This is a genomic window from Paenibacillus sp. CAU 1782 (assembly GCF_054551715.1).
Map to the genome: position 1 here is coordinate 57672 of NZ_JBTOLL010000010.1, position 54019 is coordinate 111690.

Genomic DNA, 54019 nt, shown 5'->3' on the forward strand with positions numbered 1-54019 from the left:
TGAGGAAACGCGGCGCGCCGGGGTAACACAGCGCCGTAGGATGGAATTGAATGAACTCAACATCCTGAATGTACGCGCCGGCTCTATACGCCATCGCAATGCCGTCTCCTGTCGCCACATCGGGATTGGTCGTATAGCGGTACAACTGCCCTGCCCCGCCGGAGCAAAGAATCGTCGCTTTGGCTCTGACATAGAGACGTTCTCCGCTTGCTTTCTGCACGATGGCTCCGCAGCAGACGTCATCCTGGGTCACCAGGTCGATGACAAAATGATCGTCCCACATCTCGATGGCGGGATTGCTCTGCGCATTTTCCAGCAGCGCGCGAACGATCTCGTACCCCGTAGCATCTCCGTTGGCGTGAAGAATGCGGCGTTGGCTGTGCGCGCCCTCCTGGGTCAAGGCAAGCTCGCCGTTTTCCAGATCGAACTGGGTTCCCATTTTGATGAGGCTCCTGACGCCTTTGGTTCCTTCGTGCACCAATACATCCACCGCATCGCTAGAGCATAATCCCGCCCCCGCGATCAGCGTATCCTGGCGATGATAAGCGGGAGAATCGTCCGAGGAAATAACCGCCGCAATGCCTCCCTGTGCGTAACGGGTGTTGCTGTCCATCATTGTTTTTTTCGTAATCATCAGAACGGATTGAAAGCGACTCCCTCTTATAGCCGTAAAAAGACCGGCAATGCCGGCCCCGATGACTAGCACATCTTTATCAATGACCGGAAGCTTGTCCAGGTCGGCATCAATTAAATACCTTGGTATCATGAGGTCTCCTCCTAATGAAACATAAAAAACATATAACAGGTTAGGGCGTGTTTGCAAACACGCCCTAAATCCTATTGCAAAAAACCTCTCCCGAGGCCTTCAAAACGATTATGTTCGATGTTAATTGGGGCTCAACCTTATCATCAGCGCCTGATTACACTGAGCAAGAGTGTTAAACACGGAAGGTGAAAACCTTTGTTCAAAACGGACATCGACAGTTACCTTTTGCCCGCCTGGCGGTCACCGATGACCGTTAGAGACCCAATTGGATACTTTAACTTTGGGTAACGGTCATCCATGTCCATTAAACGCTCAAAATCCGCGTTTTGGAGATGAATGTAAGCTTTAACGGTCATGCATGGCCTTTAAAATTGGACATTGCATCAAAACAAGGCTTTAATGGTCATGGATGTCCGTTGCGTTCAGGATGTTCGTAAAGTGCATGGATGTCCGTTGCGTTCAGGATGTCCATACTTGCAGGACGGCCGTGCGTGTAGGATAGCCTTAACGTGGGGCTAGCTTCAGGCCCCGGCGTTCCACAAAACACCGCGTATCGTTTACAAGCCGAATTCAACAATCGGAAGCCCCTTGTCCAACAGTCTTGTCTCGCAGTGTTTGACCTCAATCAAAGTCAAGCGCTACTTTCTGCTTTAATCCTTCATTTTCTATGTCAATCATACCCCAGCATCCCGCAACTGTACAATTCCATTTTACAAGAAAAAGCCCGTCCAATGCGCCAACTGAACGCTCTTCCGCCATCAACTATTCATTTGCCTGCCAGATCATGAACGGTTTCGTTAAGCCAGTTCAGGAAAAGCTCCTTTTCCTCAAACTGCGGATAATGTGCGGAATCCTCAAATCGTACGAATTGCTTTTCCGAAGCTTCCAGCTCATCAAAATAATGCTTTGCCGCTTCCGTCGATGTCATATAATCGTACTTGCCCATTACAAAATAAACGGGGATTTTCAATTGGTTTACAAGAGAAGGGATCGGATGCTCTTTCTCCTCCCAAAGCAGCTTCTCTTGCGTTTCTTCAACGCCAAGGATAAAACGGATCAAGTCGAGCCCGTTGTATTCGGTGCTTGTCAGAAACCCTATGTAATAATCTCTGATGTCATTAATCCTTCTGATACTTTCTGACATACGGCATTTCCGAGGTTCCCGGTCCCCCATGCACAAAAAGCAGAATGGGATTGTTGCGGTCATTTCCACGGATCATGATTTGGTGGCTGGCCCCGTTAATGTTCACCTTTTCAAAACGGCTAATGCTGTTTTCACCAGCGATAGAGGGCGTCCAGGTTGGAAAAAACACAAAAAGAAGCAGTGCCGCCGCTGCCAGCAACAATGTCCATCTGATTGCTTTCAACCATTTTCTACGCATTATTCTATCTCCTATATAGAAACGTTCAGGGCATGGCCGCCTCCGTAACGCCGGATGGTTGCCATGCCCTCTAAAGTCAGCTATTGCTTGCCTATTGCACAGACTCCATCAAGCCGCTTGCTTCACCCTGCAGTCTTCACCAGTATATTTACCGCCTTATCAATACTGAGCGTACCTATAGGCAATCAGCATGCTACTTCACTTGCAGCATCCGCTCAAGCGACAAGCGTGCTTGGTCTGCTACCTGCGGCGGCACATAGATCTGAGGCTGCATCGTTTCAAGCGCCTTCACGAGCTTTTTCAGGTTATTCACCTTCATATTCGGACAAACCAAATATTTCGACGCAAAATGGAAGGTTTTGTCGGGGCTGTCGAGTCTGAGCTGATAACCCGTTCCATCCTCCGTGCCAACGATAAATTCCTTGCAATCGGATTCTTTGCAATATTTGATGATAGCCGTTGTGCTGCCGACAAAATCGCCCAGCTCGACAACCTCGGGACGGCATTCAGGATGCACCACAAACTCGGCCCCTGGATACTTGGCCTTCATTTCCTCAACATCCTTGACCGTCAACATGTCATGGGTATTGCAGTAGCCTTCCCAGATGATCATTTTTTTGTCCGTATTCTGCTGAACGTAATGGCCCAGATTTTTGTCCGGTACCCAGATGACTTCGTCGCCTTCAACCGAATTGACAACCTTGACGGCATTTGCCGACGTGCAGCAAATATCCGTCTCCGCTTTAATTTCGGCGGAGGAGTTAATGTACGTCACCACCGTTGCATTGGGATGCTGTGCCTTCAGCTTGCGCAGGCCATCCACATTGACCATATCCGCCATCGGACATCCCGCTCTTTCGTCGGGAATAATGACCGTTTTGTTAGGAGCAAGAATTTTCGCGCTTTCGCCCATAAAATGAACTCCGCAAAACACGATCACATCGGCATCCGTCGCTGCTGCCTTCTGGGCCAGCAGAAAGGAATCGCCCCGGAAATCGGCAACCTCCTGAATTTCGTCACGCTGATAATAATGGGCAAGAATGATGGCATTGCGTTCCTTCTTCAACTGCATCAGCCGTTCACGCAGCTCGCGGGTCTGCTCCGCCTTGCGTTCCAGTGCCAGTGCTTCCACGATAAATTCACTCCTCTTATAAGGGATGGGCCGCATCCCGAGCAACGTGCATGATCTGCGGCGGCTCATTCCGTTATCCGGCAAGTATGCTTTGTGAATGTAAGCACAAAGCAACCGGGATTGTCTTAGAACTCTGCAAGGACCAGATGTTGCCTAATTTTCGTTCCATGCAAGGCGCTTTTTGTAAGGCTTACCGGGGGTAAGTCAAGGAAAAGTAACGCAGCAGGGGGCGAAAAGGCGGCGATAGATGCCCTTGAGGAAGTTTTAAGACACTCCCTAAGCCAATTGCCTTTAGTTTAATCCAAAATGGGGTTTTTCATTTGATTAAGATTTAATTTACACTTGCCTGATAGCTCTGTCAATGCATGTGTGATCAATATTACGCTCTTTTTTTTATTCATGCTCTACAAGCAGCTTTAAGCCCTCAAACATCAGATGCCAGCCGGTCCGGGATGCATCGTGATAATCCTGTGCAGCTTGCAGCGCTTCTTCCTCGCTCCAGCCTTCATCATGGGGAACGCGTATTTCCTGGGTAAACACCATCCGGCAACCGCCGTCTTCCCCTTCGATTTTGACCGTTAATGTATCTTCGGAGTCGCTGAATTGAGGCATGCAAAAAGTAAATATCAGCTTGCTTGGCGCGTCAATCTCGATATATTGGCCGACAGCTCTGTAATCCATCCCATTCCGATGGTCAACGATTTCCCATTGCCCTCCGACAGTCAAATCTGCTTTGGCGATTTTATTGGATTCGGTTCTCGTCATGAGCCATTTGCCCATAAGCTTTGGGTTGCTCCACGCCTCAAACAGCTCTTGGGGCGTTGCCTTAAAGCTGCAATCCATCATAAGTGTAATATAAGAAGCTTGTTCATTTTCCATCCCTTATCTACCCCTTTCCTGCTCCCTGTTAGTGTTCCTCTTTCCTCGCGTTTTGGCTCTCTCGTAACCCTTGATCCAATGGGAAACGATGGACATCGAGCCGGTAGTCAAACGGCAATAATGAGTGCGGCCTTGCACCGAGCGCATCAGCAAGCCCGCATGCTCCAATACCTTGACATGCTTAGACGCTGCCGCCAGCGACATATGGAAAGGGGCCGCCAGCTCCGTTACCGTCCGCTCGCGCTGAGCCATCAGCCTCATCATTTCCCGGCGCGTGGAATCGGCAAGCGCATGGAAAATATAATTGAGTTGTTCTTCCGTGCACATTTGTTCAACCATGGGGTTTCAGTATACCTCCCGTTCTTATGACGATCAACCTTTCGATATAGGGTGAATAGGCTGAAATGGTCTCTTCCTCACGAAAAAGCGCCAAACCTGTAACGGGTCTGGCGCTTGTTAATCTGCCTATTGCTTCCTGCTTGTTATCTGCGCGCCGGATCATAAGGCTGTCCCAACGCGGATGGCGCGCTGGAGCGGCCTACCGCACCCGCAAGGACGATGAGCGTAAGCACATAAGGCAACATATAGAATACTTCAGTAGGTATTTGGCTAGCAAAATCGAACAGCTGCGCAAAATTGCGAAGCGCCTGCGCCATTCCGAAGAACAGAGCCGCTCCGGCAAGACCAAGCGGGTTCCATTTGCCAAAAATGAGGGCGGCCAATGCAATAAAACCTTGACCCGAAATGGTATTATGCGCAAAATTGCTTGTTGTCGTGAGCGCAATGGTCGCTCCGCCAAGACCGGCCAAAGCGCCGCTCAGCATAACGCCGATGTAACGGTATTTGGATACGCTGATGCCCACGGTGTCCGCCGAGCTTGGATGTTCGCCAACCGCGCGAAGCCGCAGCCCAAACGGCGTTTTGAATAAAACAAAATAGCTGGCCACAACCAGAATAATCGCGATATAGGTCGGCGGATACGCTCGGAAGAATCCTTCGCCGATAATCGGAATTTTCGACAGGAACGGTATCGCTTCCTTGTGGAATACATCCACAAGCTGTCCCGTCTGCGCGGAGCCTTCATAAAGGCTGCGTGTAAAATAAATCGCGGAACCAAGCGCCAGGATATTGATGACGACACCAACAACGGTCTGGTCCGATTTAAACGTAATGGTTGCCACTGCATGAAGCAGGGAAATTAAGACGCCGTATATCAATCCGGCAAGCATGCCAATCCACGGCGACATGCCGCCCATTCCATATTGGGATGCGTAATCCGTCGCTACAGCTGCCGCAAATGCGCCCGACACCATAAGGCCTTCCAGGCCGATATTAACGACACCGGACCGCTCGGAGAACATTCCGCCCAACGCGGCAAAGATCAGCGCCGTAGAAAAAACCATGGTTATATTAATTAATTGACCCAATACTTCCATGCTACGCCGCCTCCTTTGATTTGTCGGATCGTTTGAGCCTCAGCGGCTTAAGAATAAATTTGACAATGCCGTGCGCGGCAACAAAGAATATGACGGAGCCGATAACAATCCGTACAATTTCGGAAGGAACGCCAGCGCCAAAGCTCATGCCGTTAGAGCCGTAGCTTAAGCCGCCGAACAGAACCGCTCCCAGCAGTACTCCGATTGGAGTATTGCCGCCCAGCAAGGCAACGGCGATGCCGTCGAAGCCGTAACCGACCGAAGCTGCAAGAACCGTCTGGTTGCCGAACACGCCCAGCACTTCGAATACGCCGCCAAGTCCGGCGAACACGCCGCTAATAAACATAGACTTAACGATTGTCCGGTTAACGTTCATACCGGCATACAGAGCGGCATCCGGATTGTGCCCAACCGCGCGAAGCTCATAACCCTGCTTCGTGCGCCACAGCAAAATATAGAACACCAGCACGCAAGCCAGAGCGACAAACGTGCCCCAGTGCATACGAGCTTTATCCATAAGCTCAACCAGCCAGTCGATAGACATTAGCGCGGATTCATGCACGTTTTTCGATTTCTGTTGACCTGGCTCCAGCAAAAACTTGCTGACGATATAGTTGGCCAAATAAAGCGCCGTCCAGTTCAACATAATGGACGAGATAACCTCGTTGACGCCTCGTTTGGCCTTTAGATAACCGACAAGACCGGCCCATAAACCTCCGAACAGGGCTCCCGTCAGAATCGCAAGCGGGCCATGCAGGTACCAAGGAAGATCCAGCAGCACGCCGATTAACGTCGCGCCGGTCATCCCCATAATGAATTGTCCTTCAACGCCGATATTGAACAGGCCCGTCCGGAAAGCAAAAGCTACGGCAAGGCCGGTAAAAATAAGCGGCGTGATGGCCCGGATCGTCTCACCCATATGATAAGAGCTGCCGAAAACCCTTTTAAACAAGGAGCTATAGGCCAATATTGGATCATAACCTCCCGCCAGCATGGCAAGAGCGCCGATCAGAAGCCCCAACAGGATGGATATGAGGGGGATCAGCAGGGATGATTTATTGAATATCTTTTTGATCATTTCCATCTTCGCTATCCCTCCCCTTTCCCGTCGCTGGTCATCAGCAGGCCAAGCCGCACGTCGTCTCGCTCGTTGGCATCCACTTCACCTGTCAGCTTGCCTTCGAACATAACGGCAATCCGGTCGCTGAGCGCATACAGCTCGTCCAATTCAAAGGAAATCAGCAAAATCGCTTTGCCTTGGCTGCGCGCTTCCACCAGACGTTTATGAACAAACTCGATAGCCCCGATATCCAAACCGCGAGTAGGCTGTACGGCGATCAGCAAATCCGGGTCTTTGTGCAGCTCGCGAGCTATGATCGCTTTCTGCTGATTACCGCCCGACAGCGCTCTGGCATGAGTGGCAATGCCGGAGGAACGAACGTCAAATTCCGTAACCAGCTCCTGCGCCGTTTTGTCCATCGTTTTAAAATCGAGGAAGCCGTGGCGGCCATAACGCTCATCGAAATACGTGCCCAAAATCATATTTTCGCTGAGCGAAAAATCAAGCACCAAACCATGCTTATGACGATCCTCGGGAATATGGCCAACGCCGCTTTTGCTAATCTGGCGAGGCGTATTGTTAGTAATATCGTTACCGTTCAGCGCAACTGTGCCGCCATTTGTCTTGCGCATCCCCGTAATGCCGTAGATCAGTTCGCTTTGCCCGTTGCCGTCTACGCCGGCGATGCCCAGAATTTCACCCGCCCGAACTTGAAAAGTCATGCCGTTTAGCGCTTTTTTGCCTTGGTCCCCGTTCATGACCAAATCGCGCACATCAAGCACAACCTTGCCAGGCTCGGACTTTTGCTTCTCAACCTTAAAGGAGACATCGCGCCCCACCATTAGCTCGGCCAGCTTTTCCTCCGTTGCGTCAGCCATCTGATCAACCGTTGCAACGACCTTGCCGCGTCGAATAACGGTTACGGCATCCGCAAGCGCCATAACCTCTTTGAGCTTATGCGTAATGATGATAATGGATTTGCCTTCCGCTGCCAGACCACGAATGATCTCCAGCAATTCCTCGATCTCTTGAACAGTCAATACGGCCGTCGGCTCATCGAAAATAACAATATCCGCGCCCCTGTACAGGGTCTTCAGAATCTCTACGCGCTGCTGCATGCCAACTGTAATATCTTGAATCCGCACCTGCGGATCTACTTTCAATCCATATTGCTCGGAAATTTCCTTTACCTTGCGATTCGCGAGCTTATAATCGATAGTTAGTCCTTTTTTGGGCTCGTCGCCCAACACGATGTTCTCCGCAACCGTAAACGGCTGGACCAGCTTGAAATGCTGATGCACCATTCCGATGCCAAGCTCGATCGCTTTGGAAGCCCCGTTAATAACGGTTTGTTTTCCATTAATCCAAATTTCGCCTTCATCAGGCTGATACAGTCCAAACAAAATATTCATTAGCGTAGATTTGCCTGCGCCGTTTTCGCCAAGCAAGGCATGAATTTGCCCTTTTTTCAACTCAAAATCAATAGAATCGTTCGCTACAAGGCCTGGAAAACGCTTTGTAATTCCTTTTAGCTGCACGACTGTCCCGTTCTGATTCATTCCGCTACCATCTCCCGGAATCGACCTGTTTGACCGACTTATTAGTCCCATACCCAAAAGTGAAACAGGACAAGACCGGTCATATGGCCGGTCTTGCCTTATTGCCGCATACAGCGGCACAAACTCATAGAAGCGGTTGTTCAAAAAAGCTTAGCTTTGAAAAAATTGATTATTCAGCAGGAACAACGATTTCGCCGCTAACGATCTTAGCTTTGTACTCGTCAACTTGCTTCAATACGTCCTCAGGAACGTTTTTGCTCGAAGTCTCAGGAAGGCCTACAGCGTCGTCCTTCAGGCCCAGCTCTTGTACAGTGCCGCCTGCCCAGTTGCCGTCGATCAGGTCTTTCGAGATTTTATGAACGGCAGCATCTACGCCCTTCATCATGGAAGTCAGAGTTACATCGTCGCCAAACTCCAGGGATTGGTCTTTGTCAACGCCGATAACCCATACTTTTTCGCCGTTCTTTTTGCGCTCGATAGCTTCGTTGAATACGCCGTTGCCAGTGCCGCCCGCTGCATGGAACACGATGTCGTAGCCATCGTTGTACAGGGTTGCTGCAGCGCTTTTGCCTTGGTCAGGCTTGTCGAATGTGCCTGTGTAAACAACTTTTACAGTTGCATCAGGGTTTGCCGCTTTAACGCCGGCAACAAAACCAGCTTCAAAACGTTTGATAACCGGAATTTCCATGCCGCCTACAAAACCAATTTTTTTGCTTTCGGACATCAGGCCGGCTACTACGCCAACCAGGAAGGAGCCTTCATGCTCTGCGAATGTAACGGAAGCAACGTTTGGAGCATCAACAACAGCGTCGATAACCGCCAGTTTGGCATCCGGATTTTCAGTAGCAACTTTCAGGATCGCGTCCGTGAACAGGAAGCCGATACCCCAAGTCAAGCTAAAGCCTTCGCGAACAAAGCTGTTCAAGTTCGGTTCCATGTCGGCTTCGCCTTTGGATTCCAGGAACTTTGTTTCAGCGCTAGTTTCTTTTGTCAGCCTCTGCAGGGCTTCCCATGCGCTTTGGTTAAACGATCTGTCGTTTACGCCGCCTACGTCGGTAACCATGCCGATTTTAAAGTCTTTGCCGCTTTCGTCGGAAACCACTTCTGGCTCAGTTCCACCTTGGCTGCCGCCGTTGTTGTTTTTCTTGTCTACTCCGCATGCGGACAGGACAAGGCTGATGGAAAGCACAAGCATCAGCATTAAGCTTGCTGTCTTCTTCATTTCATAATCTCCCCTTATCTTCTTGGTTTGTATGCTGAAACAGCCATGCTGCTCATACACTTGCGTTATGAGGTTGTGGACTCGCACTTATGTAGTATAAGTAAACCTTCCCGCTATTATTTCATTATAATGACAAAAACCAAGCCGTCAATCAAATTGTGTTATATTAAGTTACATTTTCATTAACATTGTATTTAATCACCAAATATCGTGATATAAATGAAAAATTAAATGAGATGTATTGCCGCTTCAACGCTTCATTATGTTAAATTATATGCCATTATGGCATAAAAAGTATCCCGGTATTCTTGTCGGAATACCGGGATACTATAATCTTCCTTATTGTTTGCCGGATTCGTCGTTTCCATCATTAGAGGAAGGTGTCGTTGGTGTATCCGAGCCTCCGTCTTCACGCGGCTGGATGCGAACCTTCACATCTCCGATTTCATCGATAATCGGCTCTGCTTTGGACTCCCCGGAGGATTCTCCAGCGGAACCGTTGCCGGATTCGCCGCCTTCGTTGTCTCCGCTGCCCAACACGCCTTTTTCAATCAGCGATTTGATTTGCTCCATCTCCAGCGTTTCCACATTCAGAAGCGTCTGGGCAATCAGGTGCATCTCTTCGCTCTTTTCGGTCAACAGCTTTTTCGCTCTATCGTAGCAGCTGTTAATAATCGTCTGCATTTCTTGGTCGATTTCATACGCAATCGCATCGGAGTAGTTCGGCTCATGGCCCAAATCGCGGCCCAGGAATACCTGTCCTTGCGAGTTGCCGAATTGCATCGGTCCAAGCCTGTCGCTCATGCCGTATTCCATAATCATGCTGCGAACAATGCTTGTTGCTTGTTTAAAGTCGCTGTAAGCGCCCGTTCCGATTTCACCGATAAAAATCTCCTCGGCTACGCGGCCTGCAAGCAATCCCGTTACTTTATCAAGCAGTTCTTGCTTCGTCACAAGCATGCGGTCTTCCTTCGGCAGCATGATGACATAACCGCCGGCGCGACCGCGAGGAATGATGGTTACCTTATGCACCAAATCGGCATGCTCCAGAAAGAAACCTGCGATGGTATGTCCCGCTTCGTGATACGCGACAATTCTTTTTTCGCGTTCGCTGATAACGCGGCTTTTCTTCTCGGTTCCCACGATAACGCGGTCAATCGCGTCATCGATATCATTCATTGCAATCTCTTTCTTGTTGCGTCTGGCCGCCAGAAGCGCTGCTTCGTTAAGCAGGTTTTCCAGGTCGGCGCCGCTGAAGCCTGTTGTGCGCTTCGCAATAACGTCCAGCTTCACGTCGCCAGTCAAAGGTTTGTTGCGGGCATGCACCTTCAGCACAGCCTCGCGGCCTTTTACATCAGGACGGTCAACGGTAATTTGACGGTCGAAACGTCCCGGACGGAGCAACGCGGGGTCAAGAATATCCGAGCGGTTTGTCGCCGCAATGATAATGATGCCTTCATTGGCTCCAAAACCGTCCATCTCTACGAGCAATTGGTTAAGCGTCTGCTCGCGCTCGTCATGTCCTCCGCCAAGTCCGGCGCCGCGCTGACGGCCAACAGCGTCAATTTCATCAATGAAGATGATACATGGCGAATTTTTCTTGGCGTTTTCGAACAGGTCGCGTACGCGAGATGCGCCGACACCAACGAACATTTCCACAAAGTCGGAACCGGATATGCTGAAGAACGGCACGCCAGCCTCGCCTGCCACCGCACGGGCAAGCAACGTTTTACCGGTACCTGGAGGGCCCACCAGCAATACGCCTTTAGGAATGCGGGCGCCGACCAAATTGAATTTGCGAGGATCCTTGAGGAAGTCGACGACTTCGACAAGCTCCTGCTTCTCTTCATCTGCGCCAGCCACGTCCTCGAATGTTACGCGCTTCTTCTCTTCATTGTACAGCCTTGCCCGACTTTTGCCGAAGTTCATTACCTTGCCGCCGCCGCCTTGCGCCTGGTTCATCAGGAAGAAGAACAGGACAAGCAGCAGAAGGAACGGAACGATCGAAGTCAGGAATGTCAGCCAGAAGCTCGGGCGGTCCATCGGCTTGGTTTCGTAAGTGAAGCCGTATTGTTTCGACCACTCGTCAAATTTCACCTCTGCGGATACAGGGGCGCGAGCCGTAAAGGTATCCTTATCCACGTCAGCCGGCTTGTTCTTGTATTTGCCCGTCACAATGTAGGTTTGATCATGATACTTGGTTGTCAATGACTCTACGTTGCCAGCTTCGATTTCAGCGCGCAGCTGATCGTATCTTAACGGCTTGGTATTGTCACCTTGACCGCTAATGACTTGAAATATGCCAACGGTAATCAGAAAGATGATCAAATAAAAACCAGTATTACGGATGATCCGATTCATCCCCTACCTCCTCTCGAGCGCTTTAGATATTTTACCATAGCATGACTTTCCATCTCAATAGAGCCTCGGGAGCCCTTGCATGTTACGGTAAGGGAAGTTACTTTTCATATACATGCGGCTTCAGAATGCCGATGTAGGGCAGGTTGCGGTATTGCTCCGCGTAATCCAGACCGTAGCCCACAACGAATTCGTCCGGCAGCGTAAAACCTCTGTAATCCGGCTGCAAATCAACCGTGCGGCGGGCGGGCTTGTCGAACAGAGCCACAACCGTCACCGACTTGGCGCCCCGGTGTTCCAGCACATCGATCAGATAGCTGAGCGTAAGGCCGCTGTCGATAATGTCTTCTACGATCAGAATTTCGCGCCCTTCTACCGGCACATCCAGGTCTTTGATGATTTTGACCACGCCGGAGGACTTGGTGGACGCTCCATAGCTGGATACGGCCATAAAGTCGATTTCAAGCGGCACCGTGATATTTTTGACCAGGTCGGACATAAAAATAAATGCGCCTTTGAGAACACAAATAACGAGCGGATTGCGCCCCTCGAAATCAGCGCTCAATTGCGCGCCAAGCTCTTTAACCTTTTGGATGATTTGCTCTTCGCTGTAAAGTACGTCTTTAATATCGTTCTGCAAAATAAAGCTCCTCCTACATCCTCACCTATGTGTATGAAATAACCCTTGCTTCTTATTCGTTGCGCGCCGTAATGTAAAGCAGCTCTCGTCCGTCCTTCACTGCCAGCGCATGGCTGGACCGGCGAATGCCCGGAATCCAGAGCAGCCTGCCTCCGGCGTCGCAGAGCAGTGGATACAGCGCTCTGCAAGATGGCGGCACCTTCTCGTCAACGAACATATCTTGCACCTTTTTTGACCCATTTAATCCTAAAACTTGAATTCTGTCGCCCGGCAAACGGCTTCGAATGACGAGTGGCAGCTCCAGCTGGCTGCAGTCGAAGCAGGCCAGGTAACCCGCCGTTTGCGCATCTCCCGCTTCCGGCTCCGCCGACCAATGGAAGGTAAAGCTCCATCCGCTTGGTTCAATCTCCAAAGCCTGAAGTTCCGGCGCGACCTTGTAAGCATAGCCGCCTGCCCCCGGTGCCGGCATCTCCGCCGCGCTCCGTTCCCGAAACCAGCGCATCTTGCCGTATTCCCGTACGCAGACCAGATTGGCCCCGATGTCCATCCTCCAGGTTGAGGGGGACTCCGGCATGGCCGCAAACCGCATTTTCTCTATGCCTTCAAAGGATAAGTAATCATTTTCCTGCAAAAGATACCTTAATATTAGTTTAATCAATCTCCTTTGTAAAGCGACATGAAGGCTTGTCAGATCGGTGCAGGATACCTCTAATTGCCCATGTCTTCGGGAGACGATTGATTCCAGCAACGACTCCGTCTGCAGCTCCATGTAATCATCCTCCGCTCCCGCCACTTCGGCAAGACGCTGAAGCGATGATGACAGGCGCGGATTATATTGCTCCAGATACGGCAGAACGTCCAGCCTCACCTGGTTGCGAAAGTAGTCCCGCTTGGCATTGCTGCTGTCCACCATGTATGGAATGTCGTAATCCTCGCAGTATCGCAGAAGGTCTGACTTGTTCATACGCAGCAGCGGGCGAATGAGTTCCATGTTTTTTTCGGCGCGTTTATCGCTCATTCCCGACAACCCGCCAAGACCCGCGCCGCGGATTAGCCGCATCAGCACCGTCTCCGCCTGATCGTCGGCATGATGCGCCAGCGCGATAACGGAAGCGCCATGGCGTACCGCCGTTTCATGAAGAAAGGCGTACCGCTTCTCCCGGGCCGCCGCTTGCAGGTTCAGCCGGTTTTTCTCCAGGTACGCCGGCATATCCAGCGTAACGGTTTCGCACGGGATCTCCATACTTTCCGCAAACCGGACCACCGTCTGCAGCTCCCGCTCCGACTCTTCGCCCCGGAACCCGTGATTGACATGGGCCGCGACTAGACGGAGTCGCCGTTCGCTTGATACGGCATGGAGCAGATGCAGCAAAGCCATGGAGTCCGGCCCGCCGGACACGGCGACTACAATTGTATCCCCGTCCCGCCAAAGCGCCCGCTTTCCCGATTCCTTGAGAAAGACGCTTGCGATATCCTGCGCACCGGCCGCACCCTTGCTCTGACCATTGCCGGGAGCCTTGCCCGTTTCCATCCTTGTTGCCCCCCTCGATGCCCTTGTCTCCTATGTATATCAACTAAAACATATTACGCAGCAGCCAATAAATAGATACGGCAAGCAAAACGCTGGTGGTTGCCGCCAAGCCTTTCAGCCAGCCCGGCGTAGCCCCCGGTTTGCGCTTGCCGCGCCGATGCATCAGTCCCCGCCAGGCCTCCGCGCCCTCCGCAGCATCCGCAAATCCGCCTTCAAGCGCCTTTCGCAGCCAACCCTCCATCGGCCGAAGCGCCGTACTGCTTGCGATGATCCCGAGCAAATCCGAGGCCGTCCGGTTCTGGGGCAAAAGCTCTTTCGTCAGCGCCACAAGTCTCCGGGGCTCGTGAAGCTGGATGCTGAGCACGGCGAAGGAAAACAGATCGTAACCGGGGTCAGCCGAGCGCGGACCGCTGTTCCAATATCCGCGATCATAGATTTCCGTGAACTGGCGTATGCTTTTGCCAATCTCGGACACGCCCCCGTAATCCACCAGCTCGACATGGCCGTAATCCGCCACCATCACATTCTCTACCTTCAAATCTCCGAACACCCAGCCTGATCTATGCAATCTGGACAAGCGCCCAAGCAGGTTCAGCCCTACCAGAGGGAACCACTCCGAGCCTTGCTGCTTCAAATAATCGGCAAGCGTATCTCCCCGAACATATCGCATTATATAGAAGGGATACTTGCGGCCGTCCGGTCCGTACAAATCGTCCACGTCAAAGAGAAACGGCTCCATGCCGCTGCCTTGTTTGGCGATATTTTTGAGCACGTTGATTTCGGACTGCAAATCCACGGCATCGGCGCCAACCTTCAGCGCCAGCCATTCGCGATCCTTCTGGACCAGATATACCTTGCCGTTGGCGCCTTCGCCCAGAAGGCGTTCTACCCGGTAGCGCCCCTGCTTCCATTTGCCAACCACGATATTGCCCCGCCGCAGCTCCAAATTAAACGACGTAGTCACCCATCATCCCATCACTTTCATATCGCTCATTACGACCGAAGTCGCCGGAACGATAATAGTCTATCACCTGCATGATCGCAGGTCCCGTCGGCGTGGTGCCGCCCATCTGAAGCTTTGGGAAAATACTTTGAACGCCGTTCAGATGGCTGCTCCATCCCAAATCCATCAAGCACTCGTCGCCGTGACGCGATCCTGGAAAATGAAACACGGAGATTTGGCTGTTCCCTTGTCTCGCCTGCAGGCTCAGCATCAAATCGTGGATCGCCTCTTCCACGGCCGCCATTTTTGGCTTCATGCTAGCGCTGGCGTCGATCAGCAGAGCGACTTGAAGCCTCGAGGTTTCGCCAAGCTCGTCAATAACCCGAACGACCTCTCCCCGCTTCTCCGGCGGCAACGAGTCAATAGAGCCGTCGCCAAGCACCTGCTTCAGTTCCTTTTGAACCGCCAGCTGAATGGTTTGCACCACCGTTTTGCGCGTCATCATCTGGACCGTCTGGGAAAGCTGCCGCGTATGGACCATTCGGCTAAGGCCGCCGCCCGACCGGGCGATTTCCTCGATTTCGGCCGCCCCGAGCTCGCCTACATCCCCGCCGTCCAGCACGCCCACCACATTGACCGTAATCCCTTCCGACCGCGCATGGGCGGCCGCAACGACAGGACTGATCCCCACATTGGAACAACCGTCCGTAATCAGCAAAATTTGCTTCATTCTTTATCCCTCCGCATATTCGGCATTAGAAACAATAAATCCTTTTCTATCAGCTTTGCCGAATATGATAGGAGATAAACGCATAGGCTAACACGCCCTATTACTATTATCGTCATTATAGCATAGCGATTTGCCCCCAAAAGAGAAAACCCCCGCAAAAACACCACCCGTCCCATCGTTCCACGTCGTAATAATCGACTTAACTCAAACATTACCTTGTTGTCAGCCGCCAAGCCGAACACAATAGGTTTGAAGATAGGAGGCGCATATGATGCAGAATCACCTGACAATAACCCTAACCCCGGTTGATCAAAATAACTGGTATGCCGTTACGCAGCTTGAGACGTCAGAGGAACAAAAATCCGTATTCCCGGTCCCCGCCGTCTATTGGCTGGCCGAATCCGCCTATTGCGGCTTTACGCCGCTTGCTATGTATATGGAAGATCAGCTTGTCGGCTTCGTCGTCCATGCGCTCGATCCCGATGACGGAACCTGCTGGATTATGGCTTATATGATCGATGCCGGGTTTCAAGGCAAAGGCTTGGGCCGGGCGGGCATGCTGGCATTGACCGCCCATTTGCGGGAGCTTGACGTCTCTGACAGAATCCGGCTCGGGCATCGCCCCGCAAACGAACGCGCCGCACGACTGTATTCGTCGGTTGGATTTGAAGAAATCGGCCGCGAAGGGCATGAAGTCATCAGGGAGCTTAAGCTTTAGGCCCCTTCTCCTTCCATAGCTGTATGAAGTAAGGTACCATTACAGGGCCGGAAGCTAGCTGTACGTTATGGACATCCTGTACGTTACGGACATCCATGACCGTTTTGGACATCCTGTACGTTACGGACATCCATGACTGTTATGGACATCCTGTACGTTACGGACATCCATGACTGTTATGGACATCCTGTACGCTAAGGACATCCATGACTGTTATGGACATCCAGTACGTTATAGACATCCATGACCGTTATGGACATCCTGTACGCTACGGACATCCATGACCGTTATGGACATCCTGTACGCTACGGACATCCATGACCGTTATGGACATCCTGTACGCTAAGGACATCCATGACTGTTATGGACATCCTGTACGTTACGGACATCCATGACCGTTAAAGCCCTGTTTTGATGCAATTTGCATTTCTAAAGGTCATCCATGACCGTAAAAGCTTACTTTCATCCCCAAAACGCGGCTTTTGAGCGTCTAAAGGACACCGGTGACCGTTAGCTGAAGCTAATTCATCCTTTTGGGGTTCTAACGGTCATCGGCGACCGCTAGGCGGGCAAAGGGCAGCTGTCCATGTGCATTTCGAAAAAAGGTTACCGTATTCCGTTTTCAACACTCTTGCTCAGTGAAATAAGGCGATCCGTTAAGCGTTCAACCTGGCAAGCAGCTCGCTGACCGCGGCCTGCGTCATGACCAGTCCACCAGCGCCATCGTCAGCGCAATCACCAGAAACAGCGCCAGCGCCAGCGTCATCACCAGCACCAGCACCAACGCCAGCGCCAACACCATCGTCATCGCCAGCGCCAGCGCGTACAAGTATCCGGCCCTGCTTGATGCGGTCGTCCAGCCAGTCCGTGATAAAACCCGGTGCGTAACCGCCCGTGCCGAACTCTCCGCCAAAAGCGATCATTTTGGTATAGACGTCGAGGTATGCCCCTCTGGATGGGTTGGGGTAACTAAACGTATACAGCCAAAATTGCAGATCGTACATCAGAACGGATCGTTCATCGGCATGCAGCGCAAAATACCCCTTATCATGAATGATTTCGGTACAAATGCGGCGGATTCCACTCTCCAGCCCCTCCACTTCCGAAGATGCCTTGTGGACCAACTCCCCAAGCAACGGCGAAAAGGCCGCCTCCGCCACCCTGCGCAAATCGTCCTGCTTATCTTCTTCGGAGGTGTCGTAGACGTCTCTATGGACGAGGGCGCGCGCAAACGCTTCGAAGCTATGGGCCAAATAGGTAATTTCATAGTCGTCCTCCTGATCCACATGAACAACGGATGGTTCCCCTTCGGGCCCGCAGAACCGGTAATCCAGCATAACCACGTCATGTCCCGCGGAAGGACAATCGCAGATCACAACTCCGAGATCAGGGTACCCCCATTCCTCGATCATAAACCGACTCCCTAAATCGCCTCCCAGCGAATAGATCTTTTTGCGGCCAATGCCCATGATGGAGGTGATGGCTATATGATCCTCAGACCAAGAGGTGGGCTCCGTTGTCGGAAAGTTGGTATTAACGGGCACTCCGCCGTTTTGCGTTCGCATCAAGGCTATGTAGGAATCCGGAAGCCTGTATCCCAGCTCCTTCTCAATGGATGCGATCATCTCTTCATCCGCAGGTTTGGATAGGATATTTTTAATCGTATATTCGCCATTAGCCTCCCAAAATGAATCCCGGTCAAAACCAGCGAATGGCTGCCGCACAGCGGTTGCCTCGGGCGCTTCGGCTGTCTCGTGCGCTGCGGTTGCAACGTGCGCTTCGGCTGTCTCGTGTGCTTCAGTTGCCTCGGGCGCTGCGGTTGTCTCATGCACTTCAGTTGCCTCGGGCGCTGCGGTTGTCTCATGCGCTTCAGTTGCCTCGGGCGCTGCGGTTGCAACGCGCGCTTCAGTTGCCTCGGGCGCTGCGGTTGTCTCATGCACTTCAGTTGCCTCGGGCGCTGCGGTTGTCTCATGCGCTTCAGTTGCCTCGTGCGCTTCAGTTGCCTCGTGCGCTTCAGTTGCCTCGTGCGCTTCAGTTGCCTCGGGCGCTTCAGTTGCCTCGTGCGCTGCGGTTGCAACGTGCGCCGTGGTTGCTTCGTCGTATGTTCCGCCTGCTATCGATCCAGCGCCGGACTCCGCTTCTTCAGCATCTTCAATGGAAGATGCCTGGTTCGCAACCAAGGATGCTCTCTCGGCTTGCCGATCATCCAGCCAGCGTCTGCGCATGTCTTCCATCCTGGATGCCTTGGGCTGTGTCCACTCCAGAAACTGGAGCGTTTTTTCGTCATTCGACTCCAGCTCGTTGGCACGTTCAAAAGCAGCCAGCGCTTTATCGTAGAGAGCCAAATGATAGAAGGAATAGCCCATCCGAAAATGCCAAACGGCGTCATTTTGTCCCCGGTCAGCCACACTTTCCAACTGCTCAAGCGCTTCGCGGTAACGCCCGGCATTATTGAGCGCCCGTCCCAGCTGTCCCACAAGCTCGAAACTTCTCTCCGTTACCGGAATTCCCGTAATGGCATCAATGATTTCGTCGTATTCCTCATCCTCGTGCCATGCCACAATTTGCTCCAGCAAATCCTTCTCCATCATCATCCTCCGTTTCAATCCATGGATTATCGTTACGCCACCTATTATAATCACTTTATAAACAGGATGGAAAGCGCTTGAAACGCCGATGGATTTATCATACAATTGAACCATAAACGCGCGTTCAGGAATCAGAAGGAGGCATTATGCGCAGCGAAGATATTGCGAAATTGGCTGGCGTTTCCCGAAGCACGGTTTCCAGGGTCATCAACAATTACCCCAACGTGCCGCCGGAAACGCGCGAGAAGGTGCTGAAGGTTATTCAGCAGCACCACTATCAGCCCAACACCTATGCCAGAGCGCTGGCTGGGAAGGGGACCAATACGATCGGGCTGTTTGTTGTCAGTACGGCTGACAAATCTTCCACCCATCGTATTTACCAAAACAACTATTTTGCCCCCTTTGTCGAATCGGTGGTGGATACGGCCAACTCGCTAGGCTACTATGTACTGATTCATACCCTCTATACGCTGGAGGACTATCAGAAGGTCAAGCAGGCATGCCTGCAGAAGCGCATTGACGGCGGCATTCTGGTAGGAACCCGCAAGCAGGTTGACGTAATCCGGGAACTGGTCGGACTGGAAGCTCCGATTGTCCTCATCGATTACGACATTGGCGAAATCATCGCGAGCCGTCTGGACAAAAGCAACGTATCCGTCATCAACTCCAAGGATTACGACGGGGCGACGGAAGCCGTTGAATACCTGATCTCTCTCGGTCATCGCAAAATCGGCATGATCAACGGGTCTGTGAATACGTTTTCAGGAGCGGAACGCTTCAAGGCTTACGAATCCGTGTTGCAGAGCAGCGGACTGTCGGTTGAAAAGGGCTATATCCTGAACGGCGACTTCCTCAAGCAAAATGCCTACCATGAAGTCCGCAGCCTCCTGGCCTCCGGCCGTGACCTGCCAACCGCTTTTTTTGCGGCGAACGACGACATGGCGGCGGCGGCTTATGAAGCCTTCAAGGAATTCGGCCTATCCATTCCCGAGGATATCTCTATCGTGGGCTTCGACGACGGCCCCATCGCGGCGCAGCTTGTGCCCAAGCTGACAACCGTCCGGGTTCCCATCTACGACATGTCCAAGGAAGCGGTTCACAAAGTGGTTGCTCTATGCGAGCAAACCGTCACCGCTTTCAGCACAGTCAGCTTTCCTGCCCCGCTTGTTGTGCGGGATTCCTGCAGGGAGCTGTAAGGAAGCCTCTATCGCGGCTGCTTGCAGGACAGCGACCGCGTATAGCTGCAAGCTCTATTGCGGATACGCATCTCATTTATTTGCAAGACCGAAAGCATACACATGCTTATACAGCAGCAAGTTCGGCATCGCCCCAATCGCCCCTTGCCCCTATCCGGCCCAGCGGAATCAGGGGGAGGGATTTCCTTCAGGCTTTTGTAAACGCGCGTTCACAAAACCGTTAAAGGAGCAAAATACACATGAAATTTGGTCATTTTGATGATGCAAACAAGGAATACGTTATTGAAACTCCCAAAACGCCTTACCCTTGGATCAACTATCTCGGCTCGGAGAATTTTTTCGGCCTGGTGTCCAACACGGGCGGCGGCTATTGCTTCTACCGCGATGCCAGATTAAGAAGACTGACTCGCTACCGGTACAACAATATTCCGCTCGACAACGGCGGACGCTATTATTACATTCATGATCAAGGCGATTACTGGACGCCAGGCTGGATGCCCGTCAAGCGGGAGCTTGATTTCTATGAATGCCGCCACGGATTGGGCTACACCGCCATTACGGGGGAGCGCAACGGCCTCCGCGTCAAGCAGCTTCAATTCGTTCCGCTCGGCTTTACCGGCGAGGTTCATCAGCTGACCATCTCCAATGTGTCCGATGCGCCTAAAGAGGCAAAGCTGTTCTCCTTTGTAGAGTTTTGCTTGTGGAACGCCAATGACGACATGACCAACTTTCAGCGCAACCTGAGCACAGGGGAAGTCGAAGTTAAAGGTTCCGTCATTTATCATAAAACAGAATACCGCGAGCGCCGCGATCACTATTCTTTCTTCTCGGTCAACACAGAGCTGGACGGTTTTGACACTGACCGCGACAGCTTCCTTGGCGCCTATAACGGCCTGGATACGCCTGCGGTTGTAGCGGAAGGCAAATCCAGCAATTCGGTTGCCAGCGGATGGTCGCCGATCGCCTCCCACGGAATCAACATTTCTCTGCAGCCGGGCGAAGAAAAAACGCTTGTGTTTGTTCTGGGCTACGTTGAAAATCCGGAAGAGGAAAAATGGGAGTCGCCTGGCGTCATCAATAAAACGAGAGCGCAAGCAATGATCGACCAATTCGCGACCGACGAAGGCGTTGACAAAGCCATGGCGGAGCTTGCCTCCTACTGGGATGGCCTATTGTCGAAATATACCCTTACTGGACCAGACGACAAGCTGAACCGGATGGTCAACATCTGGAATCCGTATCAATGTATGGTTACGTTCAATATGTCACGTTCCGCCTCCTATTTCGAATCCGGCATCGGACGCGGCATGGGCTTCCGCGACTCCAACCAGGATTTGCTGGGCTTTGTCCACCAAATTCCGGAAAGAGCGCGCGAACGCATTATCGACATCGCCTCCACCCAGTTCGAGGACGGAAGCGCTTATCACCAATACCAGCCGCTCACCAAAAAAGGCAACAACGAAGTCGGCAGCGGCTTCAACGATGATCCGCTCTGGCTTATTTTGGGCACGGCTGCTTATATTAAGGAAAGCGGAGACTACAGCATTCTGGATGAGCAAGTGCCGTTCGACAGCAACCCCGACAACACGGCTACGCTGTTCGAGCATTTGAAGCGTTCCTTCTTCCACGTCATTCACAACCTGGGGCCACACGGTTTGCCGCTCATCGGACGCGCCGACTGGAACGACTGTCTCAACCTGAACTGCTTCTCCAAGGAGCCGGGCGAAAGCTTCCAAACCACGGCAAATATCGAAGGACGCGTAGCGGAATCCGTCTTTATCGCCGGCCTGTTCGTATTTGTTGGACCGGATTATGTCGAGTTGTGCAAACGCAGAGGCCTGCACGAGGAAGCGGAAGAAGCGTTGGCGCAAATCGAAGCGATGAAAAAAACGACGCTGGAGCACGGGTTCGACGGCGACTGGTTCCTGCGCGCTTACGACCATTACGGCAACAAAATCGGAAGCAAGGAAAATGAGGAAGGAAAAATCTTCATCGAGCCGCAAGGCTTCTGCGTTATGGCCGGAATCGGCGTAGAGGAAGGTTTGGCAGCGAAAGCGCTGCAATCCGTTGAGGAGCATCTGGAGACGGATTACGGCATTATTCTGCAAACGCCGCCGTATTCCAAATACTATCTCAACCTGGGCGAAATTTCGTCTTACCCGCCGGGTTATAAAGAAAATGCGGGCATTTTCTGCCACAACAATCCGTGGATCATGATTGCGGAAACAGTGCTTGGCAACGGAGACCGCGCATTTGAGCTGTACCGCAAAATTGCTCCGGCTTACCTGGAGGAAATCAGCGAAGTGCATCGCATGGAGCCTTATGTCTATGCGCAAATGATTGCAGGCAGAGATGCCGTGCGCCACGGCGAAGCCAAAAACTCCTGGCTGACGGGAACGGCGGCTTGGAACTACATCGCCATTACGCAATCTATTCTCGGTATTCAAGCGGATTTCGACGGTCTGCGGATCGATCCTTGTATTCCGAAGGATTGGAACGGATTCTCCATCGTTCGCGAATTCCGCGGCAATACGTTCAACATTACGATCTCCAATCCAAACGGCGTATCCAAAGGCGTTGCTTCCCTCACGGTGGACGGCAAGTCGCTGGAAGGCAATACGATTCCGGTATCCGGCAGCGGCGGCACTTATCAAGTCGAGGTTGTGTTGGGGTAAGGTATCTTCTTAATGAAATCAAGTTGATGACTCTTGACGAATCATCAACTTGATTTTTTATTGCTGGCTTCTTTATGCTTTAGATCTCTTTCCTCTGCCTCTTTTACATAATCGCGCGGAGGTATTTTACTGTTGATATGAACCAGCATTCCGAGTATGAGCACAAGGATAATAAAAATGGCAATCAGCATTTAGATGACGTCCTTTCCCCACTTCCACATATTTAATTAACTCCCCCCATATCCCAAACACTTCCCAAACATGCGAAGTAGCACTTTTTTGCCGGCCGAACAAAAAAAAGAACGAGCCTCAAAAGCCCGTCCTCTTTCTTATATCTCTGCAAGAAGCACGATTGACATGGTTGATCAGAACGGCATCCACCGCTTATTTGTTTCCAGCCGGGGCGTTTGAGCAAATGTGCAAGTCAGTCTGGATACGTTATAAAAAGCGTAAATAAAACGGATGCTTTTGCTCAATGGAGCTTGCCCCTCTCCGACGTCAATCTGGCGGACAATGCCGACAAATCGTCGCCCTTGAGCGCTCCTTCCACCAGCGCCGGAAGCATTCCTGGCGTACAGGCGAAGGAAGGCGTGCCGTCCCGCGCAAACTGCTTCGCCACCCGTTCGTCGTAATAAGGCTGCCCCTGATCCGACAGCGCCAGCAGGCACATCGTTTGTACGCCCGCCTCGCGAAGCTCCCGCATCCTGCGGATCAGTCCGGCCTGATTGCCGCCTTCGCACAGGTCCGAAATAAGGATTAACATCGTTTTTTTCGGCTCCGTAATAAACTGCTCGCAATATTGCACCGACTTGTTGATGTCCGTGCCGCCTCCAAGCTGGATGCCGAACAACATGTCGACCGGATCGTTTTGACATTGCTCCGTCAAATCCACCACTTGGGTATCAAAGGCGACCACCCGCGTATCCAGCGCGGGCATACTGGCAAAAATCGAAGCAACAACGGATGCCCAGATGACGGAGTCCGCCATCGAACCGCTCTGGTCGATATCCACGATAATCGTCCATTCCTTATTGCGCTTTGCCCGGTCAAAATAATACATTTTCTCCGGGATGATCTGACGCCGCTCGCTATCGTAGTTTTTCAGGTTGCGGCGGATCGTTCTGCCCCAGTCGATTCCCGTCAGGGACGGCAGCGGGGAATGCCGCCGCCGATTTAAAGCGCCCGTTACAGCGCGGCGAAGGTCGTTTTCAAGACGCTTCTGCAATTCCTCGACCACGGCTTGCACAAGCTGTCTTGCCGTATCCTTGGTTTTTTCGGGAATTTTGCCCTTCAGCGACAGCAGCGTGCCGACCATTCCGATATCCGGTTTGACGGAGGCCAGCAGCTCAGGCTCGAACAGCAGCTGCTTCCAGCCCTTGCGCTCCATGGCGTCCGCCTGAATGATGGACACCACTTCCTCCGGGAACAAGCTGCGCACGTCGCCCAGCCATTTGGCCAACCGGGGAGCGGACGGCCCGTTGCCGCCTCGCCCGCCGGCGGAGCCGCCCCCCTCCGTTCCGCCGGAAGTATTGTCATAGATGGCAGCCAGAGCCTCATCCATAATGATTTCTTCGGGTGACAGGCATGAGGAACCTCCGCCAAGCTCCATCAGCTTGGATTCGGCTTCCTTGCCCAATACCAGACGCCAGCGCGACCAGATTTCCTTATCCACTTCAGCGCTCATGATCAGAAGTCCTCAAAGTCAAATTCATTCAGCTCCTCGATTTGCTTCTCTTCCTGCTCGTTCAGCTCGCCGGACAATAGTTCCGCAGCTTGGTCGGAGTCAACTCCCCACAGCTCGCCCAGCACTTCCGCCACCATCGTTTTTTCGCGGGGAGCAAACACGCTGAACGCCCGGCGTAAAAACACCAGCGCTCTTGCAAACTGCTCCTTCTCCAGACCTGCGATATAGGCATTTAACTGCTCCCACAGCGCAATGCGCGACACAAGCGCGTAACGATTGCGCTGGGCCAGGCCCTCGAACCAGCCCGCTCCAAGCTCGGCCGGTATGCCCGGCGACAGACGGCGCGAAACTTCCTGCTCGCAAGCGTCTGCGCTTAATACGCCCCGTTCCATCAGAATGGCGCATGCCAATCCCGATAATCGGGGATTGCGATCGTCACGCGCCGACAGCTCCGACAGTTTGGCGAGCCACAGCTCTTCGTCCACCTGCTCGCCGTGCTCCTGGGCCGCGTTATGCAGACTTCCGATTGCTTCTATCATGCCCGTTGCCGCTTCGTCATTGCAGCCGCTGGCCTCCAGCAGGAACAAACTGGCGCGCAGGAACAGCTTCTCCAGCAGAGGCAGCAATGGAGCCGTATCCATCCGCCGCACATCTCCATAGGAGATGGCTCCGGACAGCTCCGAAATGGCCGCGGCCAGCTGCACCACATCCCGGCTATCGGCGGCGAGCGCGTCCAATGCGCTCAGGCTGGCGTCGAGCTGAGATGCCATTCCGCACAGACAGGCCGTACGAATAAGCTTGGAGGCTTCCGCTATGGAAGTGCATGTCGACAGCTTCTGGCTAAGCGTACGCGCGGCCGCGATTTCTATACTTTCCCCCATCAGGCTGGCCTCGACCGTCTGGATTTCCGCTTCGGGGCTCCATTGCAGAACCCAATGCTCCGCCCAGCTTGCCTCCTGCTGTCCGCTGGACTTTGACTGAGCCAACAAAATGCCGATCAGGGAAAGCCGATGCAGCAGAAAGGATCGGTTCAAATCCAGAAAAGCAGCGGCTTCGGATTTCACTCTGCGATTCTCGCGAAGATCCAATGCCAGCTCCTGAGCAACGGCTGTCCGGTATTTGTCGAGCTTCAGCTCCTTCAGCTGCCGGTTTAGGTCATCCTGAACGGGCGTCTGGCTGACCCCTTCCGCCAAAGCGCCAATCCCCGTGCCAACATCCATGAAGGCTAACGCCTCCGCTACAACCGACAGTTCCCCGCGTCCCAGCAGCGTCTTTGCCGCATCGCGCAAATCGATAAGGGCGGGTTGGCTGCCGCCATGCAGAGCCGCGAGGCTTTCCGCCAAACGCACAGCCTCAATGACCTCCGCGGTGGAGCGGAACGTACCGGTTTCCCGCAGCCGCGCAGCCACGGCGGACAAGTAAACATGGGGTAGTCCGTTTAGCGCCCCCTCCTGCATGGCTCGCCACATGGCTTCATAATAGCCGGGGGCATTATTGCCAGCGCCGTAGCCGGATAACGAAGACAGACGGAAATAGGAATACGGCATCATGGTCAGCTTGGAAGACGTAACGGGCAGCGTCTTCAATTCCGCGTCCGTCATCGCTCCGTCCGTGCTCTCCAACGCTTCCGCATGGTACGCTCCGCATACCACGACGATCCGCCCGGGCTCATGGCCAGAGTCGATCATTTCCTGAATGCCCCGTTTCATGTAGCTCTCGCGCACCGCATTGTGGGCAAACTCATGAACGGCATGCTCCTGTTCGCCCTCGATGGTCAGATTCCGCATGGAAGACGAAAAAGCTTTAATCGTCTGACGGTAAACATCCGGCGACATATTATGCTCGTAATGCCGCTCCCAATACGTATCGTAATCCGGCTCCCCTGCCAAAACGGCAACCCGCTCATAAAGGGAACCCTCCGAGTATTCATTGGCTTCCTCGACATTCCCGACTGGCTGCTCAACATCAACATTGCCTGCTTGCGTCTCTGATACAGTCTCCGCATCATGATCACAAAGCGGCTCTCCGGATGCCGTCAAGTCCCTCTTATCCCTAGCCTTGCGCATTGCCAGCGTCACGCTGGAGGGCAGATCGATAAAAGCAGATTCCGCGCCATTCCGGTCGGCCCACTTGAGCGCGGCGTATTCAGGCGAATAAGCCGCAAACGGCCACAGCACCGTATGCACCGGCACCTGATCCGTATAGGCGAGAATTGCGATTGGCGGCACCGTTTCGTTACGGACGATATGCCGGATTTCGGAACTGGCGTCGGACGGGCCTTCCACCAGCACGGCGGTAGGCTTGATTTCATCCAGAAAACGCAGCAGATGCCACGCGCCGCCGGGAGACAAATGCCGGACACCGAAGACATGTACGCCTGCGGTTCCGACCGCGCTCATGGATTCAGCTCCTTGCAGGCCGTATACAACCCGCGCCAATCGCTGCCCCGTTTCTTCATCACGTTGTTGATGTATTCCTGCCAGACCAGCTTATCCTTGTCGTCGTCCTTGACGATAGCCCCCTGCAGCCCCGCCGCCAGATCGGCATCGCGAATTTCCCCGTCGCCAAAGCTTGCGGCAAGCGCCATGCTGCCTGTGAGAAGGGAGATGGCCTCGGCGGTAGAAATGGCGCCGCCCGGCGATTTGATCTTCTCCTTCTTGTCGAGCGACATGCCGCTGCGCAGCTCGCGGAAAATCGTCACAACTTTAAGAAGCGCGTCATGAGCCGGAGCCGCCGCCTGCAAGTCGTATTGAGCCGCGATTTCGCCTACGCGTTTGCGCACGATTTCGATCTCCGTCTCCAGATCCGTAGGCGCAGGCAGCACAATAATATTGAAACGCCGCTTAAGCGCCGCAGACATTTCGTTGACGCCACGGTCGCGTGTATTCGCTGTTGCAATAATAGAGAACCCTTTGCGGGCGTTCATTTCCTTGCCCAGCTCCGCAATGGAAATCGTCTTTTCCGATAAAATGGAGATCAGCGCATCCTGCACCTCCGACGCGCTGCGGGAAATTTCCTCAAACCGCGCAATGCCGCCCGCTTCCATCGCCCGCATAATGGGGCTTTGCACCAGCGCTTCCGGCGTAGGGCCGTTCGCAAGCAGCATGGCGTAGTTCCATGAATAGCGGACATGCTCCTCCGTGGTGCCCGCCGTGCCTTGAACGACCAAGCCGGAATTGCCGTAAATGGCAGCCGTCAAATTTTCCGACAGCCATGATTTGGCTGTGCCCGGCTCCCCGATCAGCAGCAACGCGCGATCCGTCACCAAGGTGGCGATCGCCATCTCCACCAGCCGTTTGTTTCCGATGTATTTTGGCGTAATAGGGGTTCCTCCGGCTTCTCCGCCTGTAATAAACGTCAGTACGGCCTGCGGCGACATTTGCCAGCCCGCGGGCACCTTGCCCTTGTCCGCCGCCTTTAATGCCTCCAGCTCATGCCGGTAAAGCTGCTCGGAAGGCAGCCGAAGCACATCCTGCAATTGTTGTTGTTCTCCACTCATCTTAAGCTTGCACCTCGCTCATTTGATCAAGAATATATTGCAGTTGTTTCGCAGCGGAGGACCCGGCCCTCTGCTGCAGGGCAATCAGCCTCTCCCGATAGGAAGGGGGCAGGCTCAGCATTTCGAGGAATTGACCCCGGTCCAGACGGTACGGAAGCGACTTCTGCTTCTCCAGAGAAGCCATCATTGTCTCCCGCATGACGGAAATATCACTTCCGCATCGGCGCAATCCTTCCCATAGTACGGTGAATTGATCGTATCTGCCGCGAGAGGAACCCGCCAATGCGTCCAATAGAAACTCCGGCGTATACTCCGGCTCCAGCTCGCCGGATGCCGCTTTGGACGAGCGGACCAGAGAAGCGGCCAACACCGCGTTGCCTCGTTCGATGCACCACAGCAGCCAGCGGTCGTCCCACCCGCTCTCAAGCTCGGATTCCGGCAGTATTGTCGTAACGTAGGTATAGTCCTGCTCCTCGTTCCAAATGTTAGGCACCGTCTGCCATGAGCTCGAAACGAGGTATTGCTCCATACTGTTGATCAAGGTATCCTTGTACACGCCTTTGTTATAAGCGGAATAATGGTCGAATACCTCCTCTGGCGATAGCAGGAGCACCGACATCTCGAAGGCATACGACAGGAAGTTGGAATGAACCTTCTCCAGCTTGCGCAGCTTCTCCAATACCGCTAGCGACGGCGTCTCCGACACATAGCGGGCGGCATCATGCAAATACCCCGTCCAGCCCAGCTTCTGCAAGCTGGACACCGAATCCAGCACTTTGTTGAAAAACGCGTCCAGCTCGTCGCCCCTTTTGTTATAGAGGGCGTCGCGATAAGCATCCAGCCGTTCCCTGACCGGCGTCAGCTTCTTGCTGTCTCCCGAAAATAACTCCGAGTCCGCAACAGCCTGCTCCAGCAGCGTGGTTGCGTCTTCGGCCAGCTTCGCCGCGATCGGACTCTCCGCATGGCCCGCCAGCCCGGAAGCAGCTATGCCCGCGTCCTTTCCGGCGAAGGCTTCATACAGCCTCGCCTGTGCATTTTCGCTGCGGCTGTGCGTCAAAGCGGCGTAGGCCGCCTCCCGTACGCCTTTTTTGCCATCGGCAGACCATTGCAGCAAATCGGCTTCAAAGGCTTCCCGTCCCGCCAAATAAGGGATGGCCGCCACCCTGACAACCTCCGATCCTTCAGCGGCTGCGCTGCGAACCTCTGCAAGATCGCCATCGGTTACGCAAAGCTTGGCGATTACTTCAATCGTTCTGGCATCGCTTTTGCCTCCCGCCAGATTAAAACGAGCGCGCAACAGCGGTAAAATAGTTGTGCCGTAAGCGGGCAAAATTTCGTTTTTGGCATAGTCCGCAAGCTCGGAATATGGATCATCCAATGCGTTAATGGCGAGTTTCACCAGGCGCAGGTCCTGAAACAAACCGTCCTCAAATGCTTGCTTGACGATTTCGTATCGCCCTCCGCCCGTAGTGTCCAGCGCATCCCGAACCTCCGCCAGACGGCGGTATGACTTCGTGGTAGACAGCCCGACGGGCACAGTTTCGGTCTCCTTCAGCTCTCCTTCAGGAGCAAAAGCCCCTTGCGTGTGAAGCACAGAGCTGAGCAGCAGAGTCAGCTCCTGAAGCTTGACCGCGGAGGAACGGTCATCATTGCCGGAGGGCTCAGCCAGCTCTTGCGCTCCCTCCCCCAGCTTTTTGAATACAGGCGCTTTCTCTCCTGCCTGCAGCAGCTGCGGAATAAGCCGCTTCAGGCGAAAATCTCCTCCCGCCAGATCGCTGCCGGCGATATATAGACGTGTCGTCTCGTTATATAACTCCCGTAAAAGTGCTACGCTCATGTCCTAACCTCCCAAATCATACATTCCTCTAATACCAAAGCCGGGTGATGTGTGTCTTGTGGATAATAGACAGGGGCTGCGCCACAAGCCGGGACTGGCTTGGGACATGGTGGAACAGCAGCAGAAAAGCCGCATCCTCCAGATCGGCCTTTGGCAGAATCCGCAGCAGATGGGTGGTTTTTTTCCATTCATTGGTTACATCGCCAAGCTGCAGCTTCGCCCCGGAGCCGTCCAGGAGCACCAGATTTCCATCCTCCGTCTCCTGAATAGACTTTGCATGCACCAGCACAACCGGAACTTTGTTGCCCAGCGGATTTTTCAGCTCGTTCCGCACTGTTTTGACCGCGTTCGCAACCGACGTATCCGCCGCTTCCCGTACTTTTGTCCTATGCCGCTCTTCAACCGGAGCAAACGACGGATTTTCAAAGCGCACGCGGCGGTTGACCGTGCCTGGATACAGGTATAGCTCGCTTGCGGTCACCGCGTCGAAGAAGCTGTCCTCTTCTTTTATATATTTAGCGGCCTTGTATGGACGGTAGTTGAAGGTCCGGTGGATTTCCCCGCTCTCCAGCTCCATCCAGTAGCCGATATCAACGAATTCGCCCCGGGCTTCATCGTCGTAACTAATGAAGGAAAGCTGAACCATTTCCCGGTTTTGGCGCAGGAGTCCATGTGCTTGCAGCTCGGACAGCTGCCAGGCATGCCCCAGCCATTCTTCGATCGCGGTTTCCACGTCGGGCTTCAGCTCGGGATCATTCAGCTTGGCTTCCAGATAAGGACGGCCCTTGCGGATTAACGCCCCGATAAGCAGCAGCTGCTCGACAGCCGATGTATATTGCGTCTCCTGATTTTCGGAGTCCTCTAGCGCAGCCTCCAGATAAATGGCAAGCGCCCGAAGCTCATTTTGAGCGCCCGGCAGATAACAGTTTCCAAGCTCCTTGACTCCGTCCCGGATTCCCTTGATGCTTCTTTTGTCGACGGTTCCTAACCCGCCGCGAATGAGCGAAAGCACCAGCTTCTCCAGCATATCCAGCCCTTGAAGCTGCGCTTTTATTTTTTTGGCTAAAGCCGCTTTATTGACCTTCTTTGGCTTGGCTTCCGCCTCGCCGGACGCAATCGCCTCGGCTTGAGCCGCTTTTTTGGCAGAACGTTGATCCGCCTTCTCCCGCTTGGCCTCAAGCTCGGCCGGAACCTCCGCTACAGAAAACGTTTGGCCCCCGGCATATGCGTACAATAGCGCCAATCCATGCTTGCAAGGAAACTGGCGGCTTGGGCAATTGCATCGGAATACAGGTGCGTCGCCATCTTTGAAATCCGCCGAGCAGCTATAGCCGGATGCCCCGCTGCCTGCGCAAACCCCGAAGAGCAGTACTCCGTCCTCCGATCTGGAAAGCCCCGAAAGTTTATTTTTTTTAACCAGATCGCGACCGTTTTTGGCCGCTGCGCTATTCGGCGCAAGCGAATCTACGAATGACTCTGTCACCTCTACCATTTCATTACTCCTCCCGCCACGATGATTCAGGTAGTCTTGCACTTTTGTATCCTATATTATACCAAATGATAGTCCCTCAACCTATCTGTCTAAATTCCTGTTCTTTCCTTCGTTTTGTGCAAGTGAGATCAAGTATGAGCGTCGAATTTTCGTTAAAATAGATAAGGTAAACAAAACGATCGAGGTGAACGCCATTGTCCGTACAGACGCTGCAGTCTATGGTCCGGTGGATTGACGGTAATCTAACAAAGGAACCCTCCTTGCTGCGGTTATCCGCCTATGTGGGTTATTCGCCCGGCTATTGTTCGGCCAAGTTCCATGCCTTTATGAAAATAAGCTATAAGCAATATGTGGCGCAGCGGAGAATCCAGCATGCCGCCAGCGACGTTGCGGAGGGCAACGAAAAGCTGCTTTCCATCGCCCTAAAATACGGCTTTTCATCGCACGAAGCCTTTACGAGAGCGTTCGCCTCCCAATATGGATGCACGCCCAAGCAATATCGAAACAAACATGCGGACAGCTCGTGCTGAAAGAGAGGATACCATGGAGTCTATCGGAAGAAACGATAAGTGCTGGTGCGGAAGCGGTCTGAAATATAAAAGCTGCCACGCCGGATTCGACGAAAAGCTGAGGAGCTTTGCAGCGGAGGGAATTTCTCTGCCGCCCCGGTCTATCATCAAAACGCCGCAACAAATTCAATCCATACGAGAAAGCGGCAAAGTCAATACGGCCATTCTGGATTATGTATCCGGGCACATCACTGCCGGAATGACGACCGAAGACATTAATACCCTGGTCTACGATAAAACCATCGAACTCGGCGGGAGGCCGGCGCAGCTTTATTTTCAAGGCTTCCCCAAAAGTGTATGCACCTCCATTAACAATCAGGTCTGCCATGGCATTCCCTCCGCCAAAGTCGTTCTGAAGGACGGGGATATTATTAACGTCGACGTGTCCACGCAATATAACGGCTACTACTCCGATTCCTCCAGAATGTTCCCCATAGGCGGGGTGAAGGAAGAGCATAGAAGGCTGGTCGAGGTGACAAAAGAGTGCGTGGAGCTTGGCCTGCAACAGGTCCGGCCCTGGCAGCGCATGGGCAATGTAGGCGCGGCAATCAACGAGCACGCACGAAAAAACGGCTACTCAGTCGTCATAGAAGCCGGCGGGCATGGCATCGGTCTGGAGTTTCACGAGGAGCCGTGGATTGGATACGTGACGCGAAGAGATACGGGAATGCTGATGGTTCCCGGCATGATTTTTACGGTAGAGCCCATGATCAACATGGGCAGCCGCAAAGTCTTCACCGACGATGGCGACGGCTGGACGATCTATACGTCGGACGGCAAACCGTCGGCGCAATGGGAGTCCATGGTGCTGGTTACCGATGCGGGACATGAGGTTTTGGCCAACTAAGCAAGGAGCGGCCCCTCGACAATCAGCAATGCCGGTACCCTCTGTTACGGACACCGGCATTGTTCATATTATGAAGGGGTATGAGGAAAGCTGAATTAGGAATATACCCGTATTTCCACCACTTGAGCATACGGCGAACCGTTGGTGCACTCGACAACCAGACGAAGTGCCGTTATGGCGACGGGTTGCTCCAGCTTGTGCACGCGCAGCCGCTTGCGATTCCCGGATTCCCGGTGGAGCGTCGCCCACCCTTGCTCCGTCAAACCTTCGATTCGATAGTCCCGGACCAGCTCCGGCAACACCTCAAACGGCGTGCGGTGATGGTGCAGATTGATCAAATCCTCATTGACGTCATCGTTAAAAATAATCCGAACCTCGGAAGCCTCCACCTCCCGCCCCCAAGTCAACGATATCCATTCTTCGGCGCCTTCGGACATTGCTTCCGACATCCACAATTGCGGTCCCCCATAAGGTCGGGCGTAGCCATTTGTGACGGAGGTTGCGGCATAAGCCTCCGTCGCCGGTTCAACAACCGCGCAGAAAGGCGTACGGTTCAACTCCTCCATGCTCCAAGCCATCGTTTTTTGGCTTGTCATATAATCGGCAAAATCCGGCGAAGAACCGCCGTGTCCGGCAAAACACAATACGCCAAACAACGGCTGTGCGCTTGTGTGCAGGCGAATTCCTTCATTTCCTTCAATCGTCACAAAAACATTGCAAGGCTCATTCGTCTCATACCGGAACGGAATCTCGATCCATTGTCCCTTGCCTTCCGGAATGGCGATGGCATGGGACTGGAGCAGCTCGGCGGGAATATAGTTCTCCGGTTTTCCCGTCCCGTAAAGGCTTATTTTCAGCTCCGAAGGAGTATCGGCGTCCGCCAAAAGCTTAAGACAATCCAGCCTGCCCGACACAGGAAACAGAAGTCCCGCTGGATCATTCAAGGCATACGTTCCTGCAGGAGCCCCCGTCGCCAGCTTTGTCAACACGGAGGACGCCGATACTTTGGCAAGCCGGGCTTTATCCCGTTCGTCGCTGTTGCGAAGCCCGATAATGGAGGCATCCTGCCGAAGCAGCGTTTGCTGAAGCTCCTCCAAGCGATCGCCATGCAGCTCTCTTGGCGTTACTCTTTGCCGGACGCATAAGGCAGCGCCCGTGCCTGCCGCTTCGCCGATTACGGCGCAGGTAGCCATAACCCGCGTTGTGCCAAAGGCGACATGGCTCGCGCTAATATTCCGTCCGGCAAACATCAAATTGCCGATGTTGGCGGAATATAGGCTGCGGAACGGGATATGGTATATGCCGTCGGGATGGTAATGCTTCGAGCCGCTTTCCTGCGCGTACATCCCCTGCGGGGGGTGAAGATCGATGGACCAGCCTCCGAACGCAACCCTGTCGTCAAACGGCCTCTGGGCGATAATATCATTTTGATTGAGGACGTAATCCCCGACGAATCTTCGGTATTCACGTTTCCCGGGCAATGAGCCTACCCATTCCAGCGTCATATTTTCCGCATCGAATTTCCCCGAATTTTTGATGTAATCCCAGATGCCGTAGATGACCGACCACAGCTCGTCGCGAATGGCTTCGTTCTCATGCACCGTATCGCGTTCTCCTCCCCACTCGATCCACCAGTAGTGGCAGCCGGAATCGCCGCTTCGGATGACGCGCCGGACGGGAATGGACGTTTCCTCGATTTTTTTGGCAAAGGAAGGAGGAACAAAGCGAACGGGGCGGCCTTCGTCCTTGGTATAAAAGAGGATCGTGCTGCCCAATGTAATATCATCGGCAATTTCCGGCGCCCAGTCTTCGTTAAACTCATGGCGTGCCTCGCGTCCAAGCCGGAAGTCGGCGCCTGCCAAAAAGCCGAGAAGTCCGTCTCCCGTGCAATCCAGAAACATGCTGCTTTGGAATGTAATCCTGCGCTCGGAGCCCATCATCCAGCCGGTAGCCGATTGAATGCGCTCCGCCCCGTCTTCGCCGGATTCCATCTTGACTTCATGTACGTCCGTATTAAGGAAAAGCGTAATCCGGCTTTCGGCGCGGACAGCCTCCAGCACAACCAAATCCCAAAGATAGGGATTGCCCTCCGGATTCCGGTATTGATTTTCGGCGAATAATTCGCCCATTATACCCGTTTCCCTGGCATAACGATTGACTCCGTGTCCCGTCGCTCCGCAAACCCATACCCGCACCTCGCTGCTGGAGTTGCCCCCCAGAACAGGCCGGTTTTGCACAAGCGATACACTTTGTCCCAGCCTTGCGGCCGCAATCGCCGCGCATACGCCGGCAAGGCCGCCGCCGATCACCGCCACGTCGCTCCTTATCACTTCCTGTCTCATGCCAATCACGCTCCAATTCATTTGGTATATCTTTAATTTCATGATAAGATACCAATAAACTTTGGTGAATGGCCTTAATTTCACAATACATATCCTTATTTTCAATAAAAGCGAGGGACGAACCCATGCATTTGCCGGTTCCGCAATGGCTTTCCTATGTGCATTGGCAGCGTAAAGAGCATTTCCTGTTGGCGGAGGATACGTACGAGGACTGGGTTATGTTTATAATTGAAGAAGGCAGCTTTTCCTTCCGGATCGGCCTGCACGAAGGCGTAGGAGAACCCGGGGATGTCATCATCTGCCCGCCCCATCATCGTTTTTGCAGAGAGACGCTTTCGCCCCTCAGCTTTCATTTCGTCGTGTTTGGCCTGGAAGGCTTAAACGTGAATGCCGGAATGGAGCTGCCCCATATTCCAACCGGACATATCAAGCTGGTCAAGGGCCGGCAGCGGCTGGAGGACAATCAAATAAAGCTGGCCCAAGCGGCCAGCCTCCACGCATTATCGCCCGATGCCTACCGCGAGCACATTCTTATGGATATCTGGTATTTGATCGTCAACGAGCGGCATTCGGAAGGCGGACCGATTGGGCAGGGCGCCGTCAGCCCCCAGATGGAGGAAGCGGCCGACATGCTGCGCAAGCAAGCGTTAACCGGCGGGGATATTCGCACGGTTGCCGAGGCGTTGGGATTAACCTCCGTTCAGCTTACCCGGCGTTTCCAGGCTGCATTTCACCAGACCCCGATCCGTTATGTAACGTCGGTCCGCATAGAGAAGGCCTGCAGGCTGCTTGCGGGCACCGACCGGACTCTGGATGATATCGCACAAGCTTGCGGTTACGAAAACGGCTTCTATCTTAGCCGGGTGTTCAAAAAACAGATCAATATGCGCCCCTCCGATTACCGGAAGACGCATCGCTTGTAACGAAGACACGCCGTTTTGCAGCTCGGTGCCCGGCAAAGGCATCAGCGCTGAAAAACGGCGTTTGGATAAGTCCCCTTTCTCTTAACTGACCGTTCTTGGACGTTCCATACGGGTGACGCCAGGCCAGCGGAAAGACGCCCACTCCGGCAAATGTTTATCGATCCTCGCCACAAGGACCGTCATATCGTCCACAATTTCACCTTCATGATACCTCACAACCGTCTCCAGCAGCGCATCCGCCATCTCCTGCGGGTCGTCGCTTTTAAGTTCTCCGATAATACGCTTCATCCACATCTCTTTGTTAATGGCATGGCCCGGCGCATCATAAATGCCGTCGCTCATCATAACGAGCGTATCTCCCGGCTGCATCTGCATGGATACAAAGTCGACGTCGATATCCTGAATAATCCCGATCGGCAAATTATTGGCCGTAACCGGAATTACCTCGCGCCCGCGTTTAATAAAGCTTGGCGTTGATCCGATCTTCATAAATGTAGTATTGGCGGTGTACAAGTCGACGATAGCCAGATCCACCGTCGCGTACATTTCTTCGGAAGATCGCAGCATCAAAACCGAATTGACTGATTTGACGGCAAGCTTCTCGTCCATGCCGGATTGAAGCAGCTGCTGCAGGATGGACAAGGCCGCACTGCTCTCCTGCCGCGCACGCTCGCCATTGCCCATGCCATCGCTGATGGCTACGGCAAACTTGCCTCCGCTCAGCTCGGCCAGGCTGAAGCTGTCTCCCGACAGCAAGTCGCCGCCTTTGGCCGCTCCCGCCACTCCCGTCTCCACCTCGAATTGCTTGGCGGAGCCGAAGGTAACCAGCGTTGGTTCGCCGTGCCTGTCAGGGAGCGTCTCCGACTTCACCGCGATATGCTCGCCCAGAATATCGCTCAGCAGCGGCGCGATGATTTTGCGGCATTCGTCAAAGCCTTGCTCAAAGGAATGATACACCTCGATCTCGACATTTCCCTCCTCCAAATTTACGATATCCACCCCAAGGATGGATAATCCCAATCCTTCCACCGCCTCTCTGATCTGCTCCTCCTGCAAATGCAGCATTTGCCCTTCCCGGCGAATCTCCTTCGACAAATCGTCCATGACCTGCGAAACGCCGAATAATTGATCCGCAACCAGCTGGCGGGAATCGCTAATTTGTTTTTTCCAATGCCGGTTATTCTGATAAAGCTCATATTGATGCCTCATGATGGACATAACCTGCGGCGTTTTCACGCAATGCAAACCCCACGAGCGGGGATGCTCTTTCGGCGATGGCACCTTATTATCCTCAACGGCCGTCATCATCTCCGTCATCATTTTATAGGTGTGATAATATTTGTCTCCCCAGCAAGCATGCTGACGATGACAGCTGCCGCAGCTGCGCTGGGATACCGCGCTCATGAAATGGCCCAGCTCGTCCTCCCGTTTGATCTCCTCCGTTTTCTGCGTCAATTGGCCAAAGCTGCTGGACAGCTGGCGGAAAACCTCCGAAAACTTCGATACGCGCTCCGCCGTTACCTCCCGCACCCGCTTGGCATAGTCATGCTGCGACTTGGCATGTTCGTTCGTCCCCGGAACATACCTTGCTATCGTGCGGATCACGCTCCGGGGAGTCAGCATAAGCAGGACAGCGGCGGCAACGGACTCCCATGTGGAGCTCATCACATCGGCCTGCGTCCCGATATAAATCGTCAGAATCGAAGTCCCCAGCAAAAGGCCAAAAGCCGCCGCCATCTTGCCGCCTTCGCGCAGCAGTCCTGCAAGCAATCCTGCAAAGGCCAGCATGCTCATCTGCACAATAGCTCCAAAATCGGCCAGGCTGAGAATCAAACCGGCGACTACGCCAACCGATGCGCCAAGCGGCGCTCCGCCCGCCATTGCGAACAGCAGCAGCATATATCGGGACATTACATGCTCCGCCGACATGCCGTAAAGCACCCATCCGACCGCCCCCGTCATGACGGATGCCAGCAGGATCATAAGGCAGATGATTTCTTCATGCCGAAGCGCCGCCGATTTTCGCGTCATGGTCAATACCGGGATTGCGTGAATAAACACCAGCGTCAGCACAAAAGCAAGACATGCCTCCACCACAACCATTAGGAGGTTGTACCAGCCGAGCGTATTAAAGATAAACACTTTAAACAGCCCAACAAGCAGCATGGAAGCAAACACCAGAATCGGCGCCGAGGACAGCTCCGCCTTTTCATAGGCTTCGAGCCCTTTAAGGAGCAGGAATAACGCCGCGATTTCCGTTGCAATCCAGAGTGCGGCCGGCTCTGCCGCAAACCAGCTGCCCGCCACCAGCGAAACCGCGATCCAGATGAACAAATCCCTTCTCATAAAATACATGACGGCAAAATAAGCGGCGGCAAACGGCATCAGCGATTCAAGAATAACGGCTCTTCCCAACAGAAACCCTACGCCTAACAAAAGAAACGTCCATTTTTTGGCCAAAACGACTTGTCCGGCATTGGTAAACGCACGAACCGCTCTCCACTCCCCCACTTTCTGCCATGCCGATCGGGAGAAGCCCTCCGGTCCGTTATCCGCGGCTCCCAGCACACCTTCCTTCTTCATGAACAGACACCACCATTTCCGAATGTAATGTGTTTCCCATTATAGGAGGTTGTCCACATGAAGTTTGTCAGTTATCGTAAACGGCCCAAAAGTTTTTTCCGACAAAATGAACCGCCGCGCAGGTCTTGTCACCGCAAGCGTAAACCAGCGCCCACAGCGGCTTTGGGCTTTCTTCTCTTTTACCGCCGTTGTCCAGTGACCCAACAAAAACAGCAGGCCAGCCCCCGATAGATTGGCGAATCGCCGCAGTAAACTGTCGGTATAGGAGGAGTCGGGAAGAAAACTTTTTGGCCCGGAAAGGCATATTCCGCAAAGCGACAATAAAGTCGGGAAAAAATACCAGAGAATCATTAATTGGCGGGTCGTCGATTTTTGCTATACTAAAAGCGAAAGCCAAGTGAGCGGTAGACGACAAAGGGGAACCTCATGAACTGGAATGATCATATCTTATTATGGAATAAAGCCAGCATAAAGCTGATTGATATTCGGCGCTTGACGGTTTTCCCGGGAGAGGGCATACAAACGTACAGGCTGCCAGCCAGCTTCTTTCTACATATATCGAGCGGACAAGCCAGACTTTGGCTGGATGGGTCGCCTTTTTTGTCCAGGCGCTTCCATGTCCTGCACGGCAGTAAAGGCATGACGCTCGAAATCGAGGCAATGAACGAGCCTTATGAATATTACCTCGTTCTTTACAAAGCCGCCTTGTACCCTCCCTTCAGCAAAGAGACGCGGCTGTTGATGGAGAGAAGCCGGCCATTCCATGTGCTATATAGCCTGGAGCCGCACGACCCGCTATCTATTTACGATTACGCCGTTCGAATGGACAGACACTGGCGACAATCCCAAACGCTTAATCGGCTTTATGTGAAAGGGCTGCTGTACCAATTTGTCTACGAAATCATGCGGCAATTAGAGATGCAGAGCACCCTTGCCTTCCAGCCTGATATCGCAAACCAGACTGCGCAATTTATAAAGGAGCATTATAAAGAACCGCTTGATATTCAACGACTGGCCGATCGTGCGGGCTGCAGCAAAAGCTATCTGTCTCGCGTATTCAAGAAGCGATTCGACGTCAGTCCCATCAACTATTTGATCGCTATTCGCATGGAGCTAGCCACGGAACGACTTATCCAAACCGAATTGACCATTCAGGAAATTGCCGAAAGCGTGGGTTATGTCGACAGCTATCATTTTAGCCGTGTATTCAAAAACCATGTCGGCAGCTCCCCGCAAAGCTATCGTTCCGGGCAACACCATCACATCTCCGTTCATCATCCGTCATCCGGCGGTTCAGTCTCATCCATTGTCCCCCTGCCACTTTATCGATATATTAATAATGAAAATCATTATCGATATATGAGGAGAGGAAAGTCACACATGCGCAAAAATAAAGTTTCAAAGGGCGCCTTATTGCTAATCAGCTTGGCTTTGCTGCTAAGCGCTTGCTCCGTTTCGCCTGGCACAGGCCCTTCTGCCAGCAATTCTACTGTCACAGCAGAAATAAGTCCGTCTCCTGCAACCACGGTCGGAGGTACACAGACTGCCGGAGATACGATGACGTATCACGCCCTGAACGGAGATATTGTTGTGCCAAGAAACCCGCAGCGGGTCGTCGTCATTGCCGGTGCTTTTGTCGGCCATTTGCTGACGCTGGGAATCAAGCCAATCGGCGCAGCCTCGGAAGCGTTCAATAGTTATACGGAAGGAATGCTGGATGGCGTTGAAGATCTCGGGGGCGAGGTGTCATACGAAAAAATTCTGGATTTACAGCCCGATTTAATCATTATTTGGGATGATCCCGGGGAAATTGAGAAGTTAAGCCAGATCGCGCCTACGGTAGCGATACCTTATGGCAAGCCCGTCCGGGAGCAGCTTATTGAATTCGGCAAAATGACTAGCCGCGAGGAGCAAGCTCAAGAGTGGATTGCGAATTGGGACGAAAAAATCGCCCATTACAAGCCTCTAATCGAAGAAGCCATTGGCGACAAAACGGTTGCCGCCTTTGACGCGTCAAGCAGAAGCGAAATATTTGCATATGGGCAAGGGCTCGGCCGTGGCGGAGATATTCTATATGGAGAGTTTAATCTTAAAGCTCCATCCCTGATACAGAAAGAAGCAATAGAAAGCGGAACCGGATGGGCTCGCTTGTCGCTGGAGTTATTGCCGGAATACGCGGGAGACTTCATTTTTATAAGTGGTTATTCGGAGGAAACGAGCGGCGTGTCCGTATTTAGCGGGGAGTTGTGGGACAAGCTGCCTGCGGTTCGTAATCAAACCGTTTTTTATGAAAATGAAAAAGGATTTATATTTAGCGATCCCATCTCGCTGGAGCGGCAGTTGGAATTTATCGTCGGTTCCCTAATCGGCGGCTGACGTTATTAGGAGCAAAAAAGCAGAGCCCTGCGGCTCTGCTTGGATATGAATGAATTATACTCGCTTGGCTCCGCGTCCGCCGCGTTTGCCTTCTGTGTTTTTCTTCAGGGAAGAAATCCGCTCTTCACTATCTTTCAAGAAGCGAGACATTTTATCCTCGAATGACGGTTTCCCGAAGGACGGTCTGCCAGACGATTGCTTGTTGAAGGGACGTCCGCCTCGGTCCTGACCTCCGCGGTTAAATCGTTCACCACCACCACCTCCAGGTCCTCCGCTCGCGCGCGGCGGCGGTGCAGAGCCTTCTGGCCGGTCAATGGCTTGCTTAATGGAAAGACCGATCTTTCCGTCCTTATCGACGTTGATCACCTTCACCTTGACAACATCGTCAATCTTGAGATGATCCTTAACGTCCTTGACATAGTTATCGGCAATCTCGGAAATGTGAACGAGACCTGTGACACCTCCCGATAAGTCGACAAATGCCCCAAAATGTGTAATGCCTGTCACTTTTCCTTCTAACTTGGCGCCCACTTCAATTGCCATAAAATAAAATGTTCCTCTCTCAAAAGTTTAGTGGAAACAGTGCCAATTGCCGGGGACAACACGGACAACGCCGCTATAAAGCCCCGTCAGCCATCGCTCTGTTCCTATACCGTGATTATAACCGAACCAAAGAATGAAGGTCAACAGACGTTCACCCGATTATGTGGCCATCTATGACTGCGCGAGCCTCTATTCGCTGAAAATTTGCTGCTCGCCTTCCTTTACCATGCCTTGCTCCTTGGTGGCAAGCTGTGAAATATATTCCGGATCATTCAGTTTCTCCACCTGAAGGAGAAGCGCTTCGCTTTCCTGACGCGAAAGCTCCAGCTGTTCCTGAATGCCGCTTAATTTCTGGTGGGTCGCTTTCTGCTGCTGCAACTGGCCAAAAAGAGTATATGCCGCCCAGCCCATAAACAGGATGATGAAGGTCATCCAGATTTTGTATCTGCGTTTGGCGGCTAGCATTGCCGCTCCCTTATTCACCGTTGCAGTTGCCATTAGCGCTTGTCCCTCCCAAACCATAGTTTCCATTTTTTGCTCAAAATTGATACGGTGCTTTTCCAAAACCGGCTTTCCTTCAGCTTTTCCACATAGGGCTTAAGCCATAGGTAAACCCGTGACACCAGCGGCGAAAACATCCATTTTGCCACTATCCAAAAAGGACGAACCAATTGTAGCATAATTTTCAGGACGAAAATAGTGAGCGCAGACCCAAATAACAGTAACATTCTAAGAAATTTCAGGAGCAGAATAACCGGTTTTACGATAAGAAGCATAACCATTTTCACCAAAAAGGAAATAACGGCTCGAACTGCGTCAATGAACCATTTGACCAGCTTGATCACCAGGGAGCTGAGCAGCCAGTAGTGGATTATCGCACCAAGCGCCAAGCCCAAAAAGACGTAGGCCCGCACTTCCCCGTTGTTGCTGGCGTACAGCATGCGGAATACGGCTACGGCGGCGAGCGCCCAGTAGGCCACATCCAGCAGCGGCAGCCACCAGCGCGGAAAACGCAGCTCGCTGGATATGACGCGATAGCCGTCGAACACAATCCCCATGCCGGCGCCGCAAGCCAGCATAAAGGCAACGGTGAGCCATTGAACCTCCAACGTCATTTGAACAGCTTCCCGAACAAACCTTTGGACTTGCTTGCGGCCGCGCCGTCCAGATAGGCGAGCGAATGCACCAGTCCTTCAATAGAGACCAGCCCTTGCTCCAGGCTTAACAGCTTAATATGCAGATTTTGCCCCGTTATGGTAAGGAAGCCTAACTCCGTTTCCAGCAAAAACTCCTCGCTGTCGAAGCTTTCGACATTGATGACGCCCGTCAGCTCCAGCATTTTGCGATTGATCAGCTTGATATCCCCACTCTTGTGCCCTTTGCCCTGTTCCGCCATATGGCACTCCCCCGCTTCCATAAGTTTCTCTATTAATCTATGGGAGAGGGACAAGGATTAGAACACCATATCACCTAAAAGCCAAACGGTTTTATTTTTAATCGATGTTGAAAAAATAATCAAAACCGCTGAATAGCTGAAGCGTATAGTTGGTTTCGCCCGATGATTCACCGGATGCTTCACTTGTCTCGATAAAAGCCGGCTCGGCACGATAAGAACTGATCATTCGGGCCGAGCCCGTCAACTGATCTCTGTAATGGAAGTAATTGGCTCCTTCCACTTTCCGGGCTTCCCCGGCGAAATATAATTCCAACTCCACTCCGCGAGGTTCTCCTTTGGGGAAGGGAAAGGGCTCCACATCCTTGTAAAAAGCAATAATATCTTCCCTTGAAAGGGACGAGCTCAACTCCATGATTGCTACCACGTTCCAGTATCCGCCGCTCCCGCTTTCAATCAGATTTTTGGCATTAAACTGATGCTTGCCCAAGACAGTCGTCCCGGGAGGCAACGGATATTGAAACAGATTTTCTGCAAACTTCCGGGATATCCTCTCGTTGCTTGTCGTTAACTGAAAAGCCACGACTGCCAATACAGCCACGATTGCAATAGCCACTCCAAATCTAGCGATTTTTTTCATAGTAGGCTCCTTCCATTCATTCCTACATGCTTAACGGATTCAACGTGGAAAAAGTTTCCGAAAACGCCAAAAAGCAGGCCGGAGACGGAATACGTCCCATAGCCTGCTTTTCTGCTTAAGAAGTGGCGGCCCGCTACCAGTCGAGATCGTTCTCGCGTGGGCGCTGCTCTTCCTTTACCAAGGTATAAAGCTCACCGGCTTCATCCTTACGGGTCGTTTCCGCGATGCGTTCAACGCGAACGGTAACGATTTTCTGGCCGTATTGGATTTGGAGCTCGTCCCCGACTTTAACGGAGCTGCTGGCTTTCGCCTCGCGGCCGTTGATCCAGACGCGCCCTTGCTCGGATACATCCTTTGCAACGGTGCGCCGTTTGATTAGTCGGGATATCTTGAGAAATTTATCCAGCCTCATTTTGTTACTTGATAGCTTCTTTCAGCTTGTTGCCCGCTTTGAAAGCAGGAACTTTGGATTCTGGAATTTCGATTTCTTTGCCAGTTTGCGGGTTGCGACCGATACGGCCGGAACGCTTGCGAGTTTCAAAAGTACCGAAGCCGATCAATTGTACTTTGTCTCCGCTGGCAAGAGCGTCAGTTACTTCGCCCAGGAAGCCGTTAAGAACCGCTTCAACGTCACGTTTAGTCAGTCCGCTCTTTTCTGCAATATTGTTGATCAAGTCTGTTTTGTTCATTGTAATTTTCCTCCTATGTTATGGAAACAGTATAGTGGCCGCAGCCCTGAGGCGGCTTGCCCGTTGGCATTATTTGCTCTCACGAAGAATACTTATTCTGCTCACGAGATGAAAATCCTGCCGGGAGTTTCAAATTTTTTTGGGATTTGTGCGGAATGAAGACGAACGGTGACGAATGCAATCTCACAAATGTTCAGAAATTGTTCAGAAGCCTAAATCCCGTTCTATCATTCTAAGCGATACAAGGCATCTGCGTCAAAGAAACAATTCCTCATTATCCCTTTTCCCCTTTTGAAGAGGTTACTCCTGCCGCTTGGCTTCCTCCCACCAGGCATCCATTTCTATTAAATCAGTTTGGTCAAAGGTTTTGCCGTTTATACGAAGCTTCTCTTCTATATATTGAAATCTATGCCTGAATTTTCGGTTGGTTCGAGAGAGTGCTTCTTCTGGATCGGCATCAATAAAGCGGGAGGCGTTGACGACGGCGAACAACAAATCTCCCAATTCGTCCGCCCCCTTCTCCAGGTCGTTCTCCGCTATCCGCTCTCTTAACTCCGCCAGTTCCTCTTCGATTTTGGACAAAACGGGTTCGATTTCACCCCAGTCAAAGCCTACTTTAGCCGCTTTTTTCTGGATCTTGTAAGCTTTCATCAAAGCAGGCAGATCAGGCGGGATGCCATCGAGCATGGAAGGCTCTTTTTCCGCCCCTTTTCTCCGTTTCTCCTCTGCCTTCATGGCCTCCCAATTCACAAGCGCTTCCTCCGAATTTCCTGCGCTGCGGTCGCCGAATACATGCGGATGGCGGAAAATTAATTTTTCGTTAAGCGATTGAATCACGTCGAAAACGGAGAAAGCGCCAACTTCCTCTTCCATCTGGCTGTGCAGCATTACTTGCAGAATAACGTCGCCGAATTCCTCCTGCATGCCCACAGGATCATCGTTGTCCAGTGCTTCCAGCGCTTCATACAGCTCTTCGATAAAATTTTTGCGAATGGAGCTGTGCGTTTGTTCACGGTCCCAAGGACAACCCTCCGGGCTGCGCAGGATCGCCACGATTTCATGCAGCCGCTGGAAGGTGCGGTTGCGCAGCGCCGGGTCCAGGCTACGCGGCACATAGATCAAGGATAAATTTCCGTAGCCGTTATCACGGTCCAGCTCGTAAAGCGGCATTTTCAACAGCTTTTCCTGGCCTTGAACGCCCAGCGCATGACCTACCAGAACTTCGTAATCGTCAGGATATACTTCCATAAGCGCAAGCTTCACGTCGGAAGCGGTAAAGGCATCATAGACCTGTCCGATCAACGTGTGAAGCTGGGGCTGGAGCAGGGAGGCCGATAGCTCGGCAGCGTCCAGCAGTGCAAAACCTTCGATAGGATCCATGCCAAAGGACGAAAAAGCGGCGTCGAGAAAGCTTTCCCCGCCCGTGATGCGCAGCTCCAGTCCGGCATCGGCACAGCGCTCGCGAAGAAGCTGAACGGTACGCTCTGCCACCATGGGATGGCCTGGCACAGCGTAGATGAGAAACTCCGAGGTCAGCGGACCACCCTCCTGCCCGTGGACTTGGCCGTCGGGGCCGGTTGCCGCAGCCTCCATTAATTCGGCGGCTATCGCTTCATAAACGTGAGGAAACGAATCGAATTTTTCGTATAGATGATCAAAGGTTGCGTAGGGGATGCCTTCGTTGTCCAGGATGTCCATGACCGGATGTTGTTTTGTCCGGGCGTATATTTTTGGGGCTCTCTGCAGCTTGCGAAAAACGCCAAGCGTCAGCTGATCGGGATCGCCAGATCCCAGGCCGACAATTTCAATGCCGCTATAGTACATTTCTATTCCTCCTGTGGGCGAATGGCTTTAGGCTCGGCCAGCCACGCTGGCAGCGCCGAGCAAGAAAAAAGGCAAGAGCTATGGAGCAAAGCAAGCGCCATGGCAATGGCTTGCTTGCCGGTGCATGAGCTAAGCACGCACCTCAGCGCAAAGGCGTGTTTGAACCGGTGCATGTGCCAGGCACTCACCACAGTGCAAAGGCGCGCTTGAACCGGTGCATGTGCCAGTCGGTGCCAAGTATATATGCTTGCCTCCCAATGGGATGTCAAATCGCGATCAATTACTGCGGCGGCAACAGCCGCCACCGTCTGAGGCGAGCAGCCAACGCCTCGCCGCCAGGCAGCGCGCGCCATTCGCGCGCGCCGATGACACCGCAGCGCAGCACAGCTGCAGCAAAAACACACGCGCCGACCGCTACGCCCGTCAGCGCCAGCACAGCCGCTGCCATACGCGGCGGCAGCGAATGCCCGAGCGCGGGAGCCAGCCCGCGCTGCAGCAGCCACAGCGCCGCCGCCATCGCTGCGAGCGCAAGACCTGCGCCTGCGGCGGGGCGCATTCCAGCGCCAGCGCCCGCCGCAGGCTGGACATGCGGCGGCGCACCGGCGCTCGCCGCCGCCCGGCGAAGGGCCGCGGCACCAAGCATGGCCGCGGCGCTCAGCGCAACAACGCCGGAGACGGCCGCTCCCTGGATGCCCAGGGACGGGACCAGCGCGGCGTTGAGCGCGCCTTTGAGCAACGCGGCGAGCAGCAGCAGCGCCGCAGGGACCCGGGTCGCGCCCAGCGATTGCAGGGCGGGCGCGGATGCAGCGCTGACACAGCCGGCCAGCGCGGTCAACCCCGTCAGCGCAAAGGCGACGGTGCCTTGCGCGTCCTTGTACAGCATGATGTTGATAGGCTCCGCCAACATAGCTAGTCCAAGCCCGGATGCCGCTCCGATGATCCAGGAGACGCGCATTAAGAGCGACAGACGCATGCCGGCATCCAAAAATTGTCCCGACTGCTTGGCCGCCACAAAACCTGGCACCAAAGCCGCGGATGCCGCCCCGGCCGCCATAATAACGAGCTGAACCAGCGGCTGGGCGCGGCTGTAGATACCAAACATCTCCATGGCGGATGCCCCGGTGTAACCATCCGCCACAAGGAAACGCGGAACCGTAAATACATCCACGACCCCAAGAGCGGGCACCACAACAGCCGCTAACGCAGCAGGCAGCGCTAATCCCGCCAGTTCCTTAACCTCCGACCAAAGCCGGTTAAGCCGATGCCGGAGGCTTTTACCGGAAACTGTTTCGGTCGTCTTGGCCGACCGGAAATTTTCAGCGTTTTTCGTTAGGCTTCCAGTCATTCCACCCTTCCGTAACCTGCCCAGCATTAACCCAAGCAGCAGCAAAGCGGCTCCCGCTCCGGCGGCGGAGCCGCTCATCACGGCTGCCGCAAGCGCAGCTTCACTCCAGCCTGCAACAAGGCCGGCGCCAAGCGCGGACAGCATCACCGCAACCCGAACCAGTTGATCCGCCACCTGCGACAAAGCGGAATAGGTCATTAACCCCCGGCCCTGCATATACCCCCGAAGCGCCGCTGCCAAAGGAGACGCCAGCAATGCAATAGCCAGCATTTGAATGGCAGGGGCCGCTGAAGCATCGCCAATCCATGCCGCAATCCGGTCTGCGCCGGCCCACATCAGCAAAAACGAAATCGCGCCGCTGGCGCCAAGCAGCAGCAACGCGGCCATAAGCGCAAGCCGTTCTCCGCGCGGTCCGCCGTTCTCCGCCGTTTGTGCGCGGCGCGCGATTACGATAGAGACGGCAGTCGGCAGTCCCGCGGTCGCCAGAACGGCAACCAGCTGATACAAGGGGTATACGGCATTGTACAAGCCGAAAACCCGGTCCCCCGCCATATTTTGAAGCGGTATCTTCTGCAAGGAGCCTATCAGCTTGGACAGCAGCGCCGCTCCCGTCATCGCTACCACGCCGTTCTTCCAAAACGCTGCCGGTTTATTTCCGTCGTTCCTCCGGCTCATTCTCCACGCTCCCGCATCTGTTGCAATTTCAATATCGCATCCATAATGCATCCATTATAGCGCAAAAGCAGGACTGAGAACATTTGCCGACATCCAAAACCGTTAGCTCCATGCTTGCTGACGGACGTCGATTACCGTTGGCCGGTACTGCTGCTATCCCTGAAAAATAAAGCTCCGGATAGAGAACATCGATTAAGCTAACAAGCAGTGGAACGCAACATAAGGGAGAGCTTTAACGTCTGTTAATTGGAAGTATGGCCCACTCTAAGGAGGAGAATAACCTATTCGTTACTTTTTAAAACTAAATGCTTTAAGCGCTTTTTTTGCCTTGCTGCCATTTATTATTTGCGAGCTTTTAGTTAATGTCTACAGAATCAATCGAATCACCGGGGTTAAAATAGAAGTCATTAATTGGGTTAGTGTCATCGTTGGGCTTTTGGGTTTTTCTTTGTCGATCTGTACGTTTTTATTCATGGTAAAAAAACAGGTGCTGCCTTCTAATAAAGCTAACTTCATATCATCCATACTCTGGATTCCTTATTATTTGCTGTACGTTTATTTGTTTGCATCCCGGTTTCCAATGAATCATCCGGCAGATAACCCTAATCCTGTTTCCGGGCTGATTATTATGGCAGGTTTAGTGCTTTACCCTTTTATACTGGCAGCACTAAATGCCGCTGCTCTACTCTTTAGGAAACACAGTGCATCAAGCTAGCATACGTATGTGTCAAGAAAAAACGCTCCCTTGCGCGCGCGCCCGCTGATGCAAGGACATAGTAACAGCACAAAGAGGCTTCCCGCCGGGTCAGGATTTACCGTCCCCGCCGAAGAAGCCTCTTTTGCATGCTGCTTTTTTTGAATGCTTTGTTTGTTGTCTTGCCGTATTCCCGCCGCGCGAGAGGCCAATTCCCCTGCGCTTGAGTTCTACTGCTCCATCTGCTTGGCCAGGAAGCCGGCAGCGGTTTCCGCCATTTTGTTTTCCATCTGGGACATTTTGACGGATTCATCTTTGCTGAGCAGAACAACTGTGCCGATAGGGTCGCCGCCCGCAATAATCGGCGCCACAACAAAGGAGCTGAATGTGTCCTGCACATCCTTAACGATTTCATACGAACCACCGCTGGTTTCGGAAACCGTTTTGCGGCCATCCATGCAATTCTCTAGCGTCGCGCCAATCGGCTTGTCCATTAATTCTTTTTTGGACGCTCCCGCCACTGTAATGATCGTATCCCGGTCGGAGATAAGCGTCACATGGCCCGTGCTTTCAAACAGAGACTCCGCGTATTCCTTGGCGAAATCGCCCAACTCGCCGATCGGCGAATATTTTTTCAGAATAACCTCGCCGTCGCGATCAACGAATATTTCCAGAGGATCTCCCTCGCGAATACGCAAAGTACGCCGAATTTCCTTGGGAATGACCACTCGTCCGAGATCATCAATGCGACGAACTATTCCAGTTGCTTTCATTTCTTGTTGCCCCGCTTTCCCTAGAGGATTTTGAATACACTGGATGTCAAATGTTGCCTGTACACCTAATCTATTCGCATGGATTTTGCGCTTTGATGGGGTGGGTGCTCCAATGCGCCATGCTGTAAAAATGTTCACTGCAAGAGGTCATTCAAAAAGTCCGCTATCCATTACGCATCATGCCTGACAGCATAACCGGCATCGAATTTCTTCAAGCCACCTTCTCCGTACTGAAAAACCGTACTTTTTGAACACGCAATACAATAGGTTGTTCAAAAAGAATGAAGTTTCATTCCATCTTCCCGGCGCTAAAAACCGACCTTTTGAACACGCACTACAATGCTGCTTTTGAATCTGACCATAGTATTCATCCGCTCCCATTTTCTTATGCACAGCGCCAATCCACCCAAATCATTCCTTAACGAGCGCTCATGCTTCTTGCGGGACGCATATCCGCCTTCTGCCACGGGGCGCAACAGAAAGGCGGAAACGGCTTGCATCCGGCTAAAGACGGCTAAAGGGTTATATCGTCAAGCTACACCGTCAAGTATTGGCGCACGACCTCGTCGGTTAAATCCTTGGGTTCGCCTTCCCAGGCGACGCCCCCCTTGTCGATCACGTAAAAATAATCACCGACATCCTTCACAAAATCCAGGCTTTGCTCCACCAGCAAAATGGCGGTCCGGCCATCCCCTTTGATGGAGCGGATGACCTCGCGTATATCGTCCACGATGGAGGGCTGGATGCCCTCGCATGGCTCATCCAGGAGCAGCAGCTCCGGCTTCGAAGCCAACGCCCTGGCAAAGGCGAGCTGCTGCTGCTGTCCGCCGCTGAGGTCGCCGCCACGCCTCCCGAACATGGTCGGCAGCACGGGAAATCGTTGGATCGCTTCCGCCGGAATGTCGACCGCGCCGTCACGAGATGCTTCAAGTCCCAGCAGCAGATTTTCATAAACCGTCAGCTGGGGAAAAATCTCTCTCCCCTGAGGCACATACCCGATTCCCGCCCGCGCCCGCAAACCAGGCGCTTTTCGGGTCATGTCGGAGCCATTGTAGCGAACCTCCCCTTTTCTGGCCTTCAACAGGCCCATGACGGTTTTGATCAACGTTGTTTTTCCGACGCCGTTGCGGCCCAGAAGGCAGACCACCTGGCCCGGTCTTACGCGCAAGCTGATGTCGCGGAGAATGACGCTTTCGCCATAACCGGACTCAAGCTGTTGAACGGCTAACATGGTCATCCCGCCTTTTGCCCAAATAAACCTCCGCCACCCGCTCGTCGCCCTGCACATCCTCCATGGAGCCTTCCTTCAGCAGCCTGCCTTCATGCATGACCGTTACTTTGCTGGCAAAATTGCGCACGAACTCCATATCATGCTCCACGACAACCACCGAGCGTTTAAGGGCGATTTCATGCAGCAGCTCGCCCGTTTTGTCGGTCTCCTTGTCTGTCATGCCCGCCACCGGCTCATCCAGCAGCAGCACCTCCGGCTCCTGCAGCAGCATCATGCCGATCTCCAGCCACTGCTTCTCGCCATGCGACAAGCCGCCCGCCCGATGCTCGCTTTTATTCTCCAAGCCGATCATGCCGAGCTGATGATGCAGCCGATCCTTGGCGTCGCTGGACAAACGCGCGAACAGAGTGGCCGCTACCGTACGCTTTTGCCGCATCGCGATTTCGAGATTTTCCAGCACCGTCATGGACGAAAAGATGGACGGGGCCTGAAATTTGCGTCCAATGCCCATCTCTGCAATTTGATGCTCGGGTTTCTTCGTAATGTCCACCTTCTCCCCAAAAGTGACCCTGCCGGAAGATGGCTTTACTTTGCCGCAGATCACATCCAGCATCGTCGTTTTGCCCGCCCCGTTGGGGCCGATCAGAAACCTCAGCTCCCCTTTGCGCAAATCCAGATTCATGCCTTGAACCGCCTTGAAGCCGTCAAACTCCACCGTTACGTCCCGGCATTGCAGGATTTCGTTTTGACTCATTCCGCTTGCCTCCCCACAGGCTGGATTTGCTTGCCGTTATCCTTCTTTCGCAACAGGCGGTGGAAAGGCCCTCCGCTTCCTCCACGCCTTGTGAGCCCCAGCAGCTTGCCGGGATTCAGCCATGGCGGCGGAGACTGGAACAGCCCCGCCACACCCTTCGGCAGGAACACAACCACGACCACAAACAACGCGCCCATAAAAAACAGCCAGCCTTCCGGATATGCCGTGCTGAATTCGCTTTTGGCCCAATTCATCAAAATCGCGCCTAACGCCGCCCCAATCAACGTTCCCCTGCCCCCGATCGCTACCCATAACACCATTTCGATGGAAGGCACGATGCCCAGCATGGACGGGGAAATAATACCGACATGAAGCACAAACAACATGCCGGCCAAACCGGCGATTCCCGCAGATATGGTGAAAATGACCGTCTGATAAATCGCCGGGTTATATCCGATAAACCGAACGCGGTTTTCGCCGTCCCGAATGGCTCGAAGGACCTTGCCAAACCGGCTGCCCGTCAAGTAGCGGCAAAATAGAAAGACGCCCAGCAGCGCCGCCGCCGTAATCCAGTACAAAACCCGCTTCGTATCCGGGGACGCAAGCGAATAACCCAACAGCGTGGAATACCCCGTTACTCCGTTTGTTCCTCCGGTAAAAGCCTGCTGTCCCACCAGCAGCGTCGTTACGATAATAACGAGCGCTTGGGTCAAAATCGTAAAATAAACGCCCCTGATTCGGTTGCGGAAGGTGAAAAAGCCCAGTCCCAGAGCCAGAAGCGCAGGGATTAGAATCCCAAGCGCCACAGCTGCGCCAAAAGGCTCAAACGCCTTCCAGAACAAAGGCAGCTCCTTCAATCCGCTCCAGCTCATAAAATCAGGGAGCTTTCCACCGCTGGCCTCCAGCTTCAGGTACATGGCCATGGCGTAAGCGCCAAGTCCAAAAAAGATGCCGTGTCCCAGGCTCAAAATGCCTGTATATCCCCATATCAGATCCAGTCCCAGCGCTACGATGGCGAAGGCCAGAAATTTTGCCAGCAGATTAAGGCGAAAATCGCTAATAAACAGCGGAGCGGCGAACAGGATCGCCGCCGCGACCGCATATCCCCCCAAAATCCACCATTGCTTGGGCGTCCACTGTCGCCATGCCATGCCTACACCTCCTCTGTCCCTGCTTGTGTCCTTGCATTTGCGCTTCCACCCTAGCCTTTTTCTTGATTTCGCTACTGTTTGCCTTGCATCTAACGAGCTTTCGTTACTCAATCCTTGAGCGATGCCCCTTTGTTTCCCTGTCTTTGAATGCCTAATCTCCTAATCCAGTGATCTCGTGCGCATGGCAACAAGACCTGATGGCTTCCATTGCAGGAAAGCCACGATGCAGACAAATACGAGCACCTTGCCCAAAGATGCGTTCGTCCAGTATTCAAACATCGTATTGAACATGCCGATGCCCGTTGCTCCCAATATGGTGCCGACAAGCTTGCCGACTCCCCCCAGCACAACCACCATAAAGGCGTCCACGATATAATAAGTGCCAAGCGAAGGTCCGATTGGCCCCAGCAGCGTCAGGGCGCATCCGGCAATGCCCGCAATGCCGGAGCCGATAGCAAAGGTCATCCGGTCGACTCTTCTCGTGGAGATGCCGAGACAAGCGGCCATCTCCCGGTTTTGCATAACGGCCCGCATCCGCCTGCCTTCGTTGCTTCTGTAGATATAGAGATACATCGCGACAAGACAAGCGATAACCAACGCGATGATAAACAGCCGTTTGTAGGGCAGCAAAGCGCCGCCCATAACGGTCATTCCTCCATCCAGCCAAGTCGGGCTTTTGACCGCGACATTAGGCGCTCCAAAAATCGTTCTCGCCAGTTGCTGAAGGACCAGTCCTACGCCCCAGGTTGCCAGCAGACTGTCCAGCGGCCGGCCGTACAGGAAGCGGATCAAGCCCGCCTCCAGCACCATTCCGATCAGAAAAGCAATTCCGAAGCTGACCGGCACCGCCAGAACGAAGTACCAGTCAAAAAGCTCGGCGGGCATATAGGCGACAAACAGATTTTGCGTTAAATACGTTGAATATGCGCCAATCATAATCAACTCGCCATGCGCCATATTGATGACCTTCATGAGTCCAAAGGTGATCGCCAAGCCGAGCGCGACCAGCAGCAGAATCGAGCTGATGCTTAATCCGTTGAACAGCTGCAGAACAAAAAGTTCCATAGGACCGCTCCTTACTTGTATTTTTCACTTCGCATTGGAAGGCGGACTTTTTGAACATCCTCTTCAGATGAAAGTTCAAAAAGTCCGGTTTTCAGTGCCAAGAAGATGGAATGAAGCTAGAAACTGAGTAGCGGAGCTTAGTGGGAGCTAAGTGAGCAACGGAAGTTTCGGCTGAATTCCATATTCGACGCTGGCCATGCCGCCAGGCATGTTCCGTAATGGAAGGCGGACTTTTTGAACAACCTCTTCAGATGAAAGTTCAAAAGGTCCGGTTT

44 protein-coding genes and 1 pseudogene (1 of these 45 running past the window's edge) are annotated in these 54019 nt (G+C 53.2%); 7 read left to right on the forward strand and 38 right to left on the reverse strand.

Annotated features, from left to right (window positions below):
• The 14 genes and pseudogenes from nadB to ACX93W_RS18765 form a co-directional block, all read right to left on the reverse strand.
• Nucleotides 1-766: the 5' portion of an L-aspartate oxidase gene (nadB, locus tag ACX93W_RS18700; protein ID WP_459393900.1), read on the reverse strand. It extends 848 nt beyond the left edge of the window; the window shows 766 of its 1614 coding nt (coding positions 1-766); its start codon is at nt 764-766; the stop codon falls past the left edge of the window.
• Between the two features lie 766 nt (nt 767-1532).
• Nucleotides 1533-2148 (reverse strand): annotated as a pseudogene (locus tag ACX93W_RS18705) (hypothetical protein).
• Nucleotides 2149-2341: 193 nt separating this feature from the next.
• Entirely contained in the window at nt 2342-3280 is a 939-nt protein-coding gene (nadA, locus tag ACX93W_RS18710; protein ID WP_459393901.1) for a quinolinate synthase NadA, read from the reverse strand.
• A 393-nt stretch (nt 3281-3673) separates the two neighbouring features.
• A complete protein-coding gene (locus tag ACX93W_RS18715) occupies nt 3674-4159 on the reverse strand; it encodes an SRPBCC family protein (protein ID WP_459393902.1) in 486 nt (161 codons plus the stop codon).
• 3 nt (nt 4160-4162) lie between these two features.
• Nucleotides 4163-4498 (reverse strand): ArsR/SmtB family transcription factor, encoded by a 336-nt coding sequence (locus ACX93W_RS18720; RefSeq protein ID WP_459393903.1) that lies wholly within the window; start codon nt 4496-4498, stop codon nt 4163-4165.
• A 143-nt stretch (nt 4499-4641) separates the two neighbouring features.
• Complete coding sequence (locus ACX93W_RS18725; protein WP_459393904.1) at nt 4642-5595, reverse strand: ABC transporter permease; 954 nt, start codon at nt 5593-5595, stop codon at nt 4642-4644.
• Between the two features lies 1 nt (nt 5596).
• Nucleotides 5597-6679, reverse strand: a complete 1083-nt coding sequence (locus tag ACX93W_RS18730; protein ID WP_459393905.1) for an ABC transporter permease — start codon at nt 6677-6679, stop codon at nt 5597-5599.
• 5 nt (nt 6680-6684) lie between these two features.
• Entirely contained in the window at nt 6685-8214 is a 1530-nt protein-coding gene (locus ACX93W_RS18735; RefSeq protein ID WP_459393906.1) for an ABC transporter ATP-binding protein, read from the reverse strand.
• 169 nt (nt 8215-8383) lie between these two features.
• The gene (locus ACX93W_RS18740) at nt 8384-9436 is read right to left on the reverse strand and encodes a BMP family lipoprotein (RefSeq protein WP_459393907.1); all 1053 of its coding nucleotides are present in this window, start codon (nt 9434-9436) and stop codon (nt 8384-8386) included.
• A gap of 339 nt (nt 9437-9775) precedes the next feature.
• Nucleotides 9776-11797 (reverse strand): ATP-dependent zinc metalloprotease FtsH, encoded by a 2022-nt coding sequence (gene ftsH / locus ACX93W_RS18745; protein WP_459393908.1) that lies wholly within the window; start codon nt 11795-11797, stop codon nt 9776-9778.
• A gap of 97 nt (nt 11798-11894) precedes the next feature.
• The gene (gene hpt, locus ACX93W_RS18750) at nt 11895-12434 is read right to left on the reverse strand and encodes a hypoxanthine phosphoribosyltransferase (protein ID WP_459393909.1); all 540 of its coding nucleotides are present in this window, start codon (nt 12432-12434) and stop codon (nt 11895-11897) included.
• A 52-nt stretch (nt 12435-12486) separates the two neighbouring features.
• The gene (gene tilS / locus ACX93W_RS18755) at nt 12487-13965 is read right to left on the reverse strand and encodes a tRNA lysidine(34) synthetase TilS (RefSeq protein WP_459393910.1); all 1479 of its coding nucleotides are present in this window, start codon (nt 13963-13965) and stop codon (nt 12487-12489) included.
• 43 nt (nt 13966-14008) lie between these two features.
• Nucleotides 14009-14929: a protein kinase domain-containing protein gene (locus tag ACX93W_RS18760; RefSeq protein WP_459393911.1), complete on the reverse strand. Its 921-nt coding sequence runs from the start codon at nt 14927-14929 to the stop codon at nt 14009-14011.
• Nucleotides 14913-15638 (reverse strand): vWA domain-containing protein, encoded by a 726-nt coding sequence (locus ACX93W_RS18765; protein WP_459393912.1) that lies wholly within the window; start codon nt 15636-15638, stop codon nt 14913-14915. Before ACX93W_RS18765 ends, ACX93W_RS18760 begins: the two co-directional genes overlap by 17 nt.
• A 268-nt stretch (nt 15639-15906) precedes the next feature.
• Here ACX93W_RS18765 and ACX93W_RS18770 point away from each other — a divergent pair, with 268 nt between their 5' ends.
• Complete coding sequence (locus ACX93W_RS18770) at nt 15907-16356, forward strand: GNAT family N-acetyltransferase (protein ID WP_459393913.1); 450 nt, start codon at nt 15907-15909, stop codon at nt 16354-16356.
• Between the two features lie 656 nt (nt 16357-17012).
• Here ACX93W_RS18770 and ACX93W_RS18775 read toward each other — a convergent pair.
• Nucleotides 17013-19058 carry an SMI1/KNR4 family protein gene (locus ACX93W_RS18775; RefSeq protein ID WP_459393914.1) on the reverse strand — a complete coding sequence of 682 codons (2046 nt, stop codon included), beginning with the start codon at nt 19056-19058 and terminating at the stop codon, nt 17013-17015.
• A gap of 32 nt (nt 19059-19090) precedes the next feature.
• Between ACX93W_RS18775 and ACX93W_RS18780 the strand changes: the two genes are divergently transcribed.
• Together ACX93W_RS18780 and ACX93W_RS18785 are read left to right on the forward strand one after the other, a co-directional pair.
• A complete protein-coding gene (locus ACX93W_RS18780) occupies nt 19091-20140 on the forward strand; it encodes a LacI family DNA-binding transcriptional regulator (RefSeq protein ID WP_459393915.1) in 1050 nt (349 codons plus the stop codon).
• Between the two features lie 239 nt (nt 20141-20379).
• The gene (locus ACX93W_RS18785) at nt 20380-22815 is read left to right on the forward strand and encodes a GH36-type glycosyl hydrolase domain-containing protein (protein ID WP_459393916.1); all 2436 of its coding nucleotides are present in this window, start codon (nt 20380-20382) and stop codon (nt 22813-22815) included.
• A 44-nt stretch (nt 22816-22859) separates the two neighbouring features.
• Here ACX93W_RS18785 and ACX93W_RS18790 read toward each other — a convergent pair whose 3' ends face one another.
• The 6 genes from ACX93W_RS18790 to ACX93W_RS18815 all read right to left on the reverse strand — a co-directional run bounded on the left by ACX93W_RS18790 (nt 22860) and on the right by ACX93W_RS18815 (nt 31327).
• Nucleotides 22860-23006 carry a hypothetical protein gene (locus ACX93W_RS18790; protein WP_459393917.1) on the reverse strand — a complete coding sequence of 49 codons (147 nt, stop codon included), beginning with the start codon at nt 23004-23006 and terminating at the stop codon, nt 22860-22862.
• 281 nt (nt 23007-23287) lie between these two features.
• Entirely contained in the window at nt 23288-24499 is a 1212-nt protein-coding gene (locus ACX93W_RS18795; protein WP_459393918.1) for a VWA domain-containing protein, read from the reverse strand.
• A gap of 2 nt (nt 24500-24501) precedes the next feature.
• Nucleotides 24502-26898: a DUF5682 family protein gene (locus ACX93W_RS18800; protein ID WP_459393919.1), complete on the reverse strand. Its 2397-nt coding sequence runs from the start codon at nt 26896-26898 to the stop codon at nt 24502-24504.
• Nucleotides 26895-27998: an ATP-binding protein gene (locus ACX93W_RS18805; protein ID WP_459393920.1), complete on the reverse strand. Its 1104-nt coding sequence runs from the start codon at nt 27996-27998 to the stop codon at nt 26895-26897. The genes ACX93W_RS18800 and ACX93W_RS18805 overlap by 4 nt, the downstream gene beginning before the upstream one ends.
• Before the next feature lies 1 nt (nt 27999).
• A complete protein-coding gene (locus ACX93W_RS18810; RefSeq protein WP_459393921.1) occupies nt 28000-29835 on the reverse strand; it encodes a HEAT repeat domain-containing protein in 1836 nt (611 codons plus the stop codon).
• 28 nt (nt 29836-29863) lie between these two features.
• A complete protein-coding gene (locus ACX93W_RS18815) occupies nt 29864-31327 on the reverse strand; it encodes an SWIM zinc finger family protein (RefSeq protein WP_459393922.1) in 1464 nt (487 codons plus the stop codon).
• 194 nt (nt 31328-31521) lie between these two features.
• On the opposite strand from ACX93W_RS18815, the gene ACX93W_RS18820 reads away from it, so the two are divergent.
• Together ACX93W_RS18820 and map are read left to right on the forward strand one after the other, a co-directional pair.
• Nucleotides 31522-31857: a helix-turn-helix transcriptional regulator gene (locus tag ACX93W_RS18820; RefSeq protein WP_459393923.1), complete on the forward strand. Its 336-nt coding sequence runs from the start codon at nt 31522-31524 to the stop codon at nt 31855-31857.
• A 13-nt stretch (nt 31858-31870) separates the two neighbouring features.
• Nucleotides 31871-32743 (forward strand): type I methionyl aminopeptidase, encoded by an 873-nt coding sequence (gene map, locus ACX93W_RS18825; protein WP_459393924.1) that lies wholly within the window; start codon nt 31871-31873, stop codon nt 32741-32743.
• A 95-nt stretch (nt 32744-32838) separates the two neighbouring features.
• Here map and ACX93W_RS18830 read toward each other — a convergent pair whose 3' ends face one another.
• Nucleotides 32839-35085, reverse strand: coding sequence for an FAD-dependent oxidoreductase (locus tag ACX93W_RS18830; RefSeq protein ID WP_459393925.1), 2247 nt, complete (start codon nt 35083-35085; stop codon nt 32839-32841).
• A gap of 125 nt (nt 35086-35210) precedes the next feature.
• Here ACX93W_RS18830 and ACX93W_RS18835 point away from each other — a divergent pair, with 125 nt between their 5' ends.
• On the forward strand, nt 35211-36008 hold the full coding sequence (locus ACX93W_RS18835) for a helix-turn-helix domain-containing protein (protein ID WP_459393926.1): 798 nt from the start codon (nt 35211-35213) through the stop codon (nt 36006-36008).
• 81 nt (nt 36009-36089) lie between these two features.
• Here ACX93W_RS18835 and spoIIE read toward each other — a convergent pair whose 3' ends face one another.
• A complete protein-coding gene (gene spoIIE, locus ACX93W_RS18840; RefSeq protein ID WP_459393927.1) occupies nt 36090-38591 on the reverse strand; it encodes a stage II sporulation protein E in 2502 nt (833 codons plus the stop codon).
• 67 nt (nt 38592-38658) lie between these two features.
• Entirely contained in the window at nt 38659-39006 is a 348-nt protein-coding gene (locus tag ACX93W_RS18845) for a hypothetical protein (RefSeq protein ID WP_459393928.1), read from the reverse strand.
• 11 nt (nt 39007-39017) lie between these two features.
• Here ACX93W_RS18845 and ACX93W_RS18850 point away from each other — a divergent pair, with 11 nt between their 5' ends.
• Nucleotides 39018-40967, forward strand: coding sequence for a helix-turn-helix domain-containing protein (locus ACX93W_RS18850; RefSeq protein ID WP_459393929.1), 1950 nt, complete (start codon nt 39018-39020; stop codon nt 40965-40967).
• A 54-nt stretch (nt 40968-41021) separates the two neighbouring features.
• Here ACX93W_RS18850 and ACX93W_RS18855 read toward each other — a convergent pair whose 3' ends face one another.
• The 14 genes from ACX93W_RS18855 to urtB all read right to left on the reverse strand — a co-directional run bounded on the left by ACX93W_RS18855 (nt 41022) and on the right by urtB (nt 53744).
• Nucleotides 41022-41510: a S1 domain-containing RNA-binding protein gene (locus ACX93W_RS18855; RefSeq protein ID WP_459393930.1), complete on the reverse strand. Its 489-nt coding sequence runs from the start codon at nt 41508-41510 to the stop codon at nt 41022-41024.
• A 189-nt stretch (nt 41511-41699) separates the two neighbouring features.
• A complete protein-coding gene (locus tag ACX93W_RS18860) occupies nt 41700-42008 on the reverse strand; it encodes an FtsB family cell division protein (RefSeq protein WP_459393931.1) in 309 nt (102 codons plus the stop codon).
• Nucleotides 42008-42625 (reverse strand): spore cortex biosynthesis protein YabQ, encoded by a 618-nt coding sequence (yabQ, locus tag ACX93W_RS18865; protein WP_459393932.1) that lies wholly within the window; start codon nt 42623-42625, stop codon nt 42008-42010. The genes ACX93W_RS18860 and yabQ overlap by 1 nt, the downstream gene beginning before the upstream one ends.
• A complete protein-coding gene (gene yabP / locus ACX93W_RS18870; RefSeq protein ID WP_068687021.1) occupies nt 42622-42906 on the reverse strand; it encodes a sporulation protein YabP in 285 nt (94 codons plus the stop codon). Before yabP ends, yabQ begins: the two co-directional genes overlap by 4 nt.
• A 97-nt stretch (nt 42907-43003) precedes the next feature.
• Complete coding sequence (locus ACX93W_RS18875) at nt 43004-43543, reverse strand: hypothetical protein (protein WP_459393933.1); 540 nt, start codon at nt 43541-43543, stop codon at nt 43004-43006.
• Between the two features lie 133 nt (nt 43544-43676).
• Nucleotides 43677-43955 carry an RNA-binding S4 domain-containing protein gene (locus ACX93W_RS18880; protein ID WP_459393934.1) on the reverse strand — a complete coding sequence of 93 codons (279 nt, stop codon included), beginning with the start codon at nt 43953-43955 and terminating at the stop codon, nt 43677-43679.
• Nucleotides 43956-43959: 4 nt separating this feature from the next.
• Nucleotides 43960-44232 (reverse strand): HU family DNA-binding protein, encoded by a 273-nt coding sequence (locus ACX93W_RS18885; RefSeq protein WP_068687019.1) that lies wholly within the window; start codon nt 44230-44232, stop codon nt 43960-43962.
• Between the two features lie 300 nt (nt 44233-44532).
• Entirely contained in the window at nt 44533-46056 is a 1524-nt protein-coding gene (gene yabN / locus ACX93W_RS18890) for a bifunctional methyltransferase/pyrophosphohydrolase YabN (RefSeq protein ID WP_459393935.1), read from the reverse strand.
• Between the two features lie 280 nt (nt 46057-46336).
• On the reverse strand, nt 46337-48076 hold the full coding sequence (locus ACX93W_RS18895; RefSeq protein ID WP_459393936.1) for an oligosaccharide flippase family protein: 1740 nt from the start codon (nt 48074-48076) through the stop codon (nt 46337-46339).
• Nucleotides 48077-49000: 924 nt separating this feature from the next.
• Entirely contained in the window at nt 49001-49543 is a 543-nt protein-coding gene (gene spoVT / locus ACX93W_RS18900) for a stage V sporulation protein T (RefSeq protein WP_459393937.1), read from the reverse strand.
• A 535-nt stretch (nt 49544-50078) separates the two neighbouring features.
• A complete protein-coding gene (urtE, locus tag ACX93W_RS18905) occupies nt 50079-50774 on the reverse strand; it encodes an urea ABC transporter ATP-binding subunit UrtE (RefSeq protein ID WP_459393938.1) in 696 nt (231 codons plus the stop codon).
• Nucleotides 50752-51528, reverse strand: a complete 777-nt coding sequence (urtD, locus tag ACX93W_RS18910; RefSeq protein ID WP_459393939.1) for an urea ABC transporter ATP-binding protein UrtD — start codon at nt 51526-51528, stop codon at nt 50752-50754. The genes urtE and urtD overlap by 23 nt, the downstream gene beginning before the upstream one ends.
• Nucleotides 51525-52679: an urea ABC transporter permease subunit UrtC gene (urtC, locus tag ACX93W_RS18915; RefSeq protein WP_459393940.1), complete on the reverse strand. Its 1155-nt coding sequence runs from the start codon at nt 52677-52679 to the stop codon at nt 51525-51527. The genes urtD and urtC overlap by 4 nt, the downstream gene beginning before the upstream one ends.
• A gap of 159 nt (nt 52680-52838) precedes the next feature.
• Nucleotides 52839-53744 carry an urea ABC transporter permease subunit UrtB gene (gene urtB / locus ACX93W_RS18920; protein WP_459393941.1) on the reverse strand — a complete coding sequence of 302 codons (906 nt, stop codon included), beginning with the start codon at nt 53742-53744 and terminating at the stop codon, nt 52839-52841.
• Nucleotides 53745-54019: the final 275 nt, after the last annotated feature.

What these genes read in the sequence shown, in the direction of transcription:
- ACX93W_RS18785 (WP_459393916.1), top strand. Translation starts at nt 20,380, where the DNA reads ATGAAATTTGGTCATTTTGATGATGCAAACAAGGAATACGTTATTGAA.
- ACX93W_RS18775 (WP_459393914.1), bottom strand. Translation starts at nt 19,058, where the DNA reads ATGGTTCAATTGTATGATAAATCCATCGGCGTTTCAAGCGCTTTCCAT.
- ACX93W_RS18855 (WP_459393930.1), bottom strand. Translation starts at nt 41,510, where the DNA reads ATGGCAATTGAAGTGGGCGCCAAGTTAGAAGGAAAAGTGACAGGCATT.
- ACX93W_RS18795 (WP_459393918.1), bottom strand. Translation starts at nt 24,499, where the DNA reads ATGAGCGCTGAAGTGGATAAGGAAATCTGGTCGCGCTGGCGTCTGGTA.
- map (WP_459393924.1), top strand. Translation starts at nt 31,871, where the DNA reads ATGGAGTCTATCGGAAGAAACGATAAGTGCTGGTGCGGAAGCGGTCTG.
- urtC (WP_459393940.1), bottom strand. Translation starts at nt 52,679, where the DNA reads ATGGCATGGCGACAGTGGACGCCCAAGCAATGGTGGATTTTGGGGGGA.
- spoVT (WP_459393937.1), bottom strand. Translation starts at nt 49,543, where the DNA reads ATGAAAGCAACTGGAATAGTTCGTCGCATTGATGATCTCGGACGAGTG.
- urtD (WP_459393939.1), bottom strand. Translation starts at nt 51,528, where the DNA reads ATGAGTCAAAACGAAATCCTGCAATGCCGGGACGTAACGGTGGAGTTT.
- urtB (WP_459393941.1), bottom strand. Translation starts at nt 53,744, where the DNA reads ATGGAACTTTTTGTTCTGCAGCTGTTCAACGGATTAAGCATCAGCTCG.
- ACX93W_RS18830 (WP_459393925.1), bottom strand. Translation starts at nt 35,085, where the DNA reads ATGAGACAGGAAGTGATAAGGAGCGACGTGGCGGTGATCGGCGGCGGC.
- ACX93W_RS18850 (WP_459393929.1), top strand. Translation starts at nt 39,018, where the DNA reads ATGAACTGGAATGATCATATCTTATTATGGAATAAAGCCAGCATAAAG.
- ACX93W_RS18885 (WP_068687019.1), bottom strand. Translation starts at nt 44,232, where the DNA reads ATGAACAAAACAGACTTGATCAACAATATTGCAGAAAAGAGCGGACTG.
- ACX93W_RS18810 (WP_459393921.1), bottom strand. Translation starts at nt 29,835, where the DNA reads ATGAGCGTAGCACTTTTACGGGAGTTATATAACGAGACGACACGTCTA.
- yabQ (WP_459393932.1), bottom strand. Translation starts at nt 42,625, where the DNA reads ATGACGTTGGAGGTTCAATGGCTCACCGTTGCCTTTATGCTGGCTTGC.
- ACX93W_RS18735 (WP_459393906.1), bottom strand. Translation starts at nt 8,214, where the DNA reads ATGAATCAGAACGGGACAGTCGTGCAGCTAAAAGGAATTACAAAGCGT.
- tilS (WP_459393910.1), bottom strand. Translation starts at nt 13,965, where the DNA reads ATGGAAACGGGCAAGGCTCCCGGCAATGGTCAGAGCAAGGGTGCGGCC.
- yabP (WP_068687021.1), bottom strand. Translation starts at nt 42,906, where the DNA reads ATGGCGGAACAGGGCAAAGGGCACAAGAGTGGGGATATCAAGCTGATC.
- ACX93W_RS18880 (WP_459393934.1), bottom strand. Translation starts at nt 43,955, where the DNA reads ATGAGGCTGGATAAATTTCTCAAGATATCCCGACTAATCAAACGGCGC.
- ACX93W_RS18860 (WP_459393931.1), bottom strand. Translation starts at nt 42,008, where the DNA reads ATGGCAACTGCAACGGTGAATAAGGGAGCGGCAATGCTAGCCGCCAAA.
- ACX93W_RS18720 (WP_459393903.1), bottom strand. Translation starts at nt 4,498, where the DNA reads ATGGTTGAACAAATGTGCACGGAAGAACAACTCAATTATATTTTCCAT.
- ACX93W_RS18730 (WP_459393905.1), bottom strand. Translation starts at nt 6,679, where the DNA reads ATGGAAATGATCAAAAAGATATTCAATAAATCATCCCTGCTGATCCCC.
- ACX93W_RS18815 (WP_459393922.1), bottom strand. Translation starts at nt 31,327, where the DNA reads ATGGTAGAGGTGACAGAGTCATTCGTAGATTCGCTTGCGCCGAATAGC.
- ACX93W_RS18790 (WP_459393917.1), bottom strand. Translation starts at nt 23,006, where the DNA reads ATGCTGATTGCCATTTTTATTATCCTTGTGCTCATACTCGGAATGCTG.
- ACX93W_RS18875 (WP_459393933.1), bottom strand. Translation starts at nt 43,543, where the DNA reads ATGAAAAAAATCGCTAGATTTGGAGTGGCTATTGCAATCGTGGCTGTA.
- ACX93W_RS18725 (WP_459393904.1), bottom strand. Translation starts at nt 5,595, where the DNA reads ATGGAAGTATTGGGTCAATTAATTAATATAACCATGGTTTTTTCTACG.
- yabN (WP_459393935.1), bottom strand. Translation starts at nt 46,056, where the DNA reads ATGTACTATAGCGGCATTGAAATTGTCGGCCTGGGATCTGGCGATCCC.
- ACX93W_RS18835 (WP_459393926.1), top strand. Translation starts at nt 35,211, where the DNA reads ATGCATTTGCCGGTTCCGCAATGGCTTTCCTATGTGCATTGGCAGCGT.
- ACX93W_RS18805 (WP_459393920.1), bottom strand. Translation starts at nt 27,998, where the DNA reads ATGAGTGGAGAACAACAACAATTGCAGGATGTGCTTCGGCTGCCTTCC.
- ACX93W_RS18715 (WP_459393902.1), bottom strand. Translation starts at nt 4,159, where the DNA reads ATGGAAAATGAACAAGCTTCTTATATTACACTTATGATGGATTGCAGC.
- spoIIE (WP_459393927.1), bottom strand. Translation starts at nt 38,591, where the DNA reads ATGAAGAAGGAAGGTGTGCTGGGAGCCGCGGATAACGGACCGGAGGGC.
- urtE (WP_459393938.1), bottom strand. Translation starts at nt 50,774, where the DNA reads ATGTTAGCCGTTCAACAGCTTGAGTCCGGTTATGGCGAAAGCGTCATT.
- ftsH (WP_459393908.1), bottom strand. Translation starts at nt 11,797, where the DNA reads ATGAATCGGATCATCCGTAATACTGGTTTTTATTTGATCATCTTTCTG.
- ACX93W_RS18770 (WP_459393913.1), top strand. Translation starts at nt 15,907, where the DNA reads ATGATGCAGAATCACCTGACAATAACCCTAACCCCGGTTGATCAAAAT.
- ACX93W_RS18780 (WP_459393915.1), top strand. Translation starts at nt 19,091, where the DNA reads ATGCGCAGCGAAGATATTGCGAAATTGGCTGGCGTTTCCCGAAGCACG.
- ACX93W_RS18740 (WP_459393907.1), bottom strand. Translation starts at nt 9,436, where the DNA reads ATGAAGAAGACAGCAAGCTTAATGCTGATGCTTGTGCTTTCCATCAGC.
- ACX93W_RS18895 (WP_459393936.1), bottom strand. Translation starts at nt 48,076, where the DNA reads ATGAGCCGGAGGAACGACGGAAATAAACCGGCAGCGTTTTGGAAGAAC.
- ACX93W_RS18765 (WP_459393912.1), bottom strand. Translation starts at nt 15,638, where the DNA reads ATGAAGCAAATTTTGCTGATTACGGACGGTTGTTCCAATGTGGGGATC.
- ACX93W_RS18800 (WP_459393919.1), bottom strand. Translation starts at nt 26,898, where the DNA reads ATGAGCGCGGTCGGAACCGCAGGCGTACATGTCTTCGGTGTCCGGCAT.